The organism is Streptomyces misionensis, from assembly GCF_900104815.1.
GTDB classification, from domain to species: domain Bacteria; phylum Actinomycetota; class Actinomycetes; order Streptomycetales; family Streptomycetaceae; genus Streptomyces; species Streptomyces misionensis.
In genome coordinates, this window is sequence record NZ_FNTD01000003.1 from 1 (window position 1) to 55,322 (window position 55,322).

Here is a 55,322-nt window from a genome sequence, read left to right on the forward strand (position 1 = left end):
CGCGCGCCCCGCCAACCGCAGGGAAGGCGGCCCGCGTTGCGGGCCGGGGCCGGCCTCCGGCCCGGCCCGTGGCCTCCGCTGCGCTCCAGCCACTCCAGCGCACCCGCCAACTCCCGTGCGGGCAAGGTATGCCACGCTCCGCGCGGCCCACCCACGGGCCTTCGGCCCGAAGCAGCAGGAAGGAGGGGGAGGGGTGATGGGCCGTCGGGAGAGTGACAGACCGAATACAGGTCGGACCGGGCTAGGTTGCGGGGCGAGAGCGTGTGCTTCAAAGATAGCAGCTAGATTGAGACTGGAATGGTGCTACACCCCTTCCGAGCTGGAAAAAAAGTCCGGAGAATGGTTCGAATGTATGGACTGAGATTACCGGAAGAAAGGGCGCGGAATTGACAAGATGGCGAGCTGGGAATGTCGGTATCGGAAACGGAGGGGAGTGCGATGGGGAATAGGCGCGGGTGATTAGCCGGGGTGGGCCGAGTGACGTCCGAGTGCCGGTGGGGATGGGAGCTGCGCATGGCGGGGTATTCCTGGTCGGGGCCGTCGATCGGCGGGGGCGAGGGCGCCGTGGTTCGACCCTCGCGCGCGCGTGCGCGTCTTACTGATAAAAGGGGCCCGCGCGGAAACCTGCTCTGACCTGCGGCTTTGCGAGCGGCTATGTGTTGGCTCTGACACATCGACCTGCGGTTTTGTGCCCCGTCCGACACAAGAGCACCACATTTGGCCCTGGAAACAGGTACAAATTGCGTTTGTGCTGGTCAGGTACCTATTCGCCTGCCGGGTGGTGAGAGGCGATGTGTCGACGCCGACACCAGGGGGCCACGCCGAGAGGGACAAAGGTCCCTTTAGGCGGGGACAATCTCGGCTAGGGTGCCGGGGACCACACAAGATCGAGCAGCAGGAGCCAGGGTGCCCGGGGAAGCGAGTCGCTCCACCAGCAGGGGCAGGCGGTCGGTGAGCCGCGGTGAGCCTGTGACGTCGCCTCTGGCGGACAGCTTCGCGAAGGCGCTGGAGCGGACGCCGCCGGAACGCGGGCGGCCGGTGAAGTCGGCGAGCGTCGAGTACAAGTACCGCGAGCCCCACGACGCGTGGGGACGCAGCGGCTACAGCATGGTCAGCAACGACTTCCTCGCGGACGTCCTGGCGGTGCTGATCGCCCGATACGGCATGTCTCCCGTCCAGTCGGCCGTCCTGTTGTTCTGCATGGGCCGCCAGGTGGAGGGCCGCCTGAAGATCACCCACATCAAGGTCGCCCGGCACCTCGGGGTGGAGCGCGCGAACGTCACCCGGGCGCTGGGCAGCCTGGAGAACTGGCACATGATCCAGCGCCGGGCGAACTCGGTGATCGTGGTCAATCCGCTGATCTGCTTCAAGGGCAACGGCGACCTTCAGCGCGAGGCCCTGGAGCAGCTGCGGCAGGATGCCAGGGCCGCGCTCAGGAAGCACTACCCGGAGATGCGGGATGATGTTCTCGCGCTGGAGCAGGCCGCGAGCGAGAGCTTCCCGGAGTTCGCGCGGCCGGCCGTCCCGGAGCCGCGCACGCGGCAGCTGGCGTTCGGTGACAACGACGTGGAGGAGGAAGCATGCTGATCCAGGCCACCCTCGGGTTCGCGCAGCTGCACCGCTTGGAGCTCTCCAAGGCGTCCTACGACCTGCTCAGCGCCATGATGGAGGTTCAGCGCCCCGGCGGTGAGGTGAACGCCTCACAGGCCGAGCTGCGGGCGCGCGTGGGGCTCAGCAAGAACCGCACGTCGATTGCGATGAGCCAGCTGGTCGAGCGGCACGTCGTCCTGCGGCCCGAGGGCCGCTACCGCAGCTACTTCATCCATCCGTACTTCGCCGGGTACGCCAGCGAGGAGGAGATGGAGGGGGCGCTGCGCGAGGCGACCGAGGCCATCCAGGCCGGCGACCTGGCCGCGCCGGCGCTTCCCGCTCCGCAGCGGCATCTGGCCGCCGTGCCCACCCGTCGCAGCGCTTGACCGGCTGCCCGGCCGCCCGCCCGGCCGGGTGACACGACATCAGCGGTGCCGCGCCCCTCGGACAGGGGCGCGGCACCGCTTTCGTGTGCGGGCGGCGAGTGTCAGATCCGTACGCACCGTTCCCCTGAGCGGGAAAGCGCAGGTCAGGAGCGGGGCGAAAAAAATTATGGGCGATCCCCTTCCCTAGGTGTATGAACTTCCATACAGTGCATGTATCGAAGTTCATACACCTAGGGGGTTCCGTCCGTGTTAGTCACCCTGGTCACCGCCGCCCTCGCCATCGTCGGCACGCTGCTCGGCTCGATCGTCTCCGGGCGGTTCCAGGAGCGGGCCGCCGAACGGTCCGTCCGTGTCAGTCGCGACGAGACGATCCGGCGGGACCGCCTGGAGGCCGTCACCGCGCTGGGCTGCGCCGCCAGCGACCACCGCCGGACGATGTGGATGCGAGGCGACGCGATCCTCAAGGGCGCCGACGCCGAGCGGATCCAGGCCCTGCGCAGCGAGAGCCACCAGACCCGTTCCCAGGTCACCCGCCCGCTGGTCGCGATGCGCGTCCTGGTCACCGACCCGTTGGTGAGGGCCGCCGCCGACCACATGATCACGCTGACCTACGCGATCCGGGACAGCTTCGGCAGCACCGAGGAACTCACCGCCGCGCGGGAGGCCGCGATGGTCGCCCACGACCAGTTCGTGGACACCGCCGCCCGCTACCTCGCCCAGCACGCCTGACCGCTCCACCGCCGTGCTCGCTGGGCGGCCGGCCCCGGAATGTCATCGCTCTCCGGCCGGCGCGCCCCACCACCGACACTTCCCACCGCGTACCAGATCGGAGTCCTCATGGAGCAGCAGTCGAAGGCCCTCGCCCGGATCGGCAACATCGAGACGGGGGTCGAACGGACCGCCGGAACCACCGCCGGCGGTGAGGACCTGGCCGTGCTCGCCCCGGCCGCGGCCGCCGCGCTCAACCTGCTCGCCGACGCCGTCCGGCGCGGCGGCACCGACCACGACGACATCGTCCAGGCCCTCAAGGCCGCCCGTGTCCACGAGGCGTTCGCTGCCGTCTTCGACGCCGCCTCCGAGCGCGTCATGGACGCGGCCGACGACCCGTACGACTTCGACGTGCGGCTGCACGCCGACAACCTCGCCGGGGCCGCGGGCGACGTCCGGCGCGCCTTCGAGTGGCTCTGACCTCCGCCCGCACCCGTCACCGCCCCTGAGAGGACCCACGATGCCCGCCGTGGCCATCACCTCGTTCGGCTACCTGCACGGCCCGCAGCCGGACGCCCGCGCCTGCTACGACCTGCGCCACCAGTTCCGCGACCCGCACCTGCGTCCGGAGCTGCGCTACCTCACCGCCCGGGACGCCCCCGTGCGCGAGGCGGTGATGGCCACCGACGGCGTCCTGGCGCTGGTGCACGCCATCGCCGCCACCGTGGACGCCTACCTCGCCGGGCCGCGCCAGGACGAGCCGCTGACCGTGGCGCTCGGGTGCGCGGGCGGCCGTCATCGTTCTGCGACGGTGGCCGACGCGCTCGCCGCCGTCCTGTCCGGCGACACCGAGACCGCCGCCGCGTACCTGGTCGCCGTCCTGGCCGAGCGGTACAAGGAGCGCGGCCTGGCCGTCGACCTCCACCACCGCGACCTCGACAAGGACGTCGTCGACCGCTGAACGTCCACCCCGACCGGCACCACCAGGAGGAAGAAGCCCGGTGACCACCGAGCCCGAGCACACAACCCCCGCCCCTGACCTCACGATCCCGTTGTCCGCCGCCGACGCCCAGGTGCTGGGCGACGACGTCGGGCAGCTCGCCATGCGGCTCGGTGCCGTCCTGCACGGCCTCGCGCAACTGCGCGCCGGCGGGGCGAGCACCGACGACCTCGCCACCACCATCCTGATGTCCACCGGCCTGACGAAGCGGCTGGAGGGCATCCGGGACGCCGCTGTGCGTCAGCACGCCGCGCAGGGCGGCTCGTACGGCGCGCTGGCGACCGCCATGGGCGTCACCCGGGCCACCGCGCAGTCCCGCCGCGACACCCTGCTGAAGAAGGACCCGAGCGAGATGGAGAAGTGGGCCACCGACGGCGACTGACCGTCGTGCAGCAACCGGCCCTGCTGCACGAGCAGCACCCGTGTGCCGCCTGGCCGGCCGCCTCGCCGTGCAGCACCCGCCGCCCGCCCTTGCAGCAGATGCAGCAGCGCCCCGGATCCGTTGCGGTCCGGGGCGCTGCTGCATCTGCTGCTCAGGCTTCGACGTATGCCACGATCGTGATCTGCCGGAGGGCGGTCACGTAGTAGATCACCCGGACCCCGTCGACGTCGTCTACGTAGTCGCGCAGCAGGGTGTCGGGCACCGGGGTGCCCAGCTCGGGGTTGACGCTGATCGCGACGATCGCGCGGTCCAGGCGGTGCGTCTCGGCTGCCGTGAGCTTCTGCAGCTGGCTCAGCGCGGGCTCCACCAGGACGACCTGGGACCGGCGCGGCCCGTGCTCAGGCGACACGGGGCTGCTCGCCGGCGAGGCGCTCGAGGTGGGCGTCGCGGGCTTCCTCCCACAGCACCCCGGACTCCGCGGTCGGGTAGCCGTTCTCCGCGATGTCCTCCAGCACCGAGGCGAGGACGTCGACCCGGGCCCGCTGGTCGGCCGCGTAGGCGCGCACGGACGCGGCGGCGTTCTCGTCGAGGGGCTGGCGGTCGGGGGCGGGCGCGGGGGCCGGCTGCTGGCTCATCCGGGGCTCCTGGGCGGGTTGCTGGCGTGTGTTCTCACGGTAGCGCCGGGGCGGGGCGCTCCGGGACGGTACGGACGAAACCCCGCGGCCGAGCTGGGACCCAGGGCCCAGGTCACACGGACCAGTTGCCTCTACCAGGGAAAACGCCGGACCCAGGACCCAGCAGCCCCCGGTAGCGACGGAGTCCACGGGCAGGGCGGCGGGAGCACCCTGGAGACATGCGCACCAAGGACGTCCGGGTGGGCGAGACGTACCGCTGCGAGGTCCCCCTCGCGCTTCCCTGGCGGCGGTACCGGCCGGAGACGCTGGGCGACTCCTGGTGGCCGCTGAGCTGGCTGCGCGGCAGGTACTTCCTGCTGACCGTGGTCGACGTGGACACCGCCGCCCGGACTGCGCAGGGCCTGATGATGACGGGGGCGAGCACCCGGGTCACGGTGGAGCTCACCGAGGACCAGGCGCAGGAGGCCGGCCTCCCGCCCGGAGGCGGCTACCTGGTCTCCGGGATCCTGCTGGACGCCGAGGGCGAGCCCGTCGAACTCCCCCGCGTCGGCACGCTCACCGTGCCGCTGCGGTGGCTGCACCCGGTGGACACGCCCGTCTCCCCCAGCCACCACGACGCCTCGTTCCGGGAAATCCGCTGATCTGACCACCCCCACAGAGCGTGATCGGCGCAAGGGGGCTGTCACGCTTGTCGCGCTGTCACGCGAAAACGGCCCTGGCGGGGTTGCAGGGGTGTGTTCCACCGTCGGAACACGCTCAATTCGGGCATTCGGGCGGTTGCTGTCACGCGGTCGGCGGCGGGCGTGACAGGCGACGTGACAAGGTGCGTGACACCCCGATTGTGACGCTCGGTGAGCGTGGCACCGGTCGGAGCGGGTCCGCCTCCCAGGCTCCCACGTTGCCTCTCAGGAACGTGTCCACCTGGGGATTCGAGGGGGCAACCTCCCAGGCATTCCGGGCAGTGGCTCTGTCCACGAGAACGGACAGCAGATGTTCACCACTTCGGGAGGCGTCTGACTTCGGCTTTGTTCGATGTTCATGGCCCGGGGCGGCGCGGCTCCGGCGTGCGCCCGCGATGGGCTGTCAGCCCCTTCTGCCAGCATGCTGCCGTGACAGACACACGTGATCAGCGTCCCGCAGAAGCTACTCTCGACTTCCTGCGCTCCGTCTTCCCGCCGGAATGGCGCGAGCCGGCGCTCGGGCATGAAGCCGTCGCGGAGTGGGAGCAGGAGAACAGGGTGGTCCTGCCGGAGCCGTACAGGACCTTCATCGCGGAGGTCAGCAACGGGTCGAGCCTGGGCCCCGCCGGCGACGGCGGTCTCCAGCCGCTCGGCTGGCTGCCCGACACGTGGCCCGACCTCGGCCCGCGTCAGCCAGGGGAACCGTTCCCCCTGGAGGCAGCCTGGGGCTGGGAGGACGATGAGAGTGTCGGCCCCGAAGACCCGCGGATCGACGCCACGTTTAACAAGGGGTCCATTGTTCTCGGGTCCGAGGACGGGCAGTCGTTCTGGCTTCTGCTGACCACCGGCCCCCGCCGCAGCGAGGTCTGGATGGTCGCCGACGTAGGCGCCGTCCCGGCACCCGGCGACCAGGCATGGGGCTTCGAGGAGTGGGTGCGGCGCTGGCACACCGGCGAGGACTGGTGGGACTGATCACTCCGTCCTGCACAGTCGTAGGTCGCGGACTGTTCGAATTCTTGGTGCCTCCCGAAGTGGTGAACATCTGCTGTCCGTTCTCGTGGGCAGAGCTACGGGCAGCTTGGCTATTTCCGGCTCCCAGATCCCTCGGGGCGCAACAGGTTGACAGGGATCTGGGAGGTTGCCCTCGGTGATCAGCTCAGGAGAGGGGGCCAGACGTGCGGTCCGCGGCACTGCCCGCAGGCGGCGCAGCCGGCGCACTCCATGCAGAACAGGGCCGGGATGCGCGGGCAGTTGCAGATCGGGTTGTAGTCGGGGTCGTCGTCGCCCTCGAAGTACGGCTCCCCGAGCGGAGGCGCGTAGTCGACGTGGACCTGACCGTCGGCGGTGAGCGTCTCGTAGCGGGTGCCGCAGGCCGTCGACTGCACCCACGTGGCGACCGCCAGCTCCTCCGGGCGGCGCGTCATGACGCGGCCCCTGCGCGCGCCCCGGTGCCGGCCTCGTACGCGCGGGCGAGCAGGGCGTTGAAGGCGAGCGCGGCCGCCGGATCGGACTCGGGCAGTCGACCCACGGCCGCTCGCTCGTCCTCGCTGAGCGAGTCCAGCAGGCCGGTACGGGCCAGCGTGCCCAGCAGGGCGTGGCGCAGGACGTCCGGGGCGAGGGCGGCGCGGCGGGCGGCTTCGGCTTCCTGCTCCTGGCGGCGCTGCTCGTCCTGCATCTGCTGCACGCGTTGGGCTTCGGAATCGGCGGCGAGCTCGTCCTGGACGACGGCGTCGGCCTTCGGGTCGTAGACGCCGCCGGTCGTAGCGAGCAGCTGCGCGATGCGCTGCCACTCGCGGATTTCGGCGGCGCCGCGTTCGTCGTCGGCCAGGTCCTCGCGGTCACGGTCGAGGTGCCGCTGCAGTTCGGCTTCCTCGAGCGCGGCCGCGGCCTCGGTGGCGGTCATGCCGGTGGCGCGCCGGCGGACCGAGCGGCGGCCGACCTTCGCCCAGTCGACCGGCGGGCGGGGCGCGGCCGCGCCGGGGGCGGGAACGCGGGGACGGCGGCGGGAGCGGGGTGCGGGGGTGCTCACACGGGCCTCTCAGTCGTGACGGGAAAGGAGCGGGCTATCGGGCCGCCGCGCCTGGGTCGCGGCGGATACAGACAGGTCTATCGCAGCCGTGAATTCCGTGCTACTAAAACTCTATTTCGAGCCACTCTACGTCCCTGAATTCCACCGCCAGGCTCGCGCGACCGCCACCGGCTTGACGGAAATAGGCGTCCGCGATGGCCTCCTCGACCGCCTTGTGGAGGTCTGTGTCCGTCGCACCCTCCTCCTGTGCCGCCAGGATGAGGGCCGCGTGGGCGGGCGACACGGCGATGCTGAGGTCCCGTATCCGGGCGTCGTCCGAGGACCCGTTCGCGGTGAAGCCGAGGGAGGCCCGGAACTTGATGACGAATCCGCCCGAGGTGGTCGCACGCTGCCTCGCCTGTGCCCTGACCTGCGGTTGCCACTCCGACTCGGTCTCCTGGACCAGGGCCTGCTGGAGGCGCTTGTTCGGCTTGGTGGAGACGCCCGAGAGGTAGCGCTGCACCGTCTTGCGGGAGACACCCAGGCGCTCCGCCAGGCTCTTGGTGGAGCCCTTCTCCCGCTTGCGAAGGAATTTCATCTGGGCCCGCGCGGATTTCGGCGCGGGCCGGGTGAACAGGGCCCGCTCCGCACGGGCGAGGCCCTCCATGATCTTGGCGCGCGTCCGCGCTGCCTGCGCTGCCTTCGTGTCGTCATCCATACGAACACTTCATCGGAGCGGTCCTGTGGACAGAGGCCAGCGACCAGACGAGTCCCCTTGCCCGTCGAAGGGTTGACGGCGCAGGTCAGCGCGTCTTGGGTGGAGGACCAGGTTCAGAGCAAAGGGGGCTGGCCTTGGAGCAGCTCAGGTTGTCCGACCGGCTGCCGCAGTGTTCGCGCTGCGGGGGCGATCTCATCATGAGCGGGGTGGCACCGCAGGACGACGCGCACGGGCGGCCGATCCACCTGGAGCTGTGCCCGGCGTGCGACGCCGGCGACGTCGACCGCCCGGCGGCCGGCCTGTTCGTCCAGTGGTTCGCCGACGGCGGCGGCCATGACGAAAGCCGCGTCCAGGAGGGCGCGTACCTGCTGATGGAGTGGACAAAGGAGTGCATGGCTGTCCACGGCTGGTACTTGAAGGACGTCCCGCCCGAGCAGCCCTGAGCGCTGGCTCTGTTCACGAGTTCCAGCAGCAGATGTGCACGACTTTGGGAGGCGGCCCGTCTGAGCCGTGGCCGATGTTCACGAGAACGGACAGCACCCCACCACCGGAGGTTCAGCTCTGACGTCTCCCGGCGTCGGGCGTACCGTGGAAATGTGGCCGGGACCGATCAATACGCCCAGTGGGTAGCCCGGCGAATCCGAACCTTCGCCCAGGTACCCTCCGGCACTCCGCTGGTGTGGCAGGCCGCACGGCTCTACCAGCACACCCGGCGCCTGGCTGAGCGCCCGCGGGGCCACGGCGCTGAAGACGCCCTGGCGGCACTCGCCCTGAGCACGAGCATCTACCACGAAGCCCGGTGGAGTGGTGTGCTTCAAGCGGTGCGGGAGGGCGCCACCATTGAGGAGATCGCTATTGCCCTTGGGATCTCTATCGACGACGCCCGAGACCTCATACACCGGATCCAGGGCCGCGAACTTGAGCTCAAGCGGTACTTCCAGCAGGCGAGACCGTAGCGATACCAAGGCCATCTCCTCGGTCCGAGACAAGGCCCGGTGCTGTCGAAACTCGTGAACATTCCAACCCGGCGGCGACGGCCGGCCGCCTCCCGAACTGCTGTGTAAGTGCTGTCCATTCTCGTGGATAGAGCCACAAGCCCGTGCGCCTGTTCGCCGACTACCTGGCCGGGGACATCGCCCGGCGCCGCGGTGGACCCGCAGCGTCAACGAACACCACAGCGCGCTGGCGTACGCGATCGAGGCCAAGGAGCGTAAGGAGCAGGCGGAACGCCGGCAGCAGAAGGATGACGACGGGGAGTAGAAGAGCCGGGCCGTGACCCTTGGCAGGACGGCAACGTTGGACACGGCAGCGCGTTGAACATCCGACCCCCCGCGGATACGCGTGTGAGGCCCCACACCGGCGCAGCAGCGCAGGGCGGGGCCTCACGGCGTCCAGGCGCCGTCCGTGCTCGTGATCGGCAACGGGAGGGTGCGGGTTGTGCGTCAGGTGCGCAACGGTCCGGAGGCCGGAGCCGGTGCGCGGTCAGCCTGCGGGCATGGACAAGTTGATCGATCTGGTCAGCACGCTCGTCTCCGGAGCGGTTATCGCCGTTCTGGCGGCGTGGCTGACCAACCGCGCCCGCAACCACCAGGAGCAGCAGGCCGAGATCGGGGCCCTGCGGGTGTAGGCGGATGCGATGACGGTGGCGGTGATGGAACTGCAGGGTGTGGCCGCCGCCAACCGGCTGCTGTGGGAGGGGCCGGCCGAGCGCGGCCGGACGTTCCTGCTGACCGTGCTGGCCTTCGCGGGTGGCGCCGCCCGCGCCCGGATCGCCGGCGGCACCGACGTGCAGAGCGGCCTCGTGGGCTTCGGGCGCGCGGCCGAGCTGCTGAGCCGGGAGCGGGTGGCGAGCAAGCAGACCGTGGCCGCCGTACGAGAGCCGCTCACCCGGGCCGCCACCGCAGCCGCCCCGCTCCTGCGCTGCTCCGACCCGGCCGTCGTCACCGCCACCGAGCAGCTGCTGAACGCCCTGTCGGATGTGGAGGACACCGCGCGCCTGGAGGCCGCCCTGGCCGCGTTCGGCCGAGCCGTCAACGCCGCCACTGCGCCGCGGCTGTCCTGGTGGGCACGTCGCCGGGCCGCGCGCACGACCCGACGGGCGGCCCTTCCGTAGGATGCGAAACGCCGCGTCCCCGGCAGCTTCAATGCCGGGGACGCGGCGCTCGTGCGTGAGCCGGCCTACAGCTCGATCTGGATCTGCTCGATGTCGGTGAACTCCACGCCCAGGCCGTGCGCCCGGGAGTTGTTGGCACGGAAGTACATCCGGGCGAGGCCCTCGGCGGCGATCTGCTGGAGCTGCCGTTCGGTGGCGCCCTGTTCCCGGGCGGTGAACAGGCGGTCCGCGTACTCGGGCGGCAGGGCCTGGGTGATGTCGCGGATCCGGGCGTCGTCGGTGGTGCCCGGCGCCGCGGTGAACCCGAACCGGGCCCGGGTGGAGATGACCAGGCCGTCGGTGGAGGCCGCCTTCTTCCTCGCCTTGGCGCGCACCTGCGGCTGCCACCGCTTCCTGACCTCACGCTCTATGCGGCCGCGCAGGTCCTGGCGGGGCCGCTTGAGCTTGCCGGAGACGTACCGCTCCACCGTGCGCTGGGAGATCCCGAGCGCCTGTGCGGTGGCCTTGGTGCCCTTGAGCTGCTTGACCAGGTACTTCATCTGCGCCTGGGCGCTTTGCGGGATGCGGCGGGTGAAGGCCCCCTCCAGCGCGCGGTCCAGGCTGTCCCCGAGCGAGTCCACCACGGCCTACTCCCCTTCTCCGGCGCTCTGGTCGGTCTTGATGAGGTTGGCGATGTTGAAGACGCCGCCGCGCTCCTCGAACTGCTGCTCCGCCCACAGGACGGTCTGGGTGCCCTGGTGCTTGACCATGCCGGGCGAGACCCCGAGCCGGAACGTGCCGGGCACCGGCTTGCCCTCGGGCGTGTGCGGCAGGACGTCCAGCGGGGACGGGCCGGGCGAGGGGTAGACGATGGCGTCGGTGCCGATCGCGACCGGGTACCGGTCGGCGGCGGCCGCCGTCTTCATCAGCTTGCGGTGCAGGCCGACGCGCTGGGCCGCGAGCACGGCGGCCCGGATGTCGGGGCGCCACGTCTCCCGGTTCAGCGCCGGGTAGGGCTCGTAGTACGGCACCTGGCCCCGGGAGCGCTGCCTGAGCTTGCCGATGGCGCCCTTCGCCGTCGCCTTGATCGCGGTCTCCAGCAGCGCCATCGTGGGGTCGACCTGCTTGCGCCGCGCCATCGCCTCGAGGAACTCGCTCCCGGTGAGGTCGGTGGTGACGCCCATGTCGGCCATCGTGGCCACGTACGCGTCGCGCAGCCGCTTGTACCAGGGGTCCAGGTAGCGGCCGGTCTGGGTGCGCACGTAGGCCTCGATCGGCGCGACGTCGAAGCCGAGCTCGACCGCGTAGGCGACGGTCGGGGTGGCGTACCAGGCCGGGCCCTCGGGCCTCTCGCCTTTCGGTGTGAACGGGCTCGGGAGCCGGTCTGCGTCGACGGTGCGGCCGCCCACCTGGACGCGGGACAGGTCGACGTGGGAGAGGTCGACCAGCCATGAGCCGGGCAGCGCCGGGTCGAAGGCCGGGTTGCCGGTCAGGTGGGTGGGTCCGTTCAGTCCGACGGTGAGCCCGTTCGCGGCAGCGGCGAACGACATGTTGAGGTCGACGACGACCAAGTACGGGTTGGCGCACTCCTCATCGGTCAGCGGCCGGCACCAGTCGTAGGGCTCCTCCATCAGCATCTCGGCCGGGGTGCGCAGGTGGTGCCGGGCGAACTTGCCCTTGAGGATCGGGTGTTCGTCGGGGACCTCGCACTCCACCACGGGGTACACCGCAGTGAGCGCGTCGTCGTTGAAGGCCCGCTTGAACTCGCCGGTGTCCGGGTCCTTCTCAGCGCGGGTCGGCGGCCGCAGCGCGGTCATCAGCTCCAGGCCGGTCGTCGCGGTGCTGCCGCGCGGTGTCATCACCCGGGCCGCGTACAGGCCGAGGTAGCGGGCGAGGTCGGCCGGGTGCATCGTCGGCAGCTGCGGGTCGTCGCGCTTGTCCCACTCGCGGGCGTCCAGCGCGTTCCAGGGCAGGATGCACAGCTGGACGCAGCGCCGCCTCGAGCCCTCCGGGTCGCGATACACCCGCGCCCACGGCCCGAATCCTCGCTGGGTGAGCTGGAGCCCGGCCCGCTCGGTCTGCTTGAGCACCTTGTGGCCGGCCGCCAGTCGTCCCGCGCGCTGCTCGTCCGGCGACAGGGCGGCGGGCAGGCCGTAGCGCTCCAGCGCAGACGCGGTCAGGACGAGGATCGGGTCGGCGTCGCGGCCGTTGCGGTGCAGCCGGGCCTGACCGAGGCGGGCCTCGGCCAGCGTCCAGTCGACCAGCGCCGGGATGGACTTGGCGGGCACGTCCAGGACCAGGCCGCCGACGCAGTACGCCGACACCTGTCCGTCCTCGCAGTCGATGACCGCGAGCGGCCCGTTCTCGAACCGCGGATCGGGGGCCGCCGCCACCGTGGTCTTCGCCGCCGCCTTCTTCGCACCCGGGCGCCGCGACGACGCCGCGGGCCGGCTGGTGCTGCTCGCCGCCGCCTTCGGGCGGGATGGTGGGACGGTGGCGGGCGCGGGTGCCGGGACTGGCTCCGGGGCCGGGCCGGTGAACGCCTCCGGGGCCACCGGCGCCGGGGCAGCGGCGGGCGCGTCGGAGTCCGGGGCGGGGAAGCGGGCGGCGAGGCCCTCCAGGAGACGGGCGTACGCGGCGCGCTTCGGCGGCCGCGGTTCGGTAGCACCTGACTCCCAGTTCCCGATGGTCTCCCGCCGGCTCTTCAGGGCCTTGGCGATTTGCTCCTGGCTCAGCCCGGCGGCCTCGCGCAGACGCTTGCGCTCCTCGGGCGTCGGGAGATCGTCCTGAGCGACCTCTTCCAGCAGCGCATCGACGGCACTGAACAGCTCGTTCCCAGTAGGCACAGAGCTCACCTCCACAACGCACCATACCCCAATCGCCCGTTGGATTTCACATCGGATTTCACATGGATTGCTCAATGCGGTTAAGGTCTGCCGGGACGATCTAGACCGTGAAAGCGCTGGAGGCCCTGTGGACGGCATGAACGACCGCGCCGTACTTCCGGCCGACGAGAGCAGGGCCGTGCTGAGGCGGGTGATCCTGCCCGAAGCCGCTGCGAGCGCCGTACCCCAGGCCCGTCCGGTCGTGGTGTTCGTCGGTGGCCAGCCGGGGGCTGGGAAGACCAACGTCGCCGACTTGGTCCAGGCGGCGCTCGGGCGGCGCGGTGGCTCGGTGCGGATCGGCCGCGACCTCTACAAGGCCGCCCACCGCCACTACGCCGCGGCGTTGGCCGCCGACGTCCGGACCGCCGGCGCCAAGGTCCGGCCGGACACCAGCTCGTGGCAGGCAGCCGTCGAGGGGTACGTCCGCGACCACGGCCTGGATGCAGTCGTCGAATCCGCCCTCGCTGACCCCGACGACTTCCGTGCGTCGTCGGCGGCGTACCGCGGCTCCCGGTACCGGATCGAGGTCGTCGCGCTCGCGACGCCGGAGGCGTGGAGCCAGCTGGGCATCCTCAATCGCTTTCTCACCGAGGCCGCCGGCGGGACGGGCGGCCGGTTCGTGAGCTGGGCGAACCACGACGTCTGCGCGAGGAACATGCTGGCGACGCTCGCGGTCATCGAGGAGGAGCAACTCGCCGACCGCGTCACCGTGGTGACCCGCGACGGCACCGTGCTGTACGACAACGAGCTCGTCGACAGCGCGTGGCGGCGCCGGCCCGCCGCCGACAAGGCGGTCGCCCGAGGCCGCTCACGCGCGTGGACGGCCCGGGAGACGGCCGTGTTCCATCGAGAGATAGCCCGCGCCGAGGTGCGCGTGCACCGCGACGTGCCGGGCGAGGACGAGCGCCTGGCCGTCGTACGGGACGCGCGGCGAGCCGCGGCGCTCGCCGAGCCCGTACGGCGCATCGCCCAGCCCCGACGGCGCGCGCCGGGCGTGGACTACCACCGGCTCTCCGCCACCGAGCACCGCTGGGTCTTCGACGAGCTGATCGTCCCGTCCTACCTGAACGGCATCGTCCCCCGGGACGAGCCGCGCGCCGTCTACGTCCTGGGGCAGCCCGGGGCGGGCAAGCTGCTGGCCGCCCGGATGGTCCGCCGCGCGATGCGGCCCGGCACGACGCGGCTGGTCGGCGACGACTTCAAGGCCCAGCACCCCGACTACTTCCAGCTGCTGCGCGACGACCCCCGCAGCGCCGGCGCGGCGATCCGCGCGGACTACCGGGCCTGGTTCGCCTGGGCCGAGCAGTACGTCCGTGACCGGCGCGGCGACGTCCTGATCGAGGCCGCTCCCGGCAGCGTGGAGGAGTTCCTCGCCAGCGCGCTGCCCTTCGCGACCGGCGGCTACGCGGTCGAACTCGTCGTCCTGGCCGTGCGGGAAACCGACAGCCGGCTCTCGACCGCGCTGCGCTACGCCCGTGCCCTGCAGCGCGGCGGCACCGGCCGGTTCACCAGCCGCTCCGGGCACGACGCCTGCTTCCGCGCGCTCGCCGACGTCGTTGCCGTCGCCGAGCAGCACCCGCAGATTGCGGCCATCACGGTGATCCGCCGGGACGGCCAAGCTCTGCTGCGCCACGAGAGGGGCGGCGCCGGACGGGCTTCGTGGGCCCTGGCCGCGGAACGGCTCCGTCCCTACACCGAGCAGGAGGCTGAGGCATTTCTCCGCCTCCATCAAGGCCTGCGCCGGGCGTTCCCGCGGCACCGTCGGGAGCTGGACGAGATCGCCGCGCTCGCCCGGCCGCTGATGCCCGCGCGGGTGCAGCCGGCTCGCCTCGGCCGGCCGCACCCGCCCGTCTGGCTCCTGCCCGTGCCGGGCAGGAGCAGGGGCTACGTCTCCTTGAGCTCCTTCAGCCGGGCGGCGTGGGCGGCGGCGATCCGGTCGGCCTCCTCCGGAACCGCCGTGGCCAGCTGGGCCCGGTCTGCAAGGGCGGCCTCCCAGCCCGCCTTCAGCTCCTCGACCCGCTCCTCGTTGGGCACCGGCGCGCGGCGCTCCTCGAGGAGCTGGGCGTTGTACCAGTTCACCATCTCCCGGCCTCCGTGCGGATCAGTCTTCCGTCATGTTTGCTGTGCAGCGACGCGCTTGGCCGCCAGACGGCGCTTGGGGAGGAGTGGATCGACCACGACCCCGGGCCCCATGCCGGGGGTGTAGTTCCACGTCCTCACCTTGTTCGCGACGCGGGTCAGACTCTCGTCACCTGAGGCGATGTCGATGTAGAAGAGGGATTCGTCCGGCTTGGAGTCGTCGCCGCCCCAACGGACGACGCCCTCAAGATCGGCGAGGATGTCGCGGACCACCCGCTTTGCTGGGCGAAGAAGCCGTCCCGGGCACCGCTTGGGTAGTGCTCGGGACGAATCTGCACCGCTGTGCCGGACGCCTGGACGGAAGACTGCAGCACCAGGGGCCTCCTGTTGCTCGGTTGGATTCGACACCCACGAGCTGTGCGGGAGGCCCCGCTTTCATGCCCGGTCAGTCAGAAGATCAACCGACCGAGTCGACGACCTCGAACTCACGCCCACCAAGATCGATAGAGCAACGACTTCTCAGCAAGCCAGGTCAGGTGTCACCTATCCGTGCAGCAGTCCCCGGCGACGCGTCAGCGCGGCGTCAGGTGGTCCCGTCAGACTTAGGAACCGTCCAACCTGAACTACCGCTAGGAGAACGCAATGAACGTGACGCATACCGTGGGCGTCACCGATCTTGACGATCAGCAGATCACCGAGGTCAGTGACGTCGAGATCGAGCTCGACCTGGACACGAACGCGCCTCACTACCTGTACAGCCCGAGCGCGGGCTGATGGCCGACGAGGCGTAGCCAAGCCACCGTCGAGGCGGTGGACGCGGATGCAGTATTTAGTGTCCACCGCCTCGACGTTGATTCGTTTCTTTTGGATATCACCCGGATACGGGGACAGATAAAGATGGCTACGGCCGTCGGCTTGCTGACAGAGAACTGAATGTCTGCCCGGCCTGTGCGCGCGTGCAGACCCAAACACCGGTCTTAGGTGCCGAACGGAAGGGACACTTCTCGAATGTCGAGAATACCGGTCAATCTCCGAGGGCCCATCGAGACGGTGCAGGTTAGTCTGACCGGTACGCAGCGCCTCTCTGCCATTTATCACCGAAACGTGGCCCAGCGTCTTGTCCGGGCTCTTCCGCTCGCGGAGGGCGAGTCGTGCCAGTTGGAGTGTTTAATGGCCCGCGCTCGCTCAGTCCAGTGGTTGAGTCCGGAAGCGGTGCATCGCTTATATCAGTTACCAAGGTATCCGCTGCACGCTGACGACCAGCCTTGGCTGAGTGAAGTTCTTTACCAAGCGGCGCTAGCAACGCCTTCAGCGACCCCCTACACCGGCCCGAAGGCATCATGGATCGTGAACGCGTTGAGGGAATTAATCGAGCCTTCCGCGAACGAGTATCCAGTCGTAATCGATCTGCCCCGCCGTTTGCGCGTTTCTCTCGAAATAGCCAGGCGTGCTTTTTCCCTGGCCTGGCCTGAAGCGTGGGCGGAGCACAATCTCCTGGTGAAGTACCTGGTTTTCATCGATGCACAGCCGATGCGGTCGGCGACGCATCAGACGACGTTTGGCGCCGTCTATCTCGAAGCAAACGCGGCCGAAGATCCTTTGAATCTCTTCTTGGATCTGGTGCACGAGACGGGTCACCACGCACTCGCGTTGCGTGATCAGTTTGCCGGATTTCTGAAGAATCCAGATGCGTTGAGCGAGCATCCGTTGCGTCCAGGGGCACGTCCGCTGAGAGGCGTTCTCCACGCCGCCTTTGTGCTGTGGCGCATGGCCGAAGCACTCCGCCGCTATGACCAGGTCGCCCCGCGAGGAGGTCCGCTTGACGGACACCCGTGGCAGACACAGCACGCGGAGCTGGCGGAGCAACTGCTAGCAGTACTGCAGAGGTTAGACGCGGACGCCCAGTGGACAGACTCCGGGCTTGCATTACGTCGAAGCCTGACCGAAAACTGCCAGAAGATCCGCTCCCAAGTGGCCAGTTAATCACCCGATACCTCGCACCGGAAATGCACGCCAGAGCTGTTCGAATCCTCTCCAAAGGGGCTTTCGGTGAAAGAATACCTAGAAAACTGTCGCATCTTCTTCGCACATCGTGAAGCGCGCTTAATCTTCGCGGCCGGTTTTCTTTCAACGGCTGGGGCGTGGCTTCTCCTTGTCTGTATGAGCATTGTGCTGTACCGTGCGGCAGGTATCGGACTGCTAGGGCTCTACAGTGTCCTGCGGATATTGGTTCCGGTGATTTCCGGACCTTTTCTGGGGCAGCTGAGTGCAGCTTACCAGCCGCGGACGATCATGATTGCGGTTGACTTGGTCCGTGCAGTCGCAGTCACGGTGATCGCGATTACTGCCGCCGCCGGGGGATCGCCGTTTCTCCTGCTGGCCATTGTACTCGTCTGCAGCCTCGCCGGCACCGTGTACGCACCGGCCGAGCGTCGCCTGCAACGTGATCTGGCTGATACCGAAAACCGTGCTGCAGCGAATTCCGTCCTGGGTATTTCCAGCAGTTTGGCGATGGTCATTGCTCCCGCGCTAAGCGGCTTGCTTGGTACCTCCGTGAGCCCCCTGGTGCTGATTGGGTTCGACTTCGTCAGTTTCCTCGGATCTGCCGCCTTACTGTGGCGGGTATCCCAGCGCTCTCTTTCGGACCCGGCCACGACACTGAAGGTGAAGTCGTCACTGCGTATCGCAATAAGCGCTCTCGCCGGTGACCGCGTCGTCCTGTCATGCTTTCTCACTCAAGGGGCTATGTCCGTGGGTGCCGGCGGTTCTCTGGTCGTACTGATGCCGATCGCCGAACGAGCGACTGGACATGACTCAGCGTATGGCTGGACCACAGCAGCCATAGGCATCGGAGCCGTGGCCGGCATGGCGCTCGGGGCCCCGATGGCCAGTAAAATCCGGGTGCGGCTGTCCGCTCTGTGCGTCATCGTCATGGGGATCATGCTCTGTACGCTTGTCACCGCAAACAACTGGCTCGCCGTACTTCTGATCTCCCTCTCTTTCGGAATCTTGGCGAACACACCGACAGCTTTGCTGTGGACGGTCTATGGCACCAGGGTTTCCGAGAGTAAATCAGGGCCGCTCTATGGCCTTGTCCAGTCCCTTATTGTCGGCGGTAATGCTCTTGGCGGCGTCATCGCTAGCGCCTCTACCGCTCAATTCGGGATGCGATCTTGCTTTGTCCTGGGTGCTGTTACTGCGGGGTTTGCCGCTGTAGCGATGATAATCACCCCCTCGCCTGCAAGCCTGACGGAGATTCGTCCTACCCAAGACCAAGCCCACCCAGGAGATGAGACCCAGGGCGGGGATCTCTCACGTGACCCGCATGATCAACTCGCATAGATGTAAAATAGCAGTGCGGTATTGGGGCGTCGCACTTTGGGGGTACAGCATTCCAAACTCGTAATTCTGTACACCGCCAGCGCACGCAGGGCCATCAATTGCGAGACCTATCCGGTAGCTTTTCGAAGGAAGTCTCCGTGGAGAATTTCACGCTGTACGTTAACGCAGTCGGCGCGTCCCTGCCGCCCGCCATATCTGTGCGAGAGGCTATCGATGCTGGGCTCTACCCCGCCGAACGGGCGGAAGAGAGCCGACAAGTTGCGGCAACCGTCGCACCATTGGACCGCCCAGCGCCCGATCTTGCCGTCGACGCCGCACGCATCGCCCTCCAGCGCTCCGGAATCGCCCCGGCCACCGTCGGATTCCTCTCGTACTCCTCCGTACTGGACACTGGCTTCGACATGTGGAATGCGGCCTCATACGTCCAGCGTGAGGTCCAAATTCCGCCGGGCCCGGCAGTTGTGGCCGAGATTAACAGCGGATGCACAGGCGTGATAGTTAGTCTCCAATTCGCCCGTGCGCAACTCCTTTGCATGCCTGATGCCGAAGCGGCACTGATCGTAGCAAGCGATTGCTTCCGGGCTCCGGAATTTGACCGCTGGAACAGCGACGTCGGGTCAATCTACGGAGATTGCGGAAGTGCCATCGTAGTCAGCCGCCGCCCCGGTCCACTGCGGCTCGAAGGATTAGCCGTTCACACGGACCCTATTATTGAACCGTTGATACGTGGGCACGACCCATTTCGCACTTCGCTACACGCCGGCGCACAGCCGATCAATTTGTCTCAGCGGAGTTGGGACTCTGTCCCCGAATTTAATGTGGAGGAACTCCGAGAGCGCTTGGTCAACGGGCCTCGCTCCGTCATACATCGAGTGACCAAGGCAGCGGGGATCGACCTCGGCGACGTAGCACACGTGATCCTGCCATCCTTGGGCTATAACGTCCTGCAACCCATTTACTTTCACGGAATTGGGATCGATCCGGAACGGACGACGTTCGACTATGGCCGTGGCATCGGTCACGCTGGGGCGTCAGACCCGATCATCGGCATTGACTACCTCCTCACCTCCGGTCGTCTCTGTCCCGGGGACTGGGTGCTAGCGGTGGCCAGTGGTTTCGCGTTCCTGTGGGGTGCAGCCCTCTTCCAAGTATGCTGACGGAGTTTAGAATCATGTGCAGTGAGATCTTGTTACCTGTTGGGGAAACTGAATAGAGGCACTCTGCCCAGACCTACCATGCCCAAGGCTGCGCCCAGGCTGTTTCCGTAATACAGTCGGGCCTGATTCATCGGGGAGTAAGGCTTGACTGCCGAAATTAAGAGCATCGTCGCACGCGTCCTGGAAATCCCGGTGGACTCCGTGCACGACGACCTGAGCCCGGAAACGTCGGGAGTGTGGACCAGCCTCAACCACGTTAGACTCATCGCAGCAGTGGAAGACGCGTACAGCATTAAATTCCAGTCGAATGAGATCAGATCCGTTCGCAGTGTATCCGCTCTGCGTCGGATCGTATTGATGAAGACCGGGGGCCGGCGACATGAAAGCGCTGAGTGAAGCCGATGTGGATCTCTTGCTTCTGATACGCCACTTCGAGATGGCTTTGCTGGATTTGTACGCCCGTGGGGAGGTCAGCGGGACCACCCACACCTGTCTGGGACAAGAATACATTCCGGTCGCCTTGGCTCCGTTACTCCACGTGAACGACTTCATCTTCAGCAATCACCGTGGACACGGCCACTATCTTGCGCGGACTGGCGACCCTGAAGGCCTCCTGGCTGAGATCCTCGGCCGCGAAGGGGCTCCCTGTCAGGGAGTCGGCGGAAGCCAGCATCTCCACCGCGACCGGTACTTCTCCACCGGAATCCAGGGGGAAAGTCTGGCTGTGAGCGTGGGCGTGGCGCTCCATGAGAAGCGGATGGGACGAGCCTCACTCGTCGCCGCGTATATCGGTGACGGCACCTGGGGCGAAGGCGCTGTTTACGAAGCTCTCAATCTGGCACAGTTGTGGCGACTTCCTTTGCTGGTCGTTGTGGAGAACAACGGCATCGCCCAATCCACCCCGACCGAACGGCACATGGCGGGAACTGTGGCCGGTCGGTCTGCGGCTTTCGGGATTGCCCACCACCTCGTCAGGTCGACCGACATCTCCCGTATCCGGGCCGAGTTAGCTCCGCGGATCTCCCGCGTACGTACCCGACACGAGCCGCTGGTCGTGGAGTTCGTCACCTCCCGGTTGGGGCCGCACAGCAAAGGGGACGACACGCGGACTAGCGACGAACTGGCCGCCGTCCGGGCTAACGACTGGTACACCGACTATGCGGAGCGGCGGGGGGAGTCCTTCCTGGCCGCTGACGCCAGGCAGCGTCAAAGGGTTGCTGCGATCACGGAGGCTGTACTGCGGCGCCCCCTCTGTACTTGGGAGGAGGCAGGTTGATGGCCCGTAACAAACGCCTGGCCGAGAGCCTGAATGGTGCCCTGCACTCACTTTTCGAGCGGCACAGCGACCTCTATCTGCTTGGCGAGGACATAGTTGATCCCTACGGCGGGGCATTCAAGATCACGAAGGGTCTGTCGACTCGCTTTCCCGACCGCGTGTTTACTACGCCGATCAGCGAGAACGCGATCATCGGGGCCGCCGGCGGGCTAGCACTGTGCGGAAATCGCGTTATCGCCGAAATCATGTTCGGCGATTTCCTCGCCCTCGGTTTCGATCAGATCCTCAATTTCGCCACCAAGACGGTTTCCCTATACGGCGGCCGCAAGCAGATGCGTCTCGTGGTGAGGTGTCCGGTCGGCGGACATCGGGGCTATGGGCCCACGCACAGCCAGAACCTGCAGAAGCACTTCGTCGGTATCCCGCACCTGTCGCTGTACGAGCTGACCTCTTTCCACGACTCCGAGGCGCTCCTCGACGATGCCTTCGATCGCGGTGAACCCGCCATCTTCTTCGAGCCCAAGGTGCTGTATACCCAGCGCACCCATCGGGGCGGGAGACTCGACGAGACGTTCGCCTATCGGCATCTGGAAGGACCAGGCCACTGGGTGCACGTGTACCCAACGCGTGAAGAGGAGCGGCCCGCCGAACGTACGCTCGTCGTAGTGGCCCCTGGCGGAACCGCTGCCGCCGCGGTGACTGCGGCACGTGTGCTGACTGGTGCAGATCTGTCCGTACATATTCTGATACCAGCGCTGCTCTATCCACTCGAACTCGAGCCAGCCATGGAGGTCCTGCGCGGTGCATCTGGGATATGCGTCGCCGAGGAGAGCACAAGTGGTGGCACATGGGGGACGGAAGTCGCCCGGCACGTTCACGAGCGGCTATGGGGCCGCATGCCGCAGCCAGTGAAGCTGCTGAGCTCCCGGGACAGCATCATTCCCAGCGCGCCGCATCTGGAGCGCCATGTCCTGCTCCAGCCCGGTGACATCGTCGACGGCCTATCTGAACTCGCCCGAGCGCAGCTGGACGCGGGCGCACCCACCGTTCTCTACGGGGCCGAGACTGGCAGGGCTGTGTCGTCCGGACGTGGCGTCGGTAACGACGCGACCAGCCGACCGCCGCAAGCAGCAGAAGTGCCGGAAGAGGTGATCGTACCGAAACTAAACAACAACGATACCGAGTACATCTTGCTCAGCTGGCTCATCCAGGACGGTAAGAACGTTGAACGGGACCAGGCGATCGCTGAGGTTGAGACGTCTAAGGCGGTCGAGGAGCTGTCCGCCACGGTGGCCGGCGTCCTACGGCATCGCGTTGGCGAGGGCGTAGAGTGTCGTCCCGGTGACATCATCGCGGTATTGGAGCGAGCGGATGGGAAAAGCCCGGCCAGGATCGCAGACGGTGCGGCCGCCGCCTCTACCCGGACGCCGAGTCCTACGAGCGAATTGCCCGACACGACCACCGACGCCCATATCGTCGCCCTCGACCGTGCTCAGCAGCTTGTCGGCCAGGTGGTCACCACATCGAGGCGGGAGATCCCCGATGCTTTCGTGCTCCGCCGGGTCCGGCTCGACGCGGTGCACAGGATCAAACGGGAACTCGACGACCGTTACGCCGAACTTGTAGAGCTGCCGGAGTTGCTCATCAAGGTGATCGGCGGGCTCCGTGAGGAGTTCCCGCTCTGTTTCTCTTCGCTTGCCGACGCCTGTTCCGTCCGAGTGGCGACTTCAGCAGACGTCGGAGTGACGTTCGACGCCGGCAACGGTCTCTTCATCCCCGTGGTGCGCGAGGCGGAGCGACGCTCCCTTACCGAAATCGCCGACAGTCTGGCGGAATTCCGCATGCGGGCGTTTCGCGGTTCCTTTAGCGAAGAGCACCTACGTGCTCCGTCCATCGTTCTGTCCTGGAACCACGACCCTGGGGTTGTGATGGTCCAGCCTGTGATTCCTCCGGGATTAGCTTGCGCGGTTTCTGTCGGTGGCGCCCTGGAGGAAATCCGACTCGACGGTTCGGGGCATCCAATTGTGGGCCGGGTGGCACACATCGGCCTGGCCTACGACCATCGTATTCTCAACGGCCGGGAAGCTCTCGCCTTCCTTGCTGCACTGGCTGCCGTGTTGGAGGACCATTCCATGGTCGAGCGACTGGTGAAGGAGGGGCATGGACCGGACGGGGCCTCCATGAGGCCACCACAGGTTCGCTGACCACGCAGCGTTTCGGCTGTCGCGACCAGCACGTCGAGCCTGTCGATGTTGGTACCCGCGCTGGGAGCTTGAGGCTTCGAAGATCGCAAAAGGGTGAACCTTGCCGCGTCCTCCCCTTCGGTGAGGCTGAAGAACAGCGGAACTTCCCAAATCTTCGCCGCGGTCGCCGGCATGCTGGGACCCGCCAGCGTCTGCGCGAGGCCGACGACAAGCCAGACTCGGCGACGAGGAGGTGGGCTGATCAGGCGGAGCCGGGCCGCATAGGCGGCGGTGATCCGGCCTCTCTCTCCGAATCGACGAGCGCCAGCTGCTCGCCTCATCCCAGGCCGAGTCGGCTCAGGGCTGTGGTCCAGTCGGTGACGATGGCCTGCTGCGCCGCCTTGAGGGTCACCTTCCCGGAGCAGACCGCGGTGTGCAGCTTCGACTCCACCGGGTCCTTCCTGTTGTTGACCCCGGAGCCCGGCTTGTGACCGGGGTCCGGGGGCTCGCCCCAGAGGTTGCGGGCGTCGTTCGGGTCACCACCGAGCTCGAGGGACATCAGGTGGTCGTACTCGGCGTCGCCGAGACGGCCGGTGTAGCCGTAGGAGGCGGCGTTCGACCGCTTCTCGTGGCCCGTCACCTCGGGAGCCCACCCCGAGGATTTCCCGGACTGCAACAGCAGTGGCGGCTGTGCTGACATCTCGGCGAACATGGCAATCTGATCTGCAGCCCCTCGACGCCCTGATCGCCTTACTCCGAGCTGGAAGCCGACCCGGCACGCGGCCGTGGGGGCGCCGCCACTGGAGCCGACGATCATCCTGCCGTGCGTCTGTCCGTACCTGTTGCGCCACGCCAGGGCCGGGGTGGCGCAGTTTCCCTGGGCGCTGGACTGGGCTTGGCCCAAGGAGTGGCCGGCCGCCGAACCGGCGAAGCCGCCACCGGTCCCGGTGACCGACGACGCTGCCGAGTGCTCGCCCGTCCTGAGTGAGAAGGCGGCGGCACGCGAGGACGAGCAACGGCGGATCAGGGCGGTGGCGATCCGCCACCGCTTCGCCGAAGCGCACTCGGGTCAGGAGCGGCCCCGCACGGACCGACTGGAGGACACCCTGAGGCCGTACACGAGGGTATTAGCGCTCGGGCATCAGTCTCTTACCGACATTGTCCGTTTGCTTGTGTACCCGAGAGGCCGTTGACGGAGCGGCCCACACCTGGACCAGATGTTCCTCAACAGGCTCTTGCCCGTCGGGAAGATCCATGAGCTCGTTCGCTGCGTCTCGTCCTCTCGCGTGTACCCGCACCCGGTAGGGCCCCGGGCCGACGCTGGAGAAGTCGGGCAACTCCTTGAGGGCGTCGGTAGGGATCATCGTAGATATGCGAGGCCAGTCACTGGCGAGAGCGAGACTCACTTCGGCGATTTCGTCCCAGTTGTTGCAGTCGACTTCGGACGGTCGTTCTGAGCAGATTTCGATGGTGACGCGCACTTCACCGGAGTTCAGGCCTGTAGCCACAATGGCGAATTCGCCCGGACCGGACGGGTACCCGGCGGAGTCCAGTACTCCAACTAGTCCGTTGAGGTTGTCGAAGCGCCAGTTACTGGTGTCGTAATTATCGCCGTGGATGTAGTACTGACCGGAGTCGACGTAGATATCCCGTGTCACCACCAAGGTTAGACCTCCACGGAGAACGGATCGCCCTGTGTGTTCGGGGGTTGCTCAACTTTGCGTGTGGCGAGCGGGCGTCGCTTGTGGTGTTGGTGCTTGCGCCGGGCGTGAGGCGGTCGTGTTATCTCCTTCCTGGTGGGCCGGGCGCCGGGGCAGCCGCGACGCGGGCAGCAGGCCGAGAGCGGCAAGTGCGGCAAGGATCAGCGGAGTGGAGCTCGTGGTTGAAACAGCCGAGCTGGTTGCGCTGGCCGCGACGGCGATGCCGAAGGTCGGCCCGATGTTCATGGCGGTCTGCTTGAGCCCGCCGACGACTCCGGCGTACTCGGCGGCGCGTCACCGACGACGGTCCCGGTGGCGGTGACCATCACGGTGGCGAACCCGGCACCGATGGCGGCAAAGACTGCAGCCGTAGCCATCCATGTGCTGGCGGGATCGAGCCGGGACAGCCCCGCGATGCCGACCACGACGAAGAGCGTACCGGCGATCGCGGTGCGGCGCGCACCGTACCGGCGCAGTGCGGCGACCGCGGCGGGTGAGCCGAGGACCATGAGCACGGTCAGCGGGAGCACGCGCAGACCGCTGGCGAGTGGGTCGAGTCGAAGTACGTCCTGGAGGTAGAACGTGGCCCTGAACAGCGCGCCGAACACGCCGGCGGTGGTGACCAGCAGGAGCGTCATCGACGCCGTCACCGGTACGGACCGCGCTACGGCTGGTGGAACGATCGGGTGTGTGGTGCGGCGTTCGTGCCAAGTGAGCAACGTTGCCACGCCGATGACGGCGAGGAATTCGAGCAGCATCGGCGTGGCGGTCCAGCCCCGCGTGGGTACATCGGATGGTAGTAACAGTGCACTCTCGAAGATTTCCGCCCGCATCCGGAACAGGCCGCCGATACGGCCCGTGATCGCACGGCGAGTCGAGCTTCCGCATCCGTTAGCACCAGTTGGTCGACTCTCACACCGACACCAGGCAGTAGAAGGTCCGCAATCTGCACCCCACCCATCACGACTGATGGCTGCCCACCCAACCACCCCCAAATTAGCGACAGAGCCAACTTCCGTGATCGGTAACGCTGGGTTATTTGGTCAGAGATCGAAGAGTGGGTCTTCCTGAGGCTCAGGCTCGGGGGCGAGGACGGCGCGGATGCGGCTGATGGCCTGCCGCCACTTCGGTCCGTCCGCTGTCTCGTCCCAGAGGTCGGCGAGTTCGGACTCCTCGGCAACCACGCGATCGAGCGCCTCGACAGCGAGCGACCGAAGATCGATGCCGAAGATCGGAAGGGCTTGGTCGGGGCCGTAACTTGTGCTGACCGGTTCACCGCCCGGGCACTGTGCGGCGATGAGAGCGGCGGCGGCAACGGCCTCAGCTCCCTCAGGACTCTCAAGGTAGTCCCGAGTCTGGATGGTGCGGATCAGCGTCGTCCGGACCAGGGTCTCGCGCTCGTCCTCGGCGGCCTCGTCCAGAGCGTCGGCGAAGTCTGCGGCCATGTCGTTCTCGAACGGACCGATGTCCCAGGTTCCCATGATGATCTCCTTGTGCCACTGGGCGGCGATCATCGCAGCGGCCACCGACAAGGCCGTCATGAGGCCAGCAGGACCCGTTTCCGCAGGAGCGCGAAACCCGCGCGGCCGAACATCTGGCGCTTGAGCATCTTGATCCGGTTGACGTGGCCTTCGACGACGCCGGATTTCCAAGGAAGGGTGAGTCCGGCGATGACGGCGCCCCGATCGCGGTCGATGCCGGCGGCGAGGGTGTGGAGGCTGGGAAGGTCGTCCTGGCGGACCACGTCGAGCCATTCCGGGAGACGCTCGCCCTGGCGCTCGCTGAGCATGACGGCGAAGGAGCGGACGTGCCGGGTCAGGGCATCCCGTGAGTACGCGGCCCTTGCGCGTCGCGTACTCATCGACACCCACCCCCCGCGGGCTCGCCGGCTCCGGATCTGGGAGCTCCTCGACCAGCCGCAACTGGGCACCCGGGTCGACCAGCCCCCGCACCCCGGGCGACTGTGCCCCGCCGCCGAAGCTTGGGCCTTCACGTTCACAGACTCGACGTCCACGCCGACCGACAGCACCGAGACACCTACGACCGACGGGAACAGCAGCCCTCCGGGCAGGGCATCAGAAGATCGTCCACGGTCCCGCACCGCCCGCTGGCGATTTTCAGGCAACCTTCCGCCGCAGACCGTCCCACCCGATTGTCACTCACCGTGCACAGACCACGGAAACGGAAGTTGAGCCAGAACCCGAAAACGGACAGCACCCCACCACCCGAGGTTCAGCTCTGGCGTCTCTCAGCGTCGGGCGTACCGTGGAAATGTGGCTGAGACCGATCAATACGCCCAGTGGGTAGCCCGGAGAATCAGAACCTTCGCCCAGGTACCCTCCGGCACCCCGCTGGTGTGGCAGGCCGCACGGCTCTACCAGCACACCCGGCGCCTGGCTGAGCTCCCGCGGGGCCACGGCGCTGAAGACGCCCTGGCAGCACTCGCCCTGAGTACGAGCATCTACCACGAAGCCCGGTGGAGTGGTGTGCTTCAAGCGGTGCAGGAGGGTGCCACCACGGAGGAGATCGCTATTGCCCTTGGGATCTCTATCGACGACGCCCGAGACCTCATACACCGGATCCAGGGCCGCGAACTCGAGCTAAAACGGTACTTCCAGCAGGCGCGACCGTAGCCATACCGAGGCCATCCCATCGGTCCGAGACAAGGTCCAATGCTGCCGAAACCAGGAGCACGCCGACCCGGGCGGCGCCGGAAGTGCCAACCGATCCCCCGGCCGCCGGAAGCTGGCGCCCGGGGACAGCAACGAGCGGTGAGGTCAAGGGATGACACAGCCAAGGTCGCAACCGGCGCCGCCCGGGTCGGTGTGACCGCAGTCCCGGTCCAACAACTGGATCCGGGCCGCACGGCGGGGGGCATAGACCTCGGAGAGAGCCGCGATCGCGTCGGGCACGTCCTCGGGCGAGTCACGCCGCACGCCGTCGAACCAGGCGTTCAGCTCGTCGTTCGTACGGGTCATCAAGTCGGCCGGGATGTCGAGCACGATCCGCCTCCGGGTGTGTGAGCGATCTGGGTCACTGACCCCGTAACGCCCGGCCGCCCGCCGGGTGTCGGGTGGCCGGGAGAACGAGCTCCAGGACCACGCGACGGCAAGGGCGGAACGGCGGGCGGTGCGTCGTCTCACCGGCGCGGCTCAGGCCCTCGGGTGGGAGTCAGGTGTGATGGGCGCCGGGTCGGTGAGCGCGTCGAGGGCGCGACGGCCCGCAGGGTGCCCCGGCGGCCGGTCGCGGTGTCCGTCACCGCGCGGCCGATCCAGGGGTGCGTGCGGTGCAGCAGGGCGCCGCTGTCGGTGCTCATGAGCGCTGGTCCTGGTGCGCGGCCAGGGGTGCCCACGAGTACCGGACCCGGACGCCACGGGCCTGGAGCCAGCGGATTTCGCGGTGGCGCAGGTCGACGGCGGTGCTGGGCGCGATCGCCTCGGGCCACCGCGTGATGAAGGTGGCGGCGGCGCCGGCCTGGACGAGCTGGCGCACGCGCCGCCATCCGTCGCGGTGCTGGGGGTCGGGGTCGTCGTAGGGGTCGCGGATCACCTCCGCGACGCGCCATCCGTGCACCGCCGCGTAGGCGCGCCCCTCCTCTTCGGCGCGGTCGGCGGGCAACTGCAGGCTGTAGATGCTGCGATCGACGCAGACGTACAGCAGGGCGGAGCACGGGTCCGGGCGCACGGCGGCCGGGACCGTCTCCTCACGGGTGGTGATTTCGGGTGTGGCCATGTCCCCGGACGGTAGGGCGAGTACAACAGGGCGCAGGCACGCAAAGTGCGTGCACTCCCTCCCCGTTGGTCCGGAGCAGCCATGGACGCTCACGCCATTGGTCGGCGCATCGCCTACTGGCGGGACCGCCGCCGGCTCACCCAGCAGGATCTGGGCCACCTGATGGGCCGCAACAGACGCGGGATCCAGGACCTGGAGCGCGGGGAGCGGCAGGCGGACCCGCGGGTCTCAGTCATGGAGGACGCCGCCCGCGCCCTGCGGATCCCCCTCGCATGGCTGCTCGCGGACGGCCCGGAGACCGCCTGTATCGACCCCGTGGAGCTGGAGGCGATCCGGGCGGCGCTCCAGCGGGACGACGTGATCACCGGCACCGACCACTCCCCCGTGCTGGACGTCGCGACCCTGCGCCGCCGGGTCGCGCACGGCTGGGACTCCTTCCAGGCGGTGGCGCTCGTTTCCCTGGGGCGGGGTCTGCCCCGGCTGATCACCGAGACGAGCCGCGCCGGCGCCCGGCACACCGGGGACGACAAACTCGCCGCCTGCCGCGCCCTGTCCATGACCCTGTGCCTGGCCGAGGCCATCGCGATCAAGTACAGGTCCGGGGAGCTGGCGCAGCTCGCCGGGCACCGGGCGGTGCTGGCCGCCGAGCAGTCCGGCGGCGTGATGACGATGGATTGCGCCGCGCGGCACATGGCCGATGCGCTGGCCTATCACGGATAGCCCGACGCGGCCGCGCAGGTCGCGCGGGCCGCCGCCGCCCGCCTCGGGACCGACCTGACCCGGGCCCGCGCCGCATGCTCTACCTCAAGGCCGCGTACGCCGAGGCCACGGCCGCCGCTTCCGCCCGCGCCGTGCCCGGCCTCCTGGACCAGGCCGACGAGCACGCCACGCAACTCGGCGCCGCCACCAACGTGATGTGGACGGCGTTCAGCGCGGCGAACGTCGCCCTCTACCGGCTCGCCGCACACGTCCAGCTCGGGAAGGTGCGGGGTGAGCAGTACGCCGAGACAGCACGCGAGCTGGTCGGGCCGGGCGGCACGCTGTTCTCCACGCCGCAGCTGCCGCCGCCGGCCGGATCCGGGACGCGAGGGGTCCCGGTCGTCGGAGGTGAACGACCGGGGCCCTCGTCCGCATGCCGTCCGGACGTCACGCGCCGGGGCAGCCGGCGCGGAACGGCCGGTCGACCCGCGTCGGCCGGGCGCACACCGCGGCGGGTCGCTCCGAGCTGACGGGAATCGCGGCGCGGAACCCTCCGGGAGACCTGCGTGAGGACCCCGCGCGGCGGCCGGCCGCGGTCCGGGCGAGGCGGGTGCGGCGCCGGCGGTTTGACCAGGACGCGAGAGACGCCGACTACGTTCGCGCCATGGACATCCACCCGACTGCAGTGCCACACGCCTACCTCCTGGTGCCGGCGGTGATCGAGGACGAGCGCGGCTGCTTCTTCGAGTCGTACCGCCTGGACATCCTCGCCGAGGCCGTCGGAAGGCCGATCGCGGCGGTCCAGAGCAACTACTCGGTCTCCCGCCGGGGCACCCTGCGGGGCATTCACGGAGTGGCCATGCCTCCCGGGCAGGCCAAGATCGTCTCGTGTGTGCGGGGCGAGGTCCTCGACGTCGTCGTCGACATCCGGCCCGGTTCGCCGACGTACCTGCGGCACACCGCCACCCGGTTGTCGGCCGCCAACGGCGTCGCGGTCTTCGCCGCCGAGGGGCTAGGGCACGCGTTCCTCGCGCTCACCGACGACGCCTGCGTCAACTACCTGTGCTCCACCACGTTCGTCCCCGGCACCCAGCTCGACCTGGACGCCCTCGACCCGGAGCTCGGCCTGCCGTGGCAGCGCGAGAGCGAGCTCGGCGGCTTCGACCTGCTGCGGTCCCCCAAGGACCGGGCCGCGCCCACGGTGGCCGAGGCCGAGCGCGCCGGACTGCTCACCTCCTACGAGGACTGCCTGGACCACTACGCCGCCGCCGACCCCCTCCCGGGTGCGCGGGCTGCCGCCTGAGCCCCGCGCCGACAACGCGTCACACAGCACACGGGCGGTCAGTGGCCGGCCTCCCCGGAGGGAGGGGCCGCCGACCGCCCGTGTCGTCGGCGGGTCAGGACCGGGTGTGCCGCCAGGTGGCCACGGTCGCCGGGATGAGGCACGACAGCAGCGTGCGAGCCTGGGAGTTGACGTACTGCTCGTAGCGGACGAAGGACGACAGCTGCGCGAGGGTGACCCAGCGGTGGCCCGGTGGCTCCTCGGCCACGGCGTCCGCGGGGACCTCGACGACCAGGCACCGGCTCTCCGCGCCGAGGAACCGGCCGCCCTCCTCGGCGTGGACCGCCTCGTAACGGATGGCCGCGGCGTCGGCGGCGAGGACGGTGCCGAGGAACGCCGGTCGGCGCTCGGGCGGCAGCCAGTCGAAGTTGGCCGCCGTGCACTGGACGGTCGGCGCGAGCTGGACGGTGTTGTGCAGCCCGGCCTCGGGGCGGGCCTGGACGAGCACGTGGAGCACACCGTCGACCGGGGCAGCGAGGAACGCGGCGACGCCGGTGCCGACCGGTGCGAGCAGCGGCTGCGACCAGGTCGTCACCTCGCGGCTGCCGGCCTCCACGTCCACCCCGACCACCTCGAAGTAGCGTCCGGCCTCGTGCCGTATCGCGTCGTCGTCCACCCGCCAGCCGGGCAGCCCGGCCAGCGGCACGGGGCAGGTGACCAGGTCCCGGCGGGCGCGCTCGCCGGTCAGCCAGGAGAGCACGTCGAGGTCGGAATGGAGGGCGGGCGAGGCCGGGTCCCAGGAGCGGTCGAGGGCGCGCGCGAACTCGTCCCGTCCGCCTGCCCCGCCGTCCGCCGGATCCGCCGGGCCGACGGGCAGACAGGCCAGGACGCTGCGGGCGTTCATGTTCACCACGTTGTCCTCGCAGAGCAGCGCGGCGATCTGGCTCAGCGTCAGCCATACGAAGCCGTCGTGGAGCGGCACTTCGTCGAAGACCTCGACGACCATGTTGCGGTTGCTCTTCTGCAGGAACCAGGTGCCCACCTCCGACTGGAGGCTGTCGGCGAGAACGCGACCGCGACCGCGACCGGCGGTGGTGAAGTACTCGATGTACTTCACCACCGCCCCGCCGTGCACCCGGGTGAAGTTGGAGCGGGTGGCCTGCACGGTGGGCGAGAGCTGGAGCACGTTGGAGTTGCCCGGTTCCATCTTCGCCTGCATCAGGAAGTGCAGGACGCCGTCGAACTCCTTGGCCAGGATGCCGAGTACGCCCACCTCGGGCTGGTCGAGGATGGGCTGGTGCCAGGCGGTGACCGGGCCCGAGTCCGAGCGGATGCCCGCGCCGATCACCGAGAAGAACCGCCCGCTGCGGTGGACCAGGTTGCCCGAGGCGGCCTCGAACGACCAGCCGTCCAGCGCGGCGAGCGGCGCCCGAGTCACCCGGTAGTGGCCCTCGCGCCGGTGGGCGGCGAACCACTCGCGGAACTCGGTGGTGGACAGGTGCACGCCCCGCGCCGCCGCGGCGGACAGCGCGAGCCGGCCCGGCAGATCGGCGTCCGGCCGCCGGGTGGACGTGGTGCGCGCCGGGGTCGCCGACGGACTCCGTCCGGAGAGCTGAACGGACACGGAGGGCCTCCGAGAGTGTGGGTAGGTCACGGCTGGGTGGGGGCGTCAGGCGCGCGTGGCGGGCACCCGGGCCTCGATGAGGTAGAGGGCGCTGCGCGCCTGGGTGACGCCGGTGAACTCAAGCCCCGCGGCTCGGAAGATGCCCTCGAAGTCGCGCTGGAAGTGCTCCCGGCCGCCGACGTTGAGCAGCAGGAAGAGGTCCATCGCCGTGGTGACCCGCGGCTCGGGGCTGCGGTCGACCAGGTTCTGGATCACCACGATCCGGGCGCCCGGCGCCGCGTGCTCGGCGATGTTGCGCAGCACCCGCACCGACCGCTCGTCGTCCCACTTGAGGATCTGCTTGATCAGGTACAGGTCGGCCTTGACCGGCACGGCTTCCAGGCAGTCGCCGGGGGTCACGCCGGCCCGGCCGGAGAGCGCGCCGGTGGTGAGTTCCCGGTCGGCTCCCGCCACGACGGACGGCAGGTCGAACAGCTCGCCGTCGACGTGCGGGTGGCGCTCCAGTACGGTGCGCAGCAGATGGCCGTGGCCACCGCCGATGTCCGCGATCCGGGTCACACCGGTGAGGTCGAGCGTCTCGGCGACCGCCTGCGAGGTGAGCGCGCTCGCCTGGGTCATCGCGCGGTTGAAGACCTGGGCGTCGGCGGGGGCGTCCTCCTTCAGGTAGCGGAAGAAGTCCTTGCCGTGCAGGTCCGGCACCACCGCGTCGCCGGTGCGCACCGCCTGCTCCAGCCGCGGCCAGGCGTCCCAGGTCCAGGCGGCGCCGGCCCACAGCACCATGTCGGCCATGCCGCCGGCGGCGTCCGAGCGCAGCAGGCGGGAGAGCCCGGTGTGGCGGAAGCGGCCGGCGCCGACGCCGGTCTCCTCGAAGACACCGTGTGCGGCCAGCGCGCGCAGCAGCCGGGCCAGCGTGTCCGCGTCGGCGCCGACCGCCCGGGCCAGCTCCCCGGCGTCCGCCTCGTCGGCGTCGAGCGCGTCAGCGACGCCGAGCCGCACGGCGACCTGGAGTGCGGAGGCGACAGCCACGCTCAACGCCATCTCGCGGATGCGGATCTCGGCGTCGAGGCCGCTCGCGGGGGTTTCGGCGGGGGTTTCCGTGGCTGCGGTGGGGGCTGCGGTCGGCATGGCGGGACCTCACTGTTCGTACGGAATGGGTGGGTTCGCTGGGCTCGGAGAGGGCGCGGCCCGGCGGGTGGGTGACGGGGGGGACTCACCCGCCGGGCGGCGGCTCCGCGGGGGGCGGGGGACGTCCCCGGGAGTCACCACCGACCCTCGCGGGTGGTGCTCCAATGCCGCTGGAGTCTCGCTGACCTCGCGGACGTGACCGTCAGGCGGCGGCCTCGGCGGCGAGCTCCTCGAGGACGGGCACGAGGTCGGCTGGGGTGCGCAGCGCGCGCAGCTCGTCGCGCAGCCGCTCGGCGTGGTGCCGGAAGGAGGCGTCGGCGAGCAGGGCGGCGAGCGCCGTGCGGGCGGCGTCGGGGCGGTCCGGCGTGGCCGCGGGGACCACCAGCCCGGCCCCGGCCTGCGCGACCCGGCGCACGTTGACGCCCTGTTCCGCGGAGAACGGCACGCCGAGCTGTGGCACCCCGGCCGCGACCGCGGTCATGGTGACGCCCGAGCCGCCGTAGTGGACCACCGCGGCGCAGCCCGGCAGCACCAGACGCAGCGGGACTGTGCCGAGGACGCGCACCCCGGGCGGCGGGTCGCCGAGCGTCGCGGTGTCGGCCGGGCCGCCGAGCACCACGATCTCGGCGTCCAGGCCGGCGAAGGCGGCGACCAGTTCGGGCAGGAGCTGGGAGGCGGGCCCGTAGATCCGGGTCATCGAGTTGCCCCAGACGACGCAGACCCGGGGCCGGTCATCGGTCGGCGGCGCGACGGCCGGGGCGGCGCCGGGCCCGTTGTAGGGGATGTGGCGCATGCGCAGCCGGTGGGCGTCGGTGGGTGGCGCCAGGCTCGGCGGGCACGGGTCGATGACGTGCTCGATCAGCTCGGGGCCCATCTCCGGCTGGCCGTGACGGGGGAACGAGCCCGTCGGATCGCCGGGCAGGACGCGCAGTTCGGGCTCCGGCTCGGCGGTGCCGTGCGGGCCCCACAGGTGGAGCACGGCCGGCACGCCGAGGACCCGCGCGGCGAGCAGTCCCTCGATGCTCAGCCGGTCGTGGACCACCAGCTCCGGCCGCCAGGCGCGGGCGAACCCCACCACGGCGTCGAACGTGTCACGGGTCGCGCGCAGGATGCGGTCGCGCTCCCCGGCGCGGAACGCCGGGAAGTCGAACTCGGCGAGATCGGTGAGGACTTCGCCGGTGAGCGGGTGCGGCGGGAGTCCGGGATGGGGCCAGCGGCCTTCCTGGGCGTCCCAGTAGTTGCGCAGCCTGCCCTGGACGATCATTTCCAGACCGGGCCGCATGACCGGCACGGCGGTCAGTCCGGTACGGCCGAGGGGCTCGGTCTGGCTCAGCGCGCACGCCACCCGCACCTCGTGGCCGGCCGCCTGGAGGGCCCAGCCGAGGGGGACGAGCGGGTAGTAGTGGCCGGTCCAGTCCGACACGGTGAACAGCACACGCACGTGGGGCTCCGGTGGGGAAGTCGGCGCGACGGCGCCGGACGGTCAGGGCGTCAGGTGCCCGGCGATCCAGCCGCCGTCCACGACGACCTCGGTGCCGGTGACGTACGAGGAGTCGTCGCTGGTGAGGAAGAGCGCGACGGAGGCGGTCTCGTCGGCCTCGCCGAACCGGCGCAGAGGCAGGGTCCGGTGCAGCCACTTGACCTGCATCTCGTGCAGGTCCTTCGTCATGTCGGTGCGGATGACGCCCGGGCATACGGCGTTGACGCGGATGCCGTCCGGGCCCAGTTCCATCGCCGCCACCCGGGTCATGCCGACGACGGCGAACTTCGAGGCGCAGTACGCGGACAGGTACTTCAGCCCGATCAGCCCGTCCACCGAGGAGATGTTGACGACGGTGCCGCCCCCGGCCTCGCGCAGCGCCGGGACGGCGGCCTGCGTGCCGAGGAAGACGCCGAGCTGGTTGACCTCCACGACCCGCATGAAGGCGTCCGCCGGCATCTCGTCCACGGTGCCGATCTCCACGACTCCCGCGTTGTTGACCAGCGCGTCGAGCCGGCCGAACGCCTCGCGGGCCGCGGCGACCGCGGCGGCCCACTGGTCGGCGTCGCGCACGTCGAGGTGGACGTAGCGGGCCGCGTCGCCGAGTTCGGCGGCGACCTTCCGGCCCTGGTCGTCGAGGACGTCCCCGATGACGACCCGGGCCCCCTCGGCGGTGAACACGCGGGCCATCGCCGCGCCCTGGCCGCGGGCGCCGCCGGAGATGAGGGCGACTCTGCCGTCGAGCTTTCCCATGACGCTGCCTTTCTGCCGTCTTGGCGGGTCAGCCGGCGGTGGTCGGGGCGCCCGTGCGGAGCGCGGTGAGGACTGTCCACAGGCTGCCGGGCGTGGCGAAGGTCTCGGAGGTGAGAGCCTCGTCCGGGAAGGAGACGCCGTACTGCTCCTCCAGGCTGAGCATCGTCTCGATGGTGGCCATCGAGTCCATGCCGTGCTCGCCCAGGCGCGTGTCGTCCTCCAGCGGGCAGTCGGCGGGCAGCAGCGGCAGGGCGTCGCGCAGGGTCTTGTCGAACCTCTCGTCCCAGGGAACGGACATGGTGGGCTTCCTTGTCTGTGGGGTCTGTGCGGTTTCGTGTGTGGGTCCGCCGACTACGCGGCCGGGGTGGTGGCGCCGACGAGTTCGGCGAGCCGCTTCTTGTCGGTCTTGCCGTTCGGGGTGAGCGGCAGCTCGGGCAGGACGTGGCAGACGTGCGGCACCTTGGCGGCCTCCAACCTCTGCCCGAGCGCGCGGAGCACCTCGGCGGGCGCCTGCTCACCCGCGACGAAGAGCACCACGTCCGCGGTCGGCGTCGGCGGCAGTACCGCCGCGGCCCGCACCCCTGGCACGTCGAGCGCCGCCGCCTCGATCTCCAGCGCGCTCATCCGCACGCCCTTGCGCTTGAACAGGTCGTCCCTGCGGCCGCTGACATAGAGGTGGCCGTGCTCGTCGAGGTACCCGAAGTCCCCGGTGTGCAGGGCGACTTCGCCGGTGGCCGGGTCGGTGCGGAACCGGTCCCGGGTGGGCTCGGGGGCACGCCAGTAGCCCGCCATGACGTGCGGTCCGCGGACCACGATCTCGCCGGTCTCCCCGGTCGGCAGCGGCCGGCCGTGCTCGTCCACGACGAGCACCTGCGTGCCCGCGAGGGGCCGGCCGACCGACTCCGGGCGCGGCGGTACCTCGCCGGGTGCCAGGACGGTGATGCGCTTGCACTCCGTGGTGCCGTACATCGGCGCCACCGCCGCGCCGGGGAAGAGGGCGCGCAGCTTCGCCACCACCTGGGGCGCGAGGGCCGCGCCGGTGCTGGTGAACAGCCGCACGGCGGGGGCGGGCCGGCGGTCCCGGGCGGCTAGCCTGAGCAACATGTGCGCGAGCGAGGGCACCACGGGGAAGACAGTGATCCGGGCCTCGTGCAGCACCGTCATGAGGCCGACGTGCTCGTCTGTGCCGGACAGCACGAGCCGGGCGCCCGCGCCGACGGCGAGGAAGATCTGGTAGAGCCCGTAGTCGAAGGAGAACGGGATGACGTTGAGCACCACGTCGTCGGGCCCGTAACCCAGCCGGTCGGCGATGGCCGCCGCGGCGAAGACCACCGCGCGGTGCGGGCTCATCACCGCCTTCGGGGTGGCGGTGCTGCCGGAGGTGTACATCAGCAGCGCCAGGTCGTCGGGGCACACGGCCACCGGGGGAGCCACACCGTCGTCGGCGTACACCTCCTGCTGAAGCGCCGTCAGGTCGAGCACCGGCGCGTGGGTCAGTTCGCGCAGCTCGACGGCGTCGGCGCCGCGGGCGAGCACGAGGGCGGGCTCGGCGTCCCGGACGACCCGCTCCAGGTGGAACCGCTTCATCGCGGTGCTGAGGGGGACGAACACCGCGCCGGCGCGCAGTGTGCCGAAGAGCAGCGCGACGAAGTGGCGGTCGTTGCCGATCCGCACCAGCACGCGGTCGCCGGGCCGCACCCCGGAGCGGACGAGCCGGTGCGTCCACGCCCGGGCGGCGGCGTCCAGCTCGGCGTAGGTCCAGCCGCCCTCGGTGTCGCGGACGGCGGGGGCGTCGGAGTGCTCGGTCACCGCCCGGTCGAGCAGTTCGTGGACGAGCGCGCACCCGTGCACGGCAGCCTCCTTCACGGTGCTCACCACTCCGGCTGGTCGGTGATCTCGACGACGGCGGCGGTGCAGCTGTAGCCGGCGCCGCCGCCGAGCAGCAGGACCCGGTCGCCCGGGACGACCGCCCGGGTGCGCAGCAGCCAGGCGAGCCCGGCGGTCCAGTCCCCCGCGCCGATGTGCCCGGTGGTGCGCCCGTACTCCCAGGTGGTGGCGGACTCCGGCACCGACAGCAGGTGGTGGAAGTGCCAGCCGCCCTCGAAGCGGCCGGTGGCGCCGATCACCACGCGGGAGATCTCGCGCATGCTTGTCCTGGCGTGGCTGAGGGCCTGGCTGCGGGCCTGGGTGATGACGCGCCCGGTGCGCAGCTCGACCTGCTTGGCGTCGTGCGCGGCCAGGTACTCCCGGGAACGGGCCACCAGGTCGATGGCGGCGCCGCCGGCCGGTGCCGGACGCAGTGGCCGGTCGCCGCGGGCCGCGCCCTCCAGGGCGTTGTCGGCGACGGTGACGGTGGACAGCACCCGGGCGAAGCCGCCGCGGGTGGACAGCACCATGGCGGTGCCGCCGTCGCCGTAAACGTTGTAGTCGTGCATGTTCCAGCGGTCCACCTCGGGCGGGGCGAACCGGTCGCCGGTGGTGACGAGCGCGGCGCTGCCGCCACCGACCCCCGCGGTCAGGTGTGCCCCGGCGAGCTCGATGGCACCGAGCGCGCCGTTGCACCGCTGCTGGACGTCGAAGGCGGCCACGGGACGCCCGACGGTGCCGGCCGCCACGTAGGAGGCGCTCGGCCAGATGTCGAGTCCCTGGTACCACAGGCTGGCGTGGAGGAGGAGCGAGAACTCCTCCGGGGCGAGCCGTGACTGCTCCATCGCGGCCCGGCCGGCGCGTACCGCCATGTCCGGTGGCGCGACGTCCTCGGCGACGCAGACGGAGACGTAGTCCCGCGCCGCCCGGCGCTCCTCGGCGTACCGCCCGGCCCGGACGGCCTCCGTGACCGGGAGCGGTTCGGGCAGCCAGGCGCCCAGGCCGGCGATGTACAGGTGATCCCACTTCATTGGATTCCTACCTAGCCGCGCGCGGTGCAGAACTCGCGCACCGAATCGATCATGTAGTCGACCATCTCGGCCGTCAGCAGCGGATGGACGCCTATCCAAAAGGTGTGCTCGGTGACGACGTCACTGTTGGTCAGTCCGCCCGACACCCGGTGCGGGATGCCGGTGTAGGCGGGGTGCCGGAGGAGGTTCCCGGCGAACAGCCGCCGGGTGCCGATGCGGCGCGACTCCAGGAAACCGGTGAGCTCGCCGCGGGTGAACGGCGCCTCGGGCCGCACGGTGATGACGAAGCCGAACCAGCTCGGGTCGCTGCCCTCGGTGGGCTCCGGCAGCAGCAGCCCCGGGATGCCTTCCAGACCCTGCCGCAGCCGCTGCCAGTTGCGGCGCCGGGCGCGGCCGAAGTCCGCCAGCTTGGGGAGCTGGCTCAGGCCGAGGGCGCCCTGCAGGTCGGTGGCCTTCAGGTTGTAACCGACCTGCGAGAAGATGTACTTGTGGTCGTAGCCGTAGGGCAGGCTGCCCATCTGGTGCTTAAACCGCTTGAGGCACTTGTCGTCCTCGCCCGGCTCGCACCAGCAGTCCCGGCCCCAGTCGCGCAGCGACTCCACGATGCGGGCGAGCGCGAGGTTGCCGGTGAGCACGGCGCCGCCCTCGCCGGTGGTCAGGTGGTGGGCGGGGTAGAAGCTGATGGTGCTCAGGTCGCCGAACGTGCCGGTGAGCCGCCCCTGGTAGCGCGAGTCGAGCGCGTCGCAGTTGTCCTCGATGAGGAAGAGGTCGTGCTCCTCGGCGAGCGCGGCGATCTCGGTGGCCGGGAAGGGGTTGCCGAGCGCGTGCGCGATCATGATGGCCCGCGTCCGCGGCCCGATCGCGTCCGCGATCCGCTCCACCGTCGTGTTATAGGTGCCCACTTCGATGTCGACGAAGACCGGCACGAGGCCGTTCTGCACGATCGGGTTGACGGTCGTGGGGAAGCCGGCCGCCACGGTGATCACCTCGTCGCCCGGCCGGAGCCTGCGGTCCTCCAGGTGCGGGGAGGTCAGGGCGGTGAGTGCCAGGAGGTTCGCCGAGGAACCGGAGTTGGTCATGTGTGCCTTGCGCAGGCCCAGCGCCCGGGCGAGGGCGCTCTCGAATTTGCGGGTCTTCACGCCCGAGGTGATCCGCAGATCGAGCGCGGTCTCCACAAGCGCGGCCCGGTCCTCCTCGTCGAGCACCGCGCCGGCGGGCAGCAACGGCGTGACGCCGGGTACGAACTCCTCCTCCCGTGCGGTCTCCCGGTGGTACTTGCGCACCTGTTCAAGCAGCAACGCCTTATCGCCGCTCACCTGCATCGCCTCCCGCGCCTACGGGCCAAAGTCGCTGTATGTCGCCGGAGCGCGGCATGCGTCGCCGCGACCGGATTCCACCGTGTGGGCAGGGGCTCAAGAAGCCCTTGAAGCCCGGCGGTCCGCCACGTCCCGCCACAGGGCCAGCAGGGCGTCCTCCAGCGGTCGCCGGGGTGACCAGCCGAGTGCCGCGTGGGCGGCCGAGTGGTCGATCTCCTGCCACTCGGCACCCGCCCGGCGCGGCTGGTCGCCGGTGTCGTCGACGACGCGGGCCGGGATGCCGCTGGCCGCGACGAGGGCGTCGACCATCCACCGCACGTCCACCGCCTCGCCCCGGCCGAGGTTGATCACCCGCCCGGTGACCGGGCGCTCCGCGGCGGCGACGACGGCGTCGGTGATGTCCCGGACGTCGACGAAGTCCCGTTTGGCACGCAGTGGCGCGAGCCGCAGCAGGGCGGGCGTGCCGTCCAGTGCGGCGTCGCTCAGCTGCCCGGCCACCCGGCCGAGCAGGCTGCTGCCCGGCGTCCCGGGGCCGACCACGTTGGAGATCCGCAGCACGACCGCGTCGAGCCGGCCGGCGGCGGTCGCCTCCAGCACGAGACGGCTGCCGCGCAGCTTGGTGCGCCCGTAGACGGTCCCGGGCCGCTCGGGGACGCGCTCGTCGAGGGCCGCGCCGGGTGGCACCGGCCCGTACTCGTGAACCGAGCCCAGCTGCACCAGACGCGGCCGGGGCCGGTCGAGTGCCTCCAGTGCCCGGACCAGCCTGCGCACCAGGGCGACGTTGACACGCACCATCTGGCGCGGCGACACGTCCCAGACCGCGCCGGTGGCGTTGACCACCACCGTCGGCCGGACGCGCCGCAGCAGCGCGGTGAGTTCGTGCGGGGAGGCGGCCAGCAGGTCGAACGCGACGGCCCGGGACGCCCCTTCGGCGGGCGGACCGCCGGGGGTGCGCGAGACCATGACGACCTCGTACCCGGCGGCCTCGAAGGCGGCGCTCACGTGGTGGCCGACGAAGCCGGTGGCGCCGAGCACCAGGGCGGGGCCCCGGCGCCCGGCCGGGTCGGCCGTCACGGCTGCCCGGCGGCCGCGGCCGGGCCGGTCGCCGCGGGTTCGGGCAGCTCGCCGGTGGCGGCCAGCCGCTCCAGAGGACCCACCAGGTCGGCCGGGACCGGCCGGGCGGCGTTCTCGCCCGCCAGCCGTCCCGCCGCCGCGCGGTGTGTGGGGCCGCCCAGCAGCGCCGCCACCGCACCGCGCACCGCCGCTTCGGTGGCCCGGTCACCGGTGATGTGCAGCCCGGCGCCGGTGGCGGCGAGCCGCCCGCCGTCCGCGTCCTGTTCGGGTCCGAAGGTGAGGGCGAGCTGCGGTACGCCGGCGGCGGCGGCGGTCATCACCGTGCCCGCGCCGCCGTGGTGGACGATCGCGGCGCAGCTCGGCAGCAGCAGGTGGAGCGGGAACCGCTCCACCGTACGGACGTTGGGCGGCAGTTCGCCCAGGCGCGCGGCGTCGTCGGGGTGGACCGGCACCACCACCTCCACGTCGAGCCCGGCGAGTGCCCGCACCACGCGCGGGGCGAGGTAGGAGCCCGCGCCGTAGGAGGTGCTCACCGAGTTGCTCCACAGCACGCACACCCGCGGCCGGGCCGGCGGCTCCAGCGCCCAGGGCTCCATCGCCCCGGGACCGTTGTACGGCACGTACCGCACCGGCAGTCGGGTGGCCCGGGTGGGCGGCGCCAGGCTCGGCGGACAGGGGTCGATGACGTACTCGATCAGCTCGGGGCCCATCTCGGGCAGTCCGTTCCGGGGGAAGGCCCGGGTGTAATCGACCGGCAGCGGATGCAGCCGCGGATCGCTCTCCGCGGTGCCGACCGGCCCCCACAGGTGGGCGACGTGCGGGACGCCGAGCGCACGGGCGGCCAGCACGCCCTCCATGCTGAGCCGGTCGTGCACGACCAGGTCGGGCCGCCAGGAGCGGACCAGCTCCAGCACGCCCGCCACGCCGGTCGCGGTCTCGCGGGCGATGCGGCGCCGGCACTCGGTCGCGTACGTCTCGAAGTCGAAGCCGTCGAGGCCGGCCAGCTCCTCCCCGGTGTCGGGGTGCAGGCCCGGCAGTTCCGGGTAGCGCCATGTGCCCGCCCGGATGTCGGTGAGGTTCTGGAACCGGGCGAGGAAGACCATGTCCAGGTCGCCCAGGACGGGGACCGCGCTCAGCCCGGCGCCGCTCACCGCCGTCACCTGGGACGGCGCGCAGGCGACCCGCACCTCGTGCCCGGCCGCCTGGAGGGCCCAGCCGAGCGGGACCATCGGGAAGTAGTGGGCCGGCCAGTCGGAGACCGTGAACAGCACGCGCATGGGTGTTCCTTAGAAGGTGGGGTTCAGCGGGCGGCGGCGACGGACCCGGCCTCGGCCAGCTCCGCCAGGGTGCGGGCGAGGTCGGCGGGGGTGGGGCGGGCCGCGTTCTCCTCGCGCAGCCGGGCGGCGGCCGTGGCGAACGACGGATCGTCGAGCAGCCGCGCCACCTCCCGCCGGATCGCCGCCGGATCGGCGAGGTCGCCCCGCAGGTGGGCTCCGGCGCCCGTGGCGGCCAGCCGCACGCCGTTGGCCTGCTGTTCGGGGGCGAAGGTGAGCGCGAGCTGCGGCACCCCGGCGGCGACCGCGGTCATCGTGGACCCCGCGCCGCCGTGGTGCACCACCGCGGAGCAGGTCGGCAGCAGGAAGCGCAGCGGAAAGCGCTCCAGCACCCGCACGCCGGCCGGCACCGCGCCGAGCGCGGCGGTGTCCTGCGGGATGCCGGTGAGCACCACCTCGGCGTCGAGCCCGGCCAGGGCCCGCAGGATGTCGGGGACGACGAAGGAGCGCGGCCCGAACATCCGCGTGAGCGACGCCCCCCAGATGACGCAGACGCGTGGCCGGGCGGGCGGCTCCAGCACCCACTCGGGCATCTCGCCGGGCCCGTTGTAGGGCACGAACCGCACTGGCAGCCGGTGTGCCCGGGTGGGCGGGGCGAGGCTCGCCGGGCACGGATCGACGACGTGGTCAACGAGGTGGGTGCCGGCCTCGCCCAGCCCGTGCCGGGGGAAGAACCCGGCCGGGTCGGGGGGCAGCAGCCGCAGCAGCGGGTCCTGCTCGTCCGTGCCGACCGGCCCCCAGGCGTGCAGCACCGCGGGCACGCCGGTCGCCTTGGCGGCGAACAGCCCCTCCAGGCTAAGCGGATCGTGGACGACGAGGTCGGCCCGCCACTCACGGGCGTGCGCGAGCGTGCCGGTGAAGTTGGCCTTCACCGCGCCGGCGATCTCCCGCTTGTGCTCCGCGAACCAGGCGTCGTAGGAGAAACCGTCGAGCGAGGCGAGTTCCTCCCCGGTGACGGGGTGCAGCGGCATCCCCGGGTAGGGCCGGTTGTCGCCCTGCGCCTGCCAGTAGTAGAGGAGCCGGGTCTGGGTCACCATGTCGAGGCCGCCGAGCACCGGCACCGGGGTCAGCCCGGCGTCGGCCAGCGGCCCGGCCTGCCCGGCCGGGCAGACCACCCGTACCTCGTGCCCCCCGCTCTGCAGCGCCCATCCCAGCGGGATCATCGGCGCGTAGTGGGTGAACCAGTCGGACACCACGAACAACACTCGCATCGTGCGGTCTCTCCCGTCCCCGGCGGGCGTGCCCCGCCTCGCGGGGATGCTGCCGGGGCGGCCTCGATCCTGTGTCGAAGCCCCCTGGACCGGGACCCGGCCGGGGCGTGCGGCTCCAGGGTGGCTGGACCGGTGTTCCACCGTGCACCGCCAGCATGGCCGGGCCGCTGGCGGCACCCAGACAGCTTCCGAAGGAGAACGCCGGCCATGAGCGACGCCGCGATCCGCACCCGCGCACTGCGCAAGGTCTACACCGCCGACAAGCATGCCGTACCAGCCGTCGACGGGCTGGACCTGGAGGTGCGGCCAGGGGAGTTCTTCGGCCTGCTCGGGCCCAACGGGGCCGGCAAGTCCACCACCATCGGCATGCTCACCACCCGGATCGTGCCCACCGGCGGCACCGCCACCGTGGCCGGGTACGACGTCACCCGCGACCCGGTCGCGGTGCGGCAGCGCATCGGCGTGGTGACCCAGGCCAACACCATGGACCGGGCCGTCAACCTGCTGGAGAACCTGGAGTACCGCGGCCGGTTCTTCGGCATGAGCGGCCGGGAGTCGCGCCGCCGGGCGATGGAACTGCTGGAGCGGTTCGGCCTCGCCGAGGTCGCGCAGCGCCTCGACGACCACGTCTCGGGCGGCCAGTCGAAACGGGCCATGGTCTGCCGTGCCCTGATGCACCGCCCCGACGTGCTCTTCCTCGACGAGCCCACTGCCGCCATCGACCCCCAGGCCCGGCGCAACCTGTGGGAGCTGCTGCGCGAGTTGAACGCCGCGGGCCAGACCATCCTGCTCACCACGCACTATCTGGAAGAGGCCGAGGAGCTGTGCGGCCGGATCGCCGTCGTCGACCACGGCAAGGTGCTCGCCTGCGACACGGTGGCCGGCATCAAGGCGTCCTCCGCCGCCGACAGCGTGATCACGGTGACGTACGACGCAATCGCCGACGCCGTCGTGGAGACGGTGGGCAAGCTGCGCGGGGTGCGCCGGGTCGAGGCCGACGGCCCGGAACTGCGGGTGCACGCCGCCGCCCCGGCCGACGGACTGCTCGGCGAACTCGTCACCGTCGGGCTGAACCACGGTCTCGCCGTGCGCAACGCCTCCACGCTGCCGCCCAGCCTGGAGACGGCCTTCCTCAACCTGACCGGACGGGAGTACCGGGAATGACCACGACCACCATCGTCTCTCCACCACGCGCCGGACGGCTGTCGACCGGGTGGCACACCTTCGCCGCGCTGCTGAGCCGCGACCTGCGGGTGACCCGCCGCCAACTGGGGTCGCTGGCGCTGCGCGCCGTGATGCAGCCGCTCGCGTTCACCTTCGGGTTCGCCTATGTGCTCCCCAAGATCGGACTGGCGGGGGGATTCGGCGGCCAGCACCCGGGGGCCCCGAGGTTCACCACGGTGCTGGTGCCCGGGCTGGTCGCGATCACCATCGCCGTGCAGGGGATCACCGCGGTCATGATTCCGCTGCTGATGGAGCTGACCTACACCAAGCAGATGGAGGACCGGGCGCTCGCGCCCGTGCCGATGTGGGTGATCGCGGTGCAGAAGATCGTCTCCGCGGCGATCCAGGCGCTCCTGGCCGGCCTGGTGGTCTTCCCCGTGGTGCTGCTCGTCCACGCACCCGGCCAGGCGCCCGACGTCCACGTCCACAACTGGCCGCTGTTCGCCACCGCGTTGCTCCTGGCCAGTCTGCTCGCCGCGTGCACGGGACTGCTGCTGGGGACCGTCTTCGACGTGCAGAAGGTCCAGCACCTCTTCGCCGCGGTGATCACGCCGCTGACCGTGCTCGGCTGTGTCTACTTCCCCTGGTCCGAGCTGCGGGCGGTCCCCTGGCTGCAGTACGTCACACTGGCCAACCCCGTCGTCTACATGGGTGAGGGCCTGCGGGCCGCGCTGACGCCCGGCGTCGGCCACATGCCGGTGTGGGCCGTCCTGCTCGCCCAGACCGGCGGCATCGTCCTCTTCGGCGGGCTGGCGCTGCGCAACTTCAGGCGACGGGTGACCGGCTGACACCCCGTCATCGACTCCACGTCCCGGCAGGTCCTGCCGGGGCGCGGAGTTCTTTCGCGTGCGGCCGTCCTCGGCCGGTCACGGGGTTCCCCGCACCGCACGGGGCGTCCTCCTCCGCCCGGAACGCGTGACACCGGGGGTGCCGGGGCGGGACCCCCTCCGAGCGCGACGGGGAAAGGGACGGGCCGGGGCGGAAACGCCAGGCGCCCCGGCGGTGGGACCGCCGGGGCGCCGAAGGGGCGTACGGACCCCTGGTCAGCTCTGCGGGCGGTCGTCACGGGTGACGCGGCGCTCGCTGACCTGCCAGGTGCCGTCGACGCGGACGAGGACGTCCTCGCAGACACAGGTGAGCCTAAGGCTCGGGGCGCCGCCCTGGGGGGTGGCGAAGACGAGGGCGTAGCAGCGCACGTCCAGCACCTCCGCGCCCTCGCGCGGGACGACCGAGACCATGCCGTGCCAGTGGCGACGCTGCTCGCCGGCCTCGGTGAGCTCCTGGTGGACCTTGCGCACGCCGGCCGCGAGGGCGGCGCGGCCCCGGACCGGCTCGGGGAGCGTCTCGGGGTGGAAGAAGCCGTCCTCGGTGAAGGTGGCCGCCCACTCGTCGGCGGCACCCGAGTCGAGCAGCTGGAAGTGGTCGGCGTAGAACTGCTGGACCTCGCTGTACAGGCGGGCGAAGGTGTCGGGGCTGTTCATCGGATGCTCCTGGGGAAGGGAATGGAAAGCGCCGGGCGCGGCGGCCCGGCGCGGTGACGGGGCACGGATCAGTCCTCGACCATGGCCACGGCGCGGGACCAGCCCGCGCCGGCCCCGGCGATCTTGATGGGGAAGCAGCTGACGGTGAACCCGTGGGCCCGCGGGAGCTGGTCGAGGTTGGCGAGCCGCTCGATCTGGCAGTACTCGCGGTCCCGGCCGGTGAAGTGGGCCGGCCACAGCACGCTCTTGTCCTTCGTCTCGGCGTACCGGCGCAGGATGTGACCGAAGGGCGCGTCGAGGCTGAAGGCGTCGGTGCCGACGACCTTCACACCGAAGTCGAGCAGCAGGTTGGTCGCCGAGGCGTCCAGGCCGGTGAACTCGGTGAAGTACGCCATGCTGCCGACGTGGCGGGAGGCGCCGCTGTTGAGGAGCGCGATGTCGTACGGCTGGGGCCGGTAGCCGATGCGGGCGAGCTCCTTCTCGATGAAGCCGGCGTCCACGGTTCCGGGGCCGGCCTCGGTGAGGTCGAGGACGAACGCGGGCCGGTGGAACCAGTCGAGCGGCATCTCGTCGATGGTGCGCGGGCGGCCGTCGCCGTAGGTGGCGCAGGTGCCGTAGTGGGCGGGCGCGTCGATGTGGGTGCCGGTGTGGCTGTTGAGGGTCAGGTTGTCGATGGACAGCAGCTCGCCGTCGGGCAGGTCGGCCGGGTCGAATTCGATGCCGAAGTTGTCCCGCATCTCCTTGGCCATGTGCCGGGCGCCCTCGGCGGGCGTGACGATCTCGTGGGTGACCGGTTCGGGCTCCCACTGCGAGGCGTCGATGGGGGTCGAGAGATCGATGTAACGCACGTTGGTCTCCGGGTGTCGAAGGGGGTCGGGTGGGGTCAGCCGGCGGGGAGGAAGCTCTTGCCGACGAAGAGGTCCTCGCGGATCCTGATGTCCGGGTTGCCGTAGGCGATGCGCCGGGTGACCCGGCGGCCGATGGGCGTGCGGCTCACCAGCCGGGCGATCTTCGGGCGCAGGGCGTCCGCCACCTTGCCGGCGGAGAACATCCCCTTGCTCTGCATCCGCTGCAGACGCATCACCGCGTCGATGTCGGCGGAGCGCGCCCTGGTGTAGGCGGACAGCGCGGTCGCGCTCGTGTCGCCCGCGCGGACCGCCTCGACCAGCACCGGGTGGAGCACCACGGCGTCCTGGACGGCGAGGTTGATGCCCTGCGCGCCGAGCGGGCTGTGGGTGTGGGCGGCGTCGCCGACGAGGACGAGCCCGTCCCGTACCCAGGTCTCGGCGCGGGCGGCGAACACATCGAGCAGGGTCAGGTCGGACAGGACGCTGACCTGGCGGCGGATGGCGTCGGCGTACTCCGGCAGGGAGCGGGCGACGCTCTCCCGGACGTGGTTGATGCCACGGGCGGCGGTCTCCCGGTAGCTGCCGTGCGGCAGGGTCCAGCCGACCTGCACGCTGCCGGGGTAAGAGTCGTAGACGAGCACCGGCCCGCCCGCGCCGCGCTGGATGCGCACGACCCCGGTGGGGCCCTCGTCGCGCGGCAGCCTGAACCACAGCACGTCGAGGTCGAACACGTCGTGCCTGTGGTTCTCGATCCCGGCGAGCGCCCGGGTCTTGGAGTACCGGCCGTCCGCGCCCACCACGCACGCCGCGTGCACCGCCTGCTCCCCGCCGGGCCCGGTGACCACCACGCCCCGCACGGTGCCGCCCTCGGTGACGAGGCGGGAGAGGCGGTGGCCGGGCAGGTACCGGAAGTCGTCGGACCGCTCGCAGTGCGCCAGCAGCGCGGCGAGCAGGTGCCGCTGCGGCAGGCTGAGCAGGTGGTTGTGGGGGGCGGGTAGCCTGCCGTAGTCGAAGCCCATCAGCTCGCGGTCGCCGTCGGCGAGCCGGAAGCGGCGCAGTTCGTAGGCGCCGCGCTCGCGTGCCCCGGCGAGCACCCCGAGCCGGTCCAGCAGGGCGAGGCCGCCGGGCTGCAGGATCTCCCCGCGGTATTCGCGGTCCAGGCCGCGGCTCTTCTCGACGACGGTGACCCGCAGTCTGGAGCCGAGCAGCAGTAGTGCGAGGACGAGTCCGGCGGGGCCGCCCCCGACCACGCACACGTCCGTCTTGATGTCGTTCACGGCGTCCTTCTCATCTCCGGGTGTCCTCGCCGCGTCCAGGGCCGCATCTCTAGGCCCGCAGGTGCGAGCCGCCGTCCACGGCGACGATCTGGCCGTGGATCCAGGCCGCCTCGTCGGTGCAGAGCAGGGCGACGGCGTCGGCGACGTCCTCGGGGCGGGTGAGCCGCCCGGCCGGGGTGCGCGCGGCGAGGGCCCGGGCGGCTTCGGGGTTGAGGGCGGCGGGGCCGCCCTTGTCGAGCTTGGCGGTGGAGACGCCGTTGACCGCGATTCCCCGGCCGGCCAGTTCGGCGGCGAGGTAGCGCACCAGGTTCTCCAGAGCCGCCTTGGCCAGACCGAGGCCGACGTACTGCGGCACCACGGCGCGCGCCCCGTGGCTGGAGACGACGACCACCCGCCCCGGTCCGCCGGCCATCGCCTCGGCGAGCGACGGGGCGCCGTGCAGCAGCGGGTCGATCGCGGTGGCGATGTCGCGGTGCACGTCGGGCACCGCGGCGGCCAGCGTCGGCATGGGATGGAAGGAGGCCGCGTTGTGCACGAACACGTCGAGGCGGCCCTGTTCCCGGCGTATCCGGCCGAGCAGTCGGAGGAGGGTGTCGGCGTGGGTGATGTCGCCCTTGACCGCGACGGCGGTGCCCTTGAGCCCGCGCATCGACTCGACGGCCTCGCGCGCGTCGGCGTCGCCGGTGGCGTAGTTGACGTAGACGGTGCACCCGGAGGCGCACAGCTTGCGGGCGATGGCCCGGCCCAGCCCACGCGAGGCGCCGGTGACGAGCGCGACCCGTCCGTCGAGCCCCAGGGTCGAGGCTTCGGTAGCTTCGGTTGCGGTACTCACGACACCCTCCCGGGGTGGATCAGTTCGTCGGGCATGGCATCGGCGAGCACCGGGGCGAACACCCGGCGCAGCGCCTCTTCGGTCAACTCGGTTCCGCGGGCGGCCAGATAACCGTCCGGGCGGATCAGCAGCCAGCCGCGGGCGCCGACCCCGAGTCCGGTGCGGAGCGCGCCGCCTGGGTCGGCCAGCGGCGTGGTGCCGTCCACCGGATCGCCGGCGTCGATGGTGCGTACCGACAGCACGGTGTCGTACCGCAGGGCTGCGGCGGCCGTCTCGGCGCCCTGGTCTCCGAAGACGAGCAGGGTCCAGCGCACGTCCCGCAGGTGGTCGACGAGTTCCCGCCAGCCGGTGGCGGCGGCCTGCTCCGGGCCGACCTGCGCGACCCGCTCGCCGGGGCGCGGGCCGCCGGGTAGGGGGGAGCCGTCCGGGACGGTGAGGGGGCTGTCGGGGTAGGCGACGTTCAGCCCGGAGACCCGGCCGAGCGCGGCGCGCTGCATCTTCACCCGCAGCGGCGGAATGCGCTGGGCGAGTCCGAAGACGACCGGCATGGCGAGCCCGGCGAGCGCGTTCTTGAGCGAGATCAGCTGGGTGGCGCGCTTGGTGTTGCCGAGCAGCGCCCGCCCGATGGGGACGCGTTCGGTCCCGTAGGAGTCGAGCAGTTCGTCCGCCGCCAGCCCGCGGACCGCGAGCTGGAGCTTCCACGCCAGGTTGAACGCCTCCTGGATGCCGGTGTTCATGCCCTGGCCGGAGGCGGGACTGTGGACGTGCGCGGCGTCCCCAGCGACGAGGACGCGGCCCCGGCGCATGGCCGGGACCATGCGCTGCTGCGCGGTGAACACCGACACCCAGCGCGGGGTGCCGACGCGCACCGGGTGGCCGAGGCCGGCGGTGAGCTTGCGGGCGAACCTGACGGCGACCGCGTCGCCGTCGCCGTCGTAGGAGACGTCGACGGTGTCGAGCATCCGCCACCGGTTCTTCTCCGGCATCGGCGCCATCATCAGCGTGCCGCCCTCGGCGCGGATCAGGTAGATGCTGTTCGGCGGCAGCCGTGTCTCGACGGTGGCGTCGGCTATGAGCCAGGTCTCGGTGGACTCGCCGACCAGCGGCAGCTGGAGCAGCTTGCGTACGGTGCTGTGGCCGCCGTCGCAGCCGACCAGCCACGGCACCTCGGCGTTCTCCTCGGTGCCGTCGGCGTGGCGCAGCGTGGCGGTCACCCCGTCCGGCCGCCGGTCGAGCCCGGTAAGCCGCACCCCCCACTCGACCTCGACGCCCAGCTCCGTCAGGGCCTCGCGCAACACCCGCTCGGTCTCGACCTGCTCGAGGGTGACGGTGAACGGGAAGCGGGTCGGGGTGGCGGTGTAGTCGGCGTCGAGCCGGGCGAGCCTGCGGCCGTTCTGGTAGACGGTGAAGGCGGTGATGCGGCGCGAGGCGGCGAGCATCCCGCCGAGGACGCCCATCTGGTCGTACGTCTCCAGGGTGCGCGGGTGGACCGCGATCGCCCTGCTGGTCACGGCGGGTGCCGTGGCCGCGTCGACCAGGCGCACCCGGACACCCCGCCTGGTGAGCTCGTGGGCGGCGGTCAGCCCGACCGGGCCCGCGCCGACCACCAGCACCTCGATAGGTTCCGGCACTTGAAGGAAGCCTCCCTCTGTCTTCTCGGGGTTTCTCGCGGAGGTCCGGGTACGTCCCGGTCAGGCGTGGGCGGGCTCGTACAGGTCGGGGGCCGGCTTCTCGATCACGCCGGCGAGCTGCTGGACCCGGGTGCGGAAGCCCTCGCTCTGCACGGCGCGGACGTGGTCCTCCGGCTTCTCCCACTCGGCGATCTCCACGAAGACGCCGGGGCGGCGCAGCGAGCGGAGCATCCGGTGGCTGACGTAACCGGGCTGCTGTCGCATGTAGGCGGTGATCTCGGCGGTGATGCGCTCGAAGTCCTCGACCGAGCCGGTCACCTTGAGTTCGTTGATGAGCGTGGCCATGACGTCGTTCTCCGTTCTGTGAGACGGGGGTGGGAAGGGATCAGGAGGTGGGCTGGGCGAGCAGGCGGCGCTGGACCTTGCCGCCGGGGCCGCGCGGGACGGCGTCGACCACCGTCAGGCGCTCGATGCGCTGGAAGGGGGCGAGTCCGGCGTTGACGGCCTGGGCCAGCTCCTCCGCAGCGGTGTGCGCGGCCTCGTCGCGCAGCACCACCAGGGCGTGGGCCACGGCGCCGCGGAACGGGTCCGGGCGGCCGAAGACCACGCAGTCGCGCACCGCTGGGTGGCGGGCAAGCACCGCCTCGACCTCCGTGGGCGAGACCAGTTCGTGGTCGCACTTGAAGACGTCGCCGAGCCGGTCGGTGACGTACAGGTAGCCGTCCTCGTCGAGGTGGCCGATGTCGCCGGTGGTGAACCAGCCGTCCGGGTCGAACGGGCTCGGGTCCGCCCCGTCCCGGTAGCCCGCCATGAGCTGGGGCCCGCGGATCTGGATCTCGCCGCGCTCCCCGGCCCCGAGGACGCGCTGGGTCACCACGTCCACCACCCGGCACTCGGTGCCCGCCACCGGCGGCCCGCAGGAGCCGGGGCGGGGCCGGGCGGGCAGGTCGAGCGTGACCGTGGGGGACGCCTCCGCGAGCCCGTACCCCTGCACCACGGGAAAACCGAAGTGCGCGGCGAGGGCCCGGGCCGGGGCAGCGGGCAGCGCCGATCCGCCGCAGAAGATGCCGCGTACGGTACGGGGCTTCAGCCCGGGCAGCCGCGGGTCGGCCGCCAGCCGGGCCAGCCGCACGGGGATGCTGAACCAGTGGGTGGCGCCGTGGGCGTCGGCGAGCGCGACCGCCTGCTCCGGGTCCTCAGCGGGACACAGCACCTGGGTGGCCCCGGCCCACACCGCCGAGTTGAGGTGCATGAGGTGGAAGAGCGGGAGCTGGTTGAGCGTGACCGAGGTGTCGTCCAGCCCCTGTGCCTGGGCGGTCTGGGCTGCGTTGGCGGTCAGCCCGCGGTGGGTGAGCCGAACGGCTCTGGGCGCGCCTGTCGTTCCGCTGGTGAAGTGCAGGCATGCGGTGGCGTCGAGGGCGGCGGACGCGTCGGCCGGCGCCGCGGGGGGCGTGGCGGCCGGCGCCGCGGCGAACAACGCCTCCGGGGCGGGCAGGGCGTCCAGCAGGACGACGGTGCGGAGCTCCGGGAGCTTCGCGCGCAGCGGCGCCAGCCGCTCGGCCATCTCACGGGTGAGGAAGGCGATCCGGGCGCCGGAGGCGGCCAGCACGTGGGCCAGTGCCTCGCCGCGCACCAAGGGGTTGAGCGTGACCACCGCGCGGCTGGCCCGCGCGGCCCCGTAGTACAGCTCGGCGAAGACCGGGTCGAGCACGGTCGCCACACCCACCGCACCGTCGGCGGGGGTCGCCGCCAGCGCCGCCGCCCAGCGGCCAGCCTGTTCGTCCAGCTCGGCGAAGGTGAGCGAGCGCTCGCCGAGGCGCAGCGCGACACGGTCGGGCCAGCGCCGGGCCGCCCGGCCCGGCAGGTCCCCGAGAGAAAGCTGTGGCAGCTGGAGGGGGGCCCGCCAGCGGTCCCCGGTGGTGACGTCAGGCACGGCCGGGCTCCCGGGCGGCTCGCTCGGCCCGTTCCTCGGCGTACTCCTTCGCGAAGCGCAGGTTGCTCACGCTGTTGGCGCTGAGCACCTTGCGCAGGTAGCGGCGGGCGTCCTGGACGGTGGCACCGGGGGCGAGCAGGTGCAGGTTCGCCGGGTTGATGGTGGCGGTGTGCCGGGCGCCGGCGATGACGCCCTCGGGGGTGGGGGTGAACAGCCAGTGCCCGGTGTGCGCGGTGAGCAGCGGCGCGAGGCGGATCTGCTTGTAGACGATCTTGCCGGGCATGCAGACGCGCACCGACCGGGTGGTGTGGGCGCGGCCGTCCGGGGTGACGGTGTCCATGTCGAAGAACTGGATGCCCGGCTCCGGCTCGGTGACGTCGATCCCGGTGACGTGCGGGAAGCGGTCCGGCCACTCCTCGGCACGATGGAGCAGTTCGTAGGCGTCCTCGACGCTGCCCGCGATGAACAGCGGGTCCTCGAAGGAGATGATGAGCTGCTCCAGCTCCGCGCGGTGCTCGGCGGCGTGGGCGAGCTCCTTCAGCTGCGCCCCGCTGTGTTCGGCGACGCCCGCGGCGAACGCCTCGACCTCGGCCGGGTCCGCGCTCTCGGCCGGGCGGAAGTGGTGGCGTACGGTCAGCACGCTGTCGCCCTCAGGGCGTTCGGTCACCTCCCAGGTGCCGCCGGACTCCACCGCCGGGCCCGCGGGCGGGTCGTTGCGGAACGAGATGGTCCGCGCCGCGCGGTTCAGCGTGCGGTACGAGGTCCAGGTGGCTACCCGGTCCGTGCCGCGCACGGCCCAGATCCGCACCTCGTCGGCGTCGTCGCAGCGCTCGGTGCGCTCGACGTGAGCCACCGCGGTGAGGAGCTGCGGCCAGCGGGTCACGTCGGTGACGAGGTCGAAGACGTCGTGCGCGGGTGCATCCACCACGACGCTGCGCTCGACGACTTGATCTTCCGGCTTCGACACGGCCAGTCCTTCCGACGATGCGTTGATGAGGTGGCTGAGGTGGCTCGCCACCGCGTGGCACGCTCGCAGCGCGGTCTTGGAGGTCGCTGGAGAAGCGGTCGACCGCGGGCCCGGCCGGTGACCGCGTAGCCCGGTCGTCGACCGGGCCTCGAGGGGGGACCGGCAGCCTGGCCGGCATGGAGATCAGGAAGCTGGGCGCTGCGGGCCCGCTCTGCTCGGCCGTCGGACTGGGCTGTCTGGGCCTGACGGGCGGGTACGGCCGGGTCGACGCGGACGCCGCCGTGGACGTGGTGCGGGCCGCGCTCGACCGGGGCGTGACACTGCTGGACACCGCCGACTTCTACGGCGGCGGCAGCGTGGAGGAGCTGCTGGGCCGCGCACTGGCTGGGCGGCGCGAACAGGCCGTGATCGCGACCCGCGGCGGCGCGGTCTTCGCCGGCTCGCGGCGGCCCACCGCCTTCGACGGTTCCCCCGCCTTCCTGCGGCGGGCCTGCGAGGCGTCGCTGCGGCGGCTGGGCACCGACCACATCGACCTCTACCACCTGGCACGGGTGGACCCGAAGGTGCCGGTGGAGGAGAGTGTGGGCGGGCTCGCGGAACTCGTCGCCGAGGGCAAGATCCGCCACATCGGCCTGTCGGAGGCGCCGGCGGACGTACTGCGCCGGGCGCACGCCGTCCACCCCGTCGCCGCGGTCGCCGCCGAGTACTCGCTGTGGTCGCGGGACGTGGAGGACGCCGTGCTGCCGGTCGCCCGCGAGCTGGGCATCGGCCTGGTGGCGTGCAGCCCGCTCGGCCGTGGGTTCCTCGCCGGGGCGGTGGGTGCGAACGGCCCGGCCGAGGGGGACTACCGGCGCAACCATCCGCGGTTCGCCCCGGAGAACCTCGCCCGCAACCGCGTCCTTCTCGGCGAGGCGGCCCGGATCGCCGAGGAGACCGGCGTCCCGCTCGGGCGGCTCGCGCTCGCCTGGGTGCTGACGCGGGGCGAGGACATCGTGCCGATTCCCGGCACCGTGCGCCGCGAGCACCTGCTGGAGAACATCGCCGCCGCCGCGGAGCGGTTGAGCGCCGCCGACGCGGCACGGCTCGCCGACTGCTTCCCCGCGGACGCGGTCGCGGGATCCCGCCTGCCCGGAGATCCCCCGCGCTGAGGGGTGTCGCCCGGTATCCGCCCGCTGCTTGACCGGAGCCGCGCATTCCATCAGTGGTCGACCGGAGTTCGAGACCGCGCACCCATGATCGGAGCCCGCGGCCGACGCACGGAAAGGCCCTGAACGCAATGAAGTACAACGCGGTGTTCATCGCCGGTCATGGGCGGTGGCTCCCGCCCGCCCTCACCGTCGCCGAAGCGGCCGAGCGCGATCTGTGCCGTCCGCAGGACCTGGCGGCGACGGGGTATCTCGCCGCGACCGTCTCCGCGGGAGACTCCGCACCGGAGATGGCCGCGCGCGCCGCCCGGCAGGCGCTCGAGCGCTCGGCGCTCGATCCCGGGCAGGTGAGTGTCCTTCTGTACGCCAACGTCTACTACCAGGGCCACGACCTGTGGGCGCCCGCCTCGTACGTGCAGCGCGAGGGGCTGGGCAACCGGTGCCCGGCGGTGGAGATCCGGCAGCTGTCCAACGGGGGCATGGCCGCGCTGGAGTTGGCCGCCGCGCACCTGACGGCGGCGCCGGGCGACGCGGCGGCGCTCACCGTGGCCGCCGACCGGTTCTGCCTGCCCGGCTTCGACCGGTGGTTCAGCGACCCGGGCACGGTCTACGGCGACGGCGCCGCGGCCCTCGTGC

60 protein-coding genes and 2 pseudogenes (1 of these 62 running past the window's edge) are annotated in these 55,322 nt (G+C 70.8%); 28 read left to right on the forward strand and 34 right to left on the reverse strand.

Features of this window, described 5'->3' with window-relative positions:
* Positions 1–969: 969 nt before the first annotated feature.
* From BLW85_RS00190 to BLW85_RS00215, 6 genes are all read left to right on the forward strand, one after another.
* Positions 970–1,587 (forward strand): replication/maintenance protein RepL, encoded by a 618-nt coding sequence (locus BLW85_RS00190; RefSeq protein WP_074989933.1) that lies wholly within the window; start codon positions 970–972, stop codon positions 1,585–1,587.
* Positions 1,581–1,976: a hypothetical protein gene (locus BLW85_RS00195; RefSeq protein WP_074989934.1), complete on the forward strand. Its 396-nt coding sequence runs from the start codon at positions 1,581–1,583 to the stop codon at positions 1,974–1,976. The genes BLW85_RS00190 and BLW85_RS00195 overlap by 7 nt, the downstream gene beginning before the upstream one ends.
* Before the next feature lie 246 nt (positions 1,977–2,222).
* A complete protein-coding gene (locus BLW85_RS00200) occupies positions 2,223–2,705 on the forward strand; it encodes a hypothetical protein (protein ID WP_079172174.1) in 483 nt (160 codons plus the stop codon).
* A 108-nt stretch (positions 2,706–2,813) separates the two neighbouring features.
* Entirely contained in the window at positions 2,814–3,164 is a 351-nt protein-coding gene (locus tag BLW85_RS00205; protein WP_074989935.1) for a hypothetical protein, read from the forward strand.
* Between the two features lie 40 nt (positions 3,165–3,204).
* A complete protein-coding gene (locus BLW85_RS00210) occupies positions 3,205–3,645 on the forward strand; it encodes a RapZ C-terminal domain-containing protein (RefSeq protein ID WP_074989936.1) in 441 nt (146 codons plus the stop codon).
* A gap of 40 nt (positions 3,646–3,685) precedes the next feature.
* Positions 3,686–4,066, forward strand: coding sequence for a hypothetical protein (locus BLW85_RS00215; protein ID WP_074989937.1), 381 nt, complete (start codon positions 3,686–3,688; stop codon positions 4,064–4,066).
* 151 nt (positions 4,067–4,217) lie between these two features.
* On the opposite strand, the gene BLW85_RS00220 is transcribed toward BLW85_RS00215, so the two are convergent.
* Both BLW85_RS00220 and BLW85_RS00225 read right to left on the reverse strand, forming a co-directional pair.
* A complete protein-coding gene (locus BLW85_RS00220; protein WP_074989938.1) occupies positions 4,218–4,475 on the reverse strand; it encodes a hypothetical protein in 258 nt (85 codons plus the stop codon).
* Entirely contained in the window at positions 4,465–4,701 is a 237-nt protein-coding gene (locus BLW85_RS00225) for a hypothetical protein (protein ID WP_074989939.1), read from the reverse strand. The genes BLW85_RS00220 and BLW85_RS00225 overlap by 11 nt, the downstream gene beginning before the upstream one ends.
* 218 nt (positions 4,702–4,919) lie before the next feature.
* Here BLW85_RS00225 and BLW85_RS00230 point away from each other — a divergent pair, with 218 nt between their 5' ends.
* Positions 4,920–5,342, forward strand: coding sequence for a hypothetical protein (locus tag BLW85_RS00230; protein ID WP_074989940.1), 423 nt, complete (start codon positions 4,920–4,922; stop codon positions 5,340–5,342).
* A gap of 468 nt (positions 5,343–5,810) precedes the next feature.
* On the forward strand, positions 5,811–6,353 hold the full coding sequence (locus BLW85_RS00235; RefSeq protein ID WP_074989941.1) for an SMI1/KNR4 family protein: 543 nt from the start codon (positions 5,811–5,813) through the stop codon (positions 6,351–6,353).
* Positions 6,354–6,532: 179 nt separating this feature from the next.
* On the opposite strand, the gene BLW85_RS00240 is transcribed toward BLW85_RS00235, so the two are convergent.
* The 3 genes from BLW85_RS00240 to tpg (BLW85_RS00255) all read right to left on the reverse strand — a co-directional run bounded on the left by BLW85_RS00240 (position 6,533) and on the right by tpg (BLW85_RS00255) (position 8,107).
* A complete protein-coding gene (locus BLW85_RS00240; protein ID WP_074989942.1) occupies positions 6,533–6,805 on the reverse strand; it encodes a hypothetical protein in 273 nt (90 codons plus the stop codon).
* Positions 6,802–7,410, reverse strand: a complete 609-nt coding sequence (locus tag BLW85_RS39075) for a hypothetical protein (protein ID WP_167381336.1) — start codon at positions 7,408–7,410, stop codon at positions 6,802–6,804. The genes BLW85_RS00240 and BLW85_RS39075 overlap by 4 nt, the downstream gene beginning before the upstream one ends.
* A gap of 103 nt (positions 7,411–7,513) precedes the next feature.
* Positions 7,514–8,107 (reverse strand): telomere-protecting terminal protein Tpg, encoded by a 594-nt coding sequence (tpg, locus tag BLW85_RS00255; protein ID WP_074989945.1) that lies wholly within the window; start codon positions 8,105–8,107, stop codon positions 7,514–7,516.
* Positions 8,108–8,241: 134 nt separating this feature from the next.
* On the opposite strand from tpg (BLW85_RS00255), the gene BLW85_RS00260 reads away from it, so the two are divergent.
* From BLW85_RS00260 to BLW85_RS00270, 4 genes are all read left to right on the forward strand, one after another.
* Complete coding sequence (locus BLW85_RS00260) at positions 8,242–8,550, forward strand: DUF6300 family protein (protein ID WP_074989946.1); 309 nt, start codon at positions 8,242–8,244, stop codon at positions 8,548–8,550.
* A 153-nt stretch (positions 8,551–8,703) separates the two neighbouring features.
* Complete coding sequence (locus BLW85_RS00265; RefSeq protein ID WP_143060383.1) at positions 8,704–9,063, forward strand: hypothetical protein; 360 nt, start codon at positions 8,704–8,706, stop codon at positions 9,061–9,063.
* Between the two features lie 539 nt (positions 9,064–9,602).
* On the forward strand, positions 9,603–9,734 hold the full coding sequence (locus tag BLW85_RS40505) for a hypothetical protein (RefSeq protein WP_279628553.1): 132 nt from the start codon (positions 9,603–9,605) through the stop codon (positions 9,732–9,734).
* Positions 9,735–9,758: 24 nt separating this feature from the next.
* Complete coding sequence (locus BLW85_RS00270) at positions 9,759–10,220, forward strand: hypothetical protein (RefSeq protein WP_143060384.1); 462 nt, start codon at positions 9,759–9,761, stop codon at positions 10,218–10,220.
* 65 nt (positions 10,221–10,285) lie between these two features.
* On the opposite strand, the gene tpg (BLW85_RS00275) is transcribed toward BLW85_RS00270, so the two are convergent.
* Complete coding sequence (tpg, locus tag BLW85_RS00275; RefSeq protein ID WP_107409033.1) at positions 10,286–10,843, reverse strand: telomere-protecting terminal protein Tpg; 558 nt, start codon at positions 10,841–10,843, stop codon at positions 10,286–10,288.
* 3 nt (positions 10,844–10,846) lie between these two features.
* Positions 10,847–13,045: a telomere-associated protein Tap gene (tap, locus tag BLW85_RS00280; RefSeq protein WP_074989949.1), complete on the reverse strand. Its 2,199-nt coding sequence runs from the start codon at positions 13,043–13,045 to the stop codon at positions 10,847–10,849.
* Between the two features lie 136 nt (positions 13,046–13,181).
* Here tap and BLW85_RS00285 point away from each other — a divergent pair, with 136 nt between their 5' ends.
* From BLW85_RS00285 to BLW85_RS00315, 8 genes are all read left to right on the forward strand, one after another.
* A complete protein-coding gene (locus BLW85_RS00285; RefSeq protein WP_079172197.1) occupies positions 13,182–15,290 on the forward strand; it encodes a zeta toxin family protein in 2,109 nt (702 codons plus the stop codon).
* Positions 15,291–15,805: 515 nt separating this feature from the next.
* Positions 15,806–15,937, forward strand: coding sequence for a hypothetical protein (locus BLW85_RS40510; RefSeq protein WP_279628554.1), 132 nt, complete (start codon positions 15,806–15,808; stop codon positions 15,935–15,937).
* A gap of 330 nt (positions 15,938–16,267) precedes the next feature.
* Complete coding sequence (locus tag BLW85_RS00290; RefSeq protein ID WP_167381337.1) at positions 16,268–17,146, forward strand: aKG-HExxH-type peptide beta-hydroxylase; 879 nt, start codon at positions 16,268–16,270, stop codon at positions 17,144–17,146.
* A 66-nt stretch (positions 17,147–17,212) separates the two neighbouring features.
* On the forward strand, positions 17,213–18,505 hold the full coding sequence (locus BLW85_RS00295; RefSeq protein ID WP_074989951.1) for an MFS transporter: 1,293 nt from the start codon (positions 17,213–17,215) through the stop codon (positions 18,503–18,505).
* Positions 18,506–19,377: 872 nt separating this feature from the next.
* Positions 19,378–19,662, forward strand: coding sequence for a 3-oxoacyl-[acyl-carrier-protein] synthase III C-terminal domain-containing protein (locus BLW85_RS39870; RefSeq protein ID WP_244174761.1), 285 nt, complete (start codon positions 19,378–19,380; stop codon positions 19,660–19,662).
* Between the two features lie 144 nt (positions 19,663–19,806).
* A complete protein-coding gene (locus BLW85_RS40840; RefSeq protein WP_074989953.1) occupies positions 19,807–20,058 on the forward strand; it encodes an acyl carrier protein in 252 nt (83 codons plus the stop codon).
* The gene (locus BLW85_RS00310; RefSeq protein ID WP_074989954.1) at positions 20,042–20,938 is read left to right on the forward strand and encodes a thiamine pyrophosphate-dependent dehydrogenase E1 component subunit alpha; all 897 of its coding nucleotides are present in this window, start codon (positions 20,042–20,044) and stop codon (positions 20,936–20,938) included. The genes BLW85_RS40840 and BLW85_RS00310 overlap by 17 nt, the downstream gene beginning before the upstream one ends.
* Positions 20,938–23,142: a 2-oxo acid dehydrogenase subunit E2 gene (locus BLW85_RS00315; RefSeq protein WP_074989955.1), complete on the forward strand. Its 2,205-nt coding sequence runs from the start codon at positions 20,938–20,940 to the stop codon at positions 23,140–23,142. Before BLW85_RS00310 ends, BLW85_RS00315 begins: the two co-directional genes overlap by 1 nt.
* A gap of 316 nt (positions 23,143–23,458) precedes the next feature.
* Here the strand turns inward: BLW85_RS00315 and BLW85_RS40845 are convergent, their stop codons facing one another.
* From BLW85_RS40845 to BLW85_RS00340, 5 genes and pseudogenes are all read right to left on the reverse strand, one after another.
* The gene (locus tag BLW85_RS40845; protein WP_425275322.1) at positions 23,459–24,160 is read right to left on the reverse strand and encodes a hypothetical protein; all 702 of its coding nucleotides are present in this window, start codon (positions 24,158–24,160) and stop codon (positions 23,459–23,461) included.
* An 88-nt stretch (positions 24,161–24,248) separates the two neighbouring features.
* Entirely contained in the window at positions 24,249–24,785 is a 537-nt protein-coding gene (locus BLW85_RS38720) for a hypothetical protein (protein WP_143060385.1), read from the reverse strand.
* A gap of 48 nt (positions 24,786–24,833) precedes the next feature.
* Positions 24,834–25,609, reverse strand: a pseudogene (locus BLW85_RS00330) (MFS transporter); the annotation flags it as partial.
* A 255-nt stretch (positions 25,610–25,864) separates the two neighbouring features.
* Positions 25,865–26,362, reverse strand: coding sequence for a DUF4259 domain-containing protein (locus tag BLW85_RS00335; protein WP_425275320.1), 498 nt, complete (start codon positions 26,360–26,362; stop codon positions 25,865–25,867).
* Positions 26,359–26,643: pseudogene (locus BLW85_RS00340) on the reverse strand (transposase); the annotation flags it as partial. The pseudogene BLW85_RS00340 and the gene BLW85_RS00335, both read right to left, overlap by 4 nt.
* 451 nt (positions 26,644–27,094) lie before the next feature.
* Between BLW85_RS00340 and BLW85_RS00345 the strand changes: the two are divergent.
* Complete coding sequence (locus tag BLW85_RS00345; RefSeq protein ID WP_074989959.1) at positions 27,095–27,454, forward strand: hypothetical protein; 360 nt, start codon at positions 27,095–27,097, stop codon at positions 27,452–27,454.
* A 144-nt stretch (positions 27,455–27,598) separates the two neighbouring features.
* Here BLW85_RS00345 and BLW85_RS00350 read toward each other — a convergent pair whose 3' ends face one another.
* From BLW85_RS00350 to BLW85_RS00355, 3 genes are all read right to left on the reverse strand, one after another.
* Positions 27,599–27,823 (reverse strand): hypothetical protein, encoded by a 225-nt coding sequence (locus BLW85_RS00350; protein WP_074989960.1) that lies wholly within the window; start codon positions 27,821–27,823, stop codon positions 27,599–27,601.
* 137 nt (positions 27,824–27,960) lie between these two features.
* A complete protein-coding gene (locus tag BLW85_RS39080) occupies positions 27,961–28,137 on the reverse strand; it encodes a hypothetical protein (RefSeq protein ID WP_167381338.1) in 177 nt (58 codons plus the stop codon).
* The gene (locus BLW85_RS00355; protein ID WP_244174762.1) at positions 28,134–28,553 is read right to left on the reverse strand and encodes a hypothetical protein; all 420 of its coding nucleotides are present in this window, start codon (positions 28,551–28,553) and stop codon (positions 28,134–28,136) included. The genes BLW85_RS39080 and BLW85_RS00355 overlap by 4 nt, the downstream gene beginning before the upstream one ends.
* A gap of 81 nt (positions 28,554–28,634) precedes the next feature.
* Here BLW85_RS00355 and BLW85_RS00360 point away from each other — a divergent pair, with 81 nt between their 5' ends.
* The 3 genes from BLW85_RS00360 (at position 28,635) to BLW85_RS00370 (ending at position 30,555) form a co-directional block, all read left to right on the forward strand.
* Positions 28,635–29,273 carry a helix-turn-helix domain-containing protein gene (locus BLW85_RS00360; protein WP_074989961.1) on the forward strand — a complete coding sequence of 213 codons (639 nt, stop codon included), beginning with the start codon at positions 28,635–28,637 and terminating at the stop codon, positions 29,271–29,273.
* A 74-nt stretch (positions 29,274–29,347) separates the two neighbouring features.
* Positions 29,348–29,782 carry a hypothetical protein gene (locus BLW85_RS00365; RefSeq protein WP_074989962.1) on the forward strand — a complete coding sequence of 145 codons (435 nt, stop codon included), beginning with the start codon at positions 29,348–29,350 and terminating at the stop codon, positions 29,780–29,782.
* A 134-nt stretch (positions 29,783–29,916) separates the two neighbouring features.
* Positions 29,917–30,555 carry a dTDP-4-dehydrorhamnose 3,5-epimerase family protein gene (locus tag BLW85_RS00370; protein WP_074989963.1) on the forward strand — a complete coding sequence of 213 codons (639 nt, stop codon included), beginning with the start codon at positions 29,917–29,919 and terminating at the stop codon, positions 30,553–30,555.
* Positions 30,556–30,649: 94 nt separating this feature from the next.
* Here the strand turns inward: BLW85_RS00370 and BLW85_RS00375 are convergent, their stop codons facing one another.
* The 11 genes from BLW85_RS00375 to BLW85_RS00425 form a co-directional block, all read right to left on the reverse strand.
* Positions 30,650–32,158 (reverse strand): NDP-hexose 2,3-dehydratase family protein, encoded by a 1,509-nt coding sequence (locus tag BLW85_RS00375; protein ID WP_079172179.1) that lies wholly within the window; start codon positions 32,156–32,158, stop codon positions 30,650–30,652.
* Between the two features lie 45 nt (positions 32,159–32,203).
* A complete protein-coding gene (locus BLW85_RS00380; protein ID WP_074989964.1) occupies positions 32,204–33,283 on the reverse strand; it encodes a methyltransferase in 1,080 nt (359 codons plus the stop codon).
* A gap of 202 nt (positions 33,284–33,485) precedes the next feature.
* The gene (locus tag BLW85_RS00385) at positions 33,486–34,724 is read right to left on the reverse strand and encodes a nucleotide disphospho-sugar-binding domain-containing protein (protein ID WP_074989965.1); all 1,239 of its coding nucleotides are present in this window, start codon (positions 34,722–34,724) and stop codon (positions 33,486–33,488) included.
* Between the two features lie 42 nt (positions 34,725–34,766).
* Positions 34,767–35,516: an SDR family NAD(P)-dependent oxidoreductase gene (locus BLW85_RS00390; RefSeq protein WP_074989966.1), complete on the reverse strand. Its 750-nt coding sequence runs from the start codon at positions 35,514–35,516 to the stop codon at positions 34,767–34,769.
* 28 nt (positions 35,517–35,544) lie between these two features.
* Positions 35,545–35,814: a phosphopantetheine-binding protein gene (locus BLW85_RS00395; RefSeq protein ID WP_074989967.1), complete on the reverse strand. Its 270-nt coding sequence runs from the start codon at positions 35,812–35,814 to the stop codon at positions 35,545–35,547.
* A 53-nt stretch (positions 35,815–35,867) separates the two neighbouring features.
* Positions 35,868–37,391 carry a class I adenylate-forming enzyme family protein gene (locus BLW85_RS00400; protein WP_244174763.1) on the reverse strand — a complete coding sequence of 508 codons (1,524 nt, stop codon included), beginning with the start codon at positions 37,389–37,391 and terminating at the stop codon, positions 35,868–35,870.
* Entirely contained in the window at positions 37,388–38,413 is a 1,026-nt protein-coding gene (locus BLW85_RS00405) for a ketoacyl-ACP synthase III family protein (protein WP_074989968.1), read from the reverse strand. Before BLW85_RS00405 ends, BLW85_RS00400 begins: the two co-directional genes overlap by 4 nt.
* Positions 38,414–38,424: 11 nt before the next feature.
* Positions 38,425–39,735 (reverse strand): lipopolysaccharide biosynthesis protein RfbH, encoded by a 1,311-nt coding sequence (rfbH, locus tag BLW85_RS00410; RefSeq protein ID WP_074989969.1) that lies wholly within the window; start codon positions 39,733–39,735, stop codon positions 38,425–38,427.
* Between the two features lie 90 nt (positions 39,736–39,825).
* Positions 39,826–40,803: an NAD-dependent epimerase/dehydratase family protein gene (locus tag BLW85_RS00415; RefSeq protein ID WP_074989970.1), complete on the reverse strand. Its 978-nt coding sequence runs from the start codon at positions 40,801–40,803 to the stop codon at positions 39,826–39,828.
* Positions 40,800–42,080: a nucleotide disphospho-sugar-binding domain-containing protein gene (locus tag BLW85_RS00420; protein ID WP_074989971.1), complete on the reverse strand. Its 1,281-nt coding sequence runs from the start codon at positions 42,078–42,080 to the stop codon at positions 40,800–40,802. Before BLW85_RS00420 ends, BLW85_RS00415 begins: the two co-directional genes overlap by 4 nt.
* 23 nt (positions 42,081–42,103) lie before the next feature.
* Entirely contained in the window at positions 42,104–43,348 is a 1,245-nt protein-coding gene (locus BLW85_RS00425) for a nucleotide disphospho-sugar-binding domain-containing protein (protein WP_074989972.1), read from the reverse strand.
* Between the two features lie 207 nt (positions 43,349–43,555).
* Here BLW85_RS00425 and BLW85_RS00430 point away from each other — a divergent pair, with 207 nt between their 5' ends.
* Both BLW85_RS00430 and BLW85_RS00435 read left to right on the forward strand, forming a co-directional pair.
* Positions 43,556–44,512: an ABC transporter ATP-binding protein gene (locus BLW85_RS00430; RefSeq protein ID WP_074989973.1), complete on the forward strand. Its 957-nt coding sequence runs from the start codon at positions 43,556–43,558 to the stop codon at positions 44,510–44,512.
* A complete protein-coding gene (locus BLW85_RS00435) occupies positions 44,509–45,360 on the forward strand; it encodes an ABC transporter permease (protein WP_074989974.1) in 852 nt (283 codons plus the stop codon). The genes BLW85_RS00430 and BLW85_RS00435 overlap by 4 nt, the downstream gene beginning before the upstream one ends.
* Before the next feature lie 255 nt (positions 45,361–45,615).
* Here the strand turns inward: BLW85_RS00435 and BLW85_RS00440 are convergent, their stop codons facing one another.
* The 8 genes from BLW85_RS00440 to BLW85_RS00475 all read right to left on the reverse strand — a co-directional run bounded on the left by BLW85_RS00440 (position 45,616) and on the right by BLW85_RS00475 (position 53,541).
* Positions 45,616–46,053: a nuclear transport factor 2 family protein gene (locus BLW85_RS00440; RefSeq protein ID WP_074989975.1), complete on the reverse strand. Its 438-nt coding sequence runs from the start codon at positions 46,051–46,053 to the stop codon at positions 45,616–45,618.
* Positions 46,054–46,121: 68 nt separating this feature from the next.
* Positions 46,122–46,901 carry a cyclase family protein gene (locus BLW85_RS00445; RefSeq protein ID WP_074989976.1) on the reverse strand — a complete coding sequence of 260 codons (780 nt, stop codon included), beginning with the start codon at positions 46,899–46,901 and terminating at the stop codon, positions 46,122–46,124.
* A 35-nt stretch (positions 46,902–46,936) separates the two neighbouring features.
* Positions 46,937–48,178, reverse strand: a complete 1,242-nt coding sequence (locus BLW85_RS00450) for an FAD-dependent monooxygenase (RefSeq protein WP_074989977.1) — start codon at positions 48,176–48,178, stop codon at positions 46,937–46,939.
* A gap of 49 nt (positions 48,179–48,227) precedes the next feature.
* Positions 48,228–49,010 carry an SDR family oxidoreductase gene (locus tag BLW85_RS00455; RefSeq protein WP_079172180.1) on the reverse strand — a complete coding sequence of 261 codons (783 nt, stop codon included), beginning with the start codon at positions 49,008–49,010 and terminating at the stop codon, positions 48,228–48,230.
* Entirely contained in the window at positions 49,007–50,641 is a 1,635-nt protein-coding gene (locus BLW85_RS00460; protein ID WP_074989978.1) for an FAD-dependent oxidoreductase, read from the reverse strand. The genes BLW85_RS00455 and BLW85_RS00460 overlap by 4 nt, the downstream gene beginning before the upstream one ends.
* A 60-nt stretch (positions 50,642–50,701) precedes the next feature.
* Positions 50,702–50,986: an antibiotic biosynthesis monooxygenase family protein gene (locus BLW85_RS00465; protein WP_074989979.1), complete on the reverse strand. Its 285-nt coding sequence runs from the start codon at positions 50,984–50,986 to the stop codon at positions 50,702–50,704.
* Between the two features lie 40 nt (positions 50,987–51,026).
* Positions 51,027–52,574: a class I adenylate-forming enzyme family protein gene (locus BLW85_RS00470; RefSeq protein ID WP_244174764.1), complete on the reverse strand. Its 1,548-nt coding sequence runs from the start codon at positions 52,572–52,574 to the stop codon at positions 51,027–51,029.
* Positions 52,567–53,541: an aromatase/cyclase gene (locus BLW85_RS00475; protein WP_074989980.1), complete on the reverse strand. Its 975-nt coding sequence runs from the start codon at positions 53,539–53,541 to the stop codon at positions 52,567–52,569. The genes BLW85_RS00470 and BLW85_RS00475 overlap by 8 nt, the downstream gene beginning before the upstream one ends.
* A gap of 176 nt (positions 53,542–53,717) precedes the next feature.
* Here BLW85_RS00475 and BLW85_RS00480 point away from each other — a divergent pair, with 176 nt between their 5' ends.
* Both BLW85_RS00480 and BLW85_RS00485 read left to right on the forward strand, forming a co-directional pair.
* Positions 53,718–54,689: an aldo/keto reductase gene (locus tag BLW85_RS00480; protein ID WP_074989981.1), complete on the forward strand. Its 972-nt coding sequence runs from the start codon at positions 53,718–53,720 to the stop codon at positions 54,687–54,689.
* 128 nt (positions 54,690–54,817) lie between these two features.
* Positions 54,818–55,322, forward strand: the start of a protein-coding gene (locus BLW85_RS00485; RefSeq protein WP_074989982.1) for a ketoacyl-ACP synthase III family protein. 527 nt of this gene lie beyond the right edge of the window; only the first 505 of its 1,032 coding nucleotides appear in the window; its start codon is at positions 54,818–54,820; its stop codon lies beyond the right edge, outside the window.

What these genes read in the sequence shown, in the direction of transcription:
- BLW85_RS00195 (WP_074989934.1), top strand. Translation starts at nt 1,581, where the DNA reads ATGCTGATCCAGGCCACCCTCGGGTTCGCGCAGCTGCACCGCTTGGAG.
- BLW85_RS00205 (WP_074989935.1), top strand. Translation starts at nt 2,814, where the DNA reads ATGGAGCAGCAGTCGAAGGCCCTCGCCCGGATCGGCAACATCGAGACG.
- BLW85_RS00210 (WP_074989936.1), top strand. Translation starts at nt 3,205, where the DNA reads ATGCCCGCCGTGGCCATCACCTCGTTCGGCTACCTGCACGGCCCGCAG.
- BLW85_RS00225 (WP_074989939.1), bottom strand. Translation starts at nt 4,701, where the DNA reads ATGAGCCAGCAGCCGGCCCCCGCGCCCGCCCCCGACCGCCAGCCCCTC.
- BLW85_RS00230 (WP_074989940.1), top strand. Translation starts at nt 4,920, where the DNA reads ATGCGCACCAAGGACGTCCGGGTGGGCGAGACGTACCGCTGCGAGGTC.
- BLW85_RS00240 (WP_074989942.1), bottom strand. Translation starts at nt 6,805, where the DNA reads ATGACGCGCCGCCCGGAGGAGCTGGCGGTCGCCACGTGGGTGCAGTCG.
- tpg (WP_074989945.1), bottom strand. Translation starts at nt 8,107, where the DNA reads ATGGATGACGACACGAAGGCAGCGCAGGCAGCGCGGACGCGCGCCAAG.
- BLW85_RS40505 (WP_279628553.1), top strand. Translation starts at nt 9,603, where the DNA reads ATGGACAAGTTGATCGATCTGGTCAGCACGCTCGTCTCCGGAGCGGTT.
- BLW85_RS00270 (WP_143060384.1), top strand. Translation starts at nt 9,759, where the DNA reads ATGGAACTGCAGGGTGTGGCCGCCGCCAACCGGCTGCTGTGGGAGGGG.
- BLW85_RS00285 (WP_079172197.1), top strand. Translation starts at nt 13,182, where the DNA reads ATGAACGACCGCGCCGTACTTCCGGCCGACGAGAGCAGGGCCGTGCTG.
- BLW85_RS40510 (WP_279628554.1), top strand. Translation starts at nt 15,806, where the DNA reads ATGAACGTGACGCATACCGTGGGCGTCACCGATCTTGACGATCAGCAG.
- BLW85_RS00310 (WP_074989954.1), top strand. Translation starts at nt 20,042, where the DNA reads ATGAAAGCGCTGAGTGAAGCCGATGTGGATCTCTTGCTTCTGATACGC.
- BLW85_RS00315 (WP_074989955.1), top strand. Translation starts at nt 20,938, where the DNA reads ATGGCCCGTAACAAACGCCTGGCCGAGAGCCTGAATGGTGCCCTGCAC.
- BLW85_RS00335 (WP_425275320.1), bottom strand. Translation starts at nt 26,362, where the DNA reads ATGACGGCCTTGTCGGTGGCCGCTGCGATGATCGCCGCCCAGTGGCAC.
- BLW85_RS39080 (WP_167381338.1), bottom strand. Translation starts at nt 28,137, where the DNA reads ATGAGCACCGACAGCGGCGCCCTGCTGCACCGCACGCACCCCTGGATC.
- BLW85_RS00355 (WP_244174762.1), bottom strand. Translation starts at nt 28,553, where the DNA reads ATGGCCACACCCGAAATCACCACCCGTGAGGAGACGGTCCCGGCCGCC.
- BLW85_RS00360 (WP_074989961.1), top strand. Translation starts at nt 28,635, where the DNA reads ATGGACGCTCACGCCATTGGTCGGCGCATCGCCTACTGGCGGGACCGC.
- BLW85_RS00365 (WP_074989962.1), top strand. Translation starts at nt 29,348, where the DNA reads ATGCTCTACCTCAAGGCCGCGTACGCCGAGGCCACGGCCGCCGCTTCC.
- BLW85_RS00370 (WP_074989963.1), top strand. Translation starts at nt 29,917, where the DNA reads ATGGACATCCACCCGACTGCAGTGCCACACGCCTACCTCCTGGTGCCG.
- BLW85_RS00380 (WP_074989964.1), bottom strand. Translation starts at nt 33,283, where the DNA reads ATGCCGACCGCAGCCCCCACCGCAGCCACGGAAACCCCCGCCGAAACC.
- BLW85_RS00390 (WP_074989966.1), bottom strand. Translation starts at nt 35,516, where the DNA reads ATGGGAAAGCTCGACGGCAGAGTCGCCCTCATCTCCGGCGGCGCCCGC.
- BLW85_RS00395 (WP_074989967.1), bottom strand. Translation starts at nt 35,814, where the DNA reads ATGTCCGTTCCCTGGGACGAGAGGTTCGACAAGACCCTGCGCGACGCC.
- BLW85_RS00405 (WP_074989968.1), bottom strand. Translation starts at nt 38,413, where the DNA reads ATGAAGTGGGATCACCTGTACATCGCCGGCCTGGGCGCCTGGCTGCCC.
- rfbH (WP_074989969.1), bottom strand. Translation starts at nt 39,735, where the DNA reads ATGCAGGTGAGCGGCGATAAGGCGTTGCTGCTTGAACAGGTGCGCAAG.
- BLW85_RS00420 (WP_074989971.1), bottom strand. Translation starts at nt 42,080, where the DNA reads ATGCGCGTGCTGTTCACGGTCTCCGACTGGCCGGCCCACTACTTCCCG.
- BLW85_RS00425 (WP_074989972.1), bottom strand. Translation starts at nt 43,348, where the DNA reads ATGCGAGTGTTGTTCGTGGTGTCCGACTGGTTCACCCACTACGCGCCG.
- BLW85_RS00430 (WP_074989973.1), top strand. Translation starts at nt 43,556, where the DNA reads ATGAGCGACGCCGCGATCCGCACCCGCGCACTGCGCAAGGTCTACACC.
- BLW85_RS00435 (WP_074989974.1), top strand. Translation starts at nt 44,509, where the DNA reads ATGACCACGACCACCATCGTCTCTCCACCACGCGCCGGACGGCTGTCG.
- BLW85_RS00440 (WP_074989975.1), bottom strand. Translation starts at nt 46,053, where the DNA reads ATGAACAGCCCCGACACCTTCGCCCGCCTGTACAGCGAGGTCCAGCAG.
- BLW85_RS00465 (WP_074989979.1), bottom strand. Translation starts at nt 50,986, where the DNA reads ATGGCCACGCTCATCAACGAACTCAAGGTGACCGGCTCGGTCGAGGAC.
- BLW85_RS00480 (WP_074989981.1), top strand. Translation starts at nt 53,718, where the DNA reads ATGGAGATCAGGAAGCTGGGCGCTGCGGGCCCGCTCTGCTCGGCCGTC.